We start from the raw sequence: 57,671 nt of genomic DNA, 5'->3' as shown, positions 1-57,671 counted from the left end.
TCCCACAGCGTCGCGCCGTCGACGTCCAGGATCGCGTACTCGCCCCCGGGGTCGTCGAAGCTCCACTCGTCCGGGTAGCGCACGGCGACGCCGTCGAGGTAGGTGTCGCCCTCCTCGGCCGGTTCCCACACCCGTTCCCCGTGCGCGTCGAGGACGTAGGGGCCGTCGTCGTCGGTCATCCGCATGACGGGGGCGCCCGACAGGTCGGTGTCGAAGCCGCGGAACCTCGCCTCGCCCTCCCAGAGGGTGTCCCCGGTGGCCGCGTCGTGCAGCAGGTGCCGGTCCGCGCCGCCCGAGCTGATGAGGAAGGCCGCCCCGACGGGGCTGATCCGCACCCCGAGGGGGTCGTCGAGGATGTCGTGGACGTCGGCCTCCTCCCCGTGGAGGAAGCGCAGGACCTCACCGTCGATCCCCGGCGGGGCCGCGCCGCCGAACTCGGTCGGCAGCGGCGTGGGCTCACCCGTGGGCGCGGGAGCGGGCGGCTCCTCGGGTTCTTCGGCGTCGGTGGTGCAGCCCGCGACCAGCAGCACGACGAGACCCCAGGACAGCACCGAGGGCACACGTGTGCTGCGCATGGACGGTGACTCCCCACGAACGATGACGTATACGGCAAAATCCTAAGCCGCGCCCGGTCGCGCCGACACGGTCGGGCGGCGACTCGTTACGGAGGTGTGAACGTGGCCCGCCGCCGGGTCAGGGGTCCACCTCGACAACCGTGGCGCCCCTGACCTCGTACTCCGCCCGGCCGCCCGTCAGTTCGGCGAGGCGGAGCCCGAAGTCGGGCAGCTCGGCCTCGGGCAGGGCCACCTCGATCCGCACCCGGTCCTCGTAGGCCACGTCGCGCACCACCAGCGACGAGTCGCGCAGGTCGCTCTCCAGGCGTCCGCCGAGCACGTAGTCGGCGAACACGTCCACGACCAGCAGCCTGCGCCGCTCCAGCACCCCGAACTCGTCCACGGCGGCGGACACGGCATTGCCGTAGGCGCGGATGAGGCCGCCCGCGCCGAGCTTCACCCCGCCGAAGTAGCGGGTGACCACGGCGACCGTGTCGGTGAGGCGGCGGTGGCGCAGGACCTCCAGCATGGGCACCCCGGCGGTCCCCCCGGGCTCCCCGTCGTCGCTGGACCGCTGGATCCCCCCGTCCTCGCCGAGGACGTAGGCGGTGCAGTTGTGGTTGGCGTTCCAGTGCTCCCTGCGCCGCTCGGCGATGAAGTCACGGGCGGCGTCCTCGCTGTCCACCCTGGCCAGGGCGCAGATGAACCGGGACTTGCGGATCTCGGTCTCGTGCTCGCCGCCGCGTCTGATCGTTCGCATGTCGCCTGTTCAGCAGGGGTCGTGGGGTCCCCTCCAGTCTGCCACCACCCGCGGCCCGGACGCCGGTCGGGCGCCGGTCGCACAATGGACGCATGGACCACGCCTCGATCGACGCCGCCCGCGCCCTCGCCGACCCCGTCCGCCGTCGGCTGTACGAGTACGTCGCCGCCGCCGAGGGCGACGTCGGCCGGGGAGAGGCCGCCGACGCGCTGGGACTCCAGCGCACGCTGGCCGCCCACCACCTGGACCGGCTGGTCGACGCGGGGCTGCTGGAGGTGACCCGCCGCAAGGTGAGCGGGCGCGAGGGACCCGGTTCGGGGCGCCCCGCCAAGCTCTACCGCCGGTCGGGACGGGAGCTGTCCCTGCACCTGCCGCCCCGCGACTACGAACTCGCCGCGCGCGTGCTGGCGGAGGCGGTGGACCGGTACGGGGCGGAGGACGCCCTGCACGCGGCGGCCAGGGCGGAGGGGGAGCGGGTCGGCGCGGGGAGCGGGGACATCCCGCTCCCCGAGTTCCTGCGCGATCGCGGCTACGAGCCCGAGGACGCCGAGGACGGCCTCCGACTGCGGAACTGCCCGTTCCACAGCCTGGCCCGGGAGTTCCCGCCGCTGGCCTGCGGGCTCAACCTGGAACTGCTGCGCGGGGCGCTGGAGGCGCGCGGCGAGGACGGCGAGCGCGCCCGGATGGCTCCGGCCCCGGGCCGGTGCTGTGTGGTCGTTTCCAAAAACAATGAAGATTGACATAGAAGTCGCGGCCGTGGTGTCCTACCTCCCATGAACACCTCCGCCCCCGCCCCCGCGCACCACCTCGCCCAACTGAACATCGCCACCCTCCGCGCGCCTCTCGACGACCCCTCGATGAAGGACTTCACCGACGCGCTCGACCCGATCAACGCCCTCGCCGACGCCTCCCCCGGCTTCGTCTGGCGGTTCATCGAGGACGGGGAGAAGGACGCCACCAACCTGCGCCCGTTCGGCGAGGACCTCCTGCTCAACTTCTCCGTGTGGGAGGGCGTCGACGCGCTGTGGAACTTCGCCTACCGCACGGAGCACCTGGACTTCCTGCGACGGCGGCGCGAGTGGTTCGAGCACATGCGCGAGGCCTACATGGTGCTGTGGTGGATCCCGAGCGGTACGATCCCCACCGTCGAGGAGGCCAAGCGGCGGCTCGACCTGCTGCGTGCGAACGGCCCCACCCCCGAGGCGTTCGACCTCAGGACCCCGTTCCCCGCCCCGACGCACCACGATCAGCACGCCTAGTTATCCAAGGGACACCTTGGGTAACGTTGCGATCGACCGCAGCGATCACACCGGGAGTCCCGTCATGCGCACGATCTCGCTCACCGTCGGACTGGCACTGACCGCCCTCATCGCCACCGGATGCGCCGACGAGGGCTCCGACACCGGGGAGAACGGTGGCGGCGACACCGCCGCCACCGACGCGCCGACCCTCCAGCCCACGGCCTCCCCCAGTGTCACCGCGTCGATCTTCCTGCCGCCCGGTGAGAGCGAGGCCGCCATCACCTACGACGAGACCGCCGTCCCCGAGGGCGCGACCTCCGACGTCCAGGTCCGCGTCGAGAACGGTGAGACCTACGTGCAGTTCACCGGCACCGACCTGGAACCCGACCGGGACTTCGGCGCGCACGTGCACACCCGGCCCTGCGGTGACGACCCCGCGGCGGCGGGCCCGCACTACCAGAACGAGGTGGACCCGGCCGCGGGCGAGGACGAGCCGTCGACCGACCCCGCCTACGCCAACCCCGAGAACGAGGTGTGGCTCGACTTCACCACCGACGACACCGGCAACGGGTTCGCGGCCACCACCGTCCCCTGGGAGTTCCGTGAGGGCGAGGCCAACTCGGTCGTGCTCCACGAGCACCACACGAACACCGAACCGGGCGAGGCGGGTACCGCCGGCGACCGCCTCGCCTGCGTGACCGTGGAGTTCTGACCCCGGCGGTGCCGTCTCGGCACGTTCGCTGGCCACGGGGCGCGGTCCACGCCGACCATGTCCGGACCGACCCGCTCCCGGACCTGCGAGGCACACCGTGACCGCGACCACCCACCCGGCCCAGCCCTCCCTGAGCACACGACGACGGTGGACGGTCCTGGCCGTCTGCTGCCTGAGCATGTTCCTGGTGGGGCTGGACACCACCGTCGTCAACGTGGGCCTGCCCGCGATCGGGCTCGGTCTGGATGTCGGGACCCGCGGCCTCCAATGGGTCGTGGACGCCTACACCCTCGTCCTGGCCGGCCTCCTGATCTCCTCCGGAGCTCTGGCGGACCGCTTCGGACGCCGAAGGGTGTTCCAGGTCGGACTGGCCGTCTTCGGCGTGTCCTCGCTCGCCTGTGCCCTCGCCCCGTCACTGGGCGCGCTCGTCGCGGCCCGTGCCGCGCAGGGGGTCGGCGCCTCGATGCTCAGCCCGGTGGCCCTGGCGATCGTGGTGAACGCGATGCCCGACCCCGGGGAGCGGGCGCGGGCGATCGGTGTCTGGGCGTCGGTCTTCGGACTCAGCATGGCTGCCGGGCCGGTCGTGGGCGGCGCGCTGGTGGAGGGGCTCGGCTGGCGGTCGCTGTTCTGGATCAACGGTCCCGTCGTGGTCGCCGCCCTCGCGCTCAGCGCGGTGTTCGTCCCGGAGTCCCGCGCACGGCGGGCACGGCGCCTCGACGTCCCCGGCCAGCTCCTGCTGATCGCGGTCATCGCGCTCGCGGTCGGAGTCCTCATCGAGGGGCCGCACGTCGGCTGGACGGCTCCCCCGATGCTGGCGGCGTACGCCTGCACCGCGGCGGTGACGGTCGGCTTCGTGTGGGTCGAGTCCCGCCGGCGCGAACCGCTCATCGACCCGCGCCTGCTCCGGCGTCCGGTGTTCGGCGGCGCGGTCCTCGGCGCCGCCGCCGTCTTCGTCGCCCTGAACGCGACCCTGCTGCTCAACACCCTCCACCTGCAACAGGACCGGGGGTGGACGGCGCTGGACGCCGGACTGACGGTCCTGCCCCTGGCCGCCGGGGCGACCGTCTGCGCCCCGCTGTCCGGATACCTGGTCGGCCGCCTCGGGCCTCGGCCCCCGCTCGTCCTGGCCGGCGGCTTCATCGCTGCGGGCGGGCTCTGCCTCGTCGGCCTCGACGGGGACACGGGGGTCCCGCTCCTGCTGACCGCCCACGCGCTCATCGGCGTCGGGTTCGGCTTCGCCAACGCCCCGATCACCACCACCGCGGTCAGCGGGCTTCCCACCGACCGGGCGGGCGTGGCCGGAGCGATCACGTCCACCGCGCGGCAGTTCGGCTCCGCGCTCGGCATCGCCCTCGCGGGGGGCCTGGTCGCCGGGGCCGGCCCGGCGGAACTGGCACATGCGTCCCGTCCGGGCTGGATCCTGGTCGCCGCCTGCGGTCTGTTCCTGCTCCCGGTCGCCCACGCGGCCCGGCCGGGGTCCCCGTCCCGGACGGGGACCCCGCGGGACGACGGCTCCCGCTAGTCGGGGAGCAGCCGTCGCAGCAGGTACCGCTCACCGAGCGTCCACGCCGACGTGGTCACCAGGTACAGTCCCGCGGCCAGGGGAACGAACGCCGCGACCACCACGGGCACGAACCCGAGCCAGGACACCGCCGACGCCACGGGTGACCGGCCCGACGCCCGGCTCATGGCGGGGAGCACCAGGTAGCGGCGGCTGGCCCACGCCACCAGGGCCAGGAGGAGCAGCAGCACGGCGAACACCGGGGCGACCACCGCCCCGTCCGCGCTCGCGGCCATCGTCGCGCCCAGCTCGACGCCGCCGAAGGTGTGCGCCAGCAGGGGTTCGTCCGCCGAGGCGGCCCCGGTGAAGACCCCGTAGACGGCGATGAGCAGCGGCGCCTGCGCGAGGGCCGGCAGGCACCCCGCCAGCGGGGAGGTCCCCGCCTCGGCGAACACCCGCCGCTGTTCGGCGAGCAGCCGGGCCGGGTCGTCGCGGTGCTTGGCCGTGAGCTCGGCCAGTTCGGGCGCGACGCGCGCCCGGGCCTTCTCCGCCCGCACCTGGGCCACGCCCAGCGGCGACAGGAGCAGGCGGACCAGGAGGGTCAGGCAGATGACGGCGGATCCGGCGGCGAGCCCTCCGGCGAGTGGGGTGAGGAACGAGGTCAGGGCGGCGAGCACCGCCGAGATCAGGGAGACGGCGGCCGCGATCGGCCCGAGTCCGTACAAGGGTGTGGCCCTTCGTCCGAGTGGGGTGGAGTCGAACGTCTGGCCGCTCGGAAGGGCGCGCGGGCGCGCCGACGGCGCACGCGCCGGGAGGGTCCGGGCGTGGGGGAGAGCGCGTCGGAGGCGTGCGGGACCGGTCAGCGAGCGGCCGGAGCGGCCGCACCCGGTGCTCTGGGCCGGGGCCTGCCCGCCGCGTCCGGGTCACGCAGTGTGGGTACGGGCAGCCGGTCGGACCTGCGGCGCATCGCCCGCGCCGCCGTGGTCGCGGCGTCGCGGACCGGCCGGGGGCGCAGGCCGTGCAGGACGTAGAGGGCCAGGGCCGCGCCGACGGCGGCGAGCAGCGCCAGGGAGCCGGGCGGGGGCACGAGTTCGGTGGGGAACGGCCCCAGGAGGAGGAGCTCGAACACGGTGATGAGAAGGGTCACCGTGGTCACCTCCTCCAGTCGGTCGGCGCCTGTCGTCGTGCCTCGCCCGGGCGGCGCCCCGGAACCCCGTCGATCCTACCCGTCCGGCGCCCGCCGCACCGGCGCCGCTTTCGCGTATCGCACGAATCGCCCGACACTCCGTGAGGGCTCCCGCCCTTTCGCCTGAACCTGTAGCTAAATGACACAGAGTAACCATCTCCGTGCCCGCGCGCGTGCACGGGCACGGCCGAAGAGGGGAACCCCGTGCCGATCCGCCCAGCCAACCTCGCCACCATGTCCGCCACCATCGCCGGAGCGGTCTCCGGGTTGTCGAACGGGGAGGACGACTCCGCCACGGTGCGGGTCACCTTCGAGTCGGGCTTCGAGCAGACGGTCCGCAACGGCGGCTGCCGCACGCTCAAGACCGGCCAGGGCGGTGTCGTGGAGATCGACTCCGAGGCCAACGTCCGGTTCGCGCTCTTCTCCGGGACCAGCTGCCAGGGCAGCCGCGCGCTCGCCTCGGGCCACGGGAACGTGCGGTTCGGACACCCGGTCCTGGCGGGCGCGATCGTCATCGGCTGACCTCCGGAGCCGTCCCCGACCGGCCCCGTCCGCTACCCGACGCGGCGGCGCACCGACCGGCCCGGCAGCCGGTCGGTGCGCCGCCCGTCGCGGACGGTGAACTCACCGCCCACGAGGACGTGTTCGACGCCCACCGGAGCCCGGCGGGGTTGGTCGTACGTGGCCCCGGCCGCGACGGTGTCGGGATCGAAGACCACCAGGTCCGCCACCGCCCCGACGTGGACGACGCCCCGGTCGGTGAGGCCCAGCCTGCGGGCCGCGCGCGAGGTGAGGTGGCGGACGCACTCCTCCAGGCTGAGGACGCCGAGCTCGCGGACGTAGTGGCCGAGGTAGCGGGGGAAGGTGCCCCAGCCGCGCGGGTGGGGGCGGTCCCCGACCAGGATGCCGTCGCTGCCGCCGGTGTGCGAGCTGTGCCGCATGACGGTACGGACGTTCTCCTCGTTGCCGACCTCCATCAGGCACCCGGACCGCAGCTCGTCCGCGACGAGGAGGTCGAGGAAGAGCTCGCCGGGCCGCACGCCGCGCGACTCGGCGAGCGCGGCGACCGACGAGCCGACCGCCCACGACAGCGCGGGGTCGCCGACACCGGTGACCACGACGGTGGCCCAGTCCACCGGAACGCCGTGGTTCCCGTCCGTCCCCTCGACCTCGACCTCGTGCCGGACCCGGGCGCGGATCCCGGGGTCGCGCAGCCGGCCCAGGGTCGCCGCGGCGCCGCCCTCCTGGACCCAGCCGGGCAGCGGGGCGGCCAGGTACGTGGCGCTGGCCGTGTACGGGTAGCTGTCCAGGGTGACGTCGAGGCCGTAGCGGACCGTGGCCTCGTCGACGGCGTCGAGGACCTCGGGGGCGCGGCCGCGGTTGCACGGGTAGTTGACGTGGCAGTGCGCGAGGTGGAGCGGGACGTGGGCGCGGCGGGCGACGTCCAGGCACTCCTGGTAGGACTCCACGACACGGGAGCCGTAGTTGCGGTGGTGGGGGCAGTAGTAGCCGCGCGCCACGCGGACGGGTTCGAGCAGGTCCACGATCTCGTCGTCGGTCGCGTACATGGCGGGGGCGTAGGTCAGTCCGGTGGAGAGGCCGTGGGCGCCCTCCGCCATGCCCCGGGCGACGATCGCGCGCATCCGCTCGGTCTCGGCGGGCGTGGGCGGCCGGTCCTCGTCCCCGATGACGGCCATGCGGACGTTGCCGTGCGGGACGAGGCAGGCCACGTTGACCGGGGCGCCCCGGTCGACCAGGTCCAGGTACTCGCCGACGCCGCGCCAGGAGCGGTCGGGGTCCGGGGTGCCGTTCCAGGCGGCGATCCGGGTCCCGATCTCGTCGGCGGTGGCCTCGGTGACGGGCGCGTAGCCGAGTCCGTCCTGCCCGACGACCTCCAGGGTGACGCCCTGGAGGACCTTGGCCTCGTGGGCGGGGTCGGCCAGCACGGCGAGGTCGGAGTGGGCGTGCATGTCGATGAAGCCCGGGGCGACGACGAGCCCGCCGACGTCGACGTACTCCCCCGTGCTCCTGGCGGCCCCGGGCGGAAGGATGTGGCTGACGCGGCCGCCCGCCAGGACGACGTCGGCCGCGCGGGCGGGGGAGCCGGTCCCGTCGACCACGCGTCCGCCGGTGAGTACGGTCTCGGGCTGCTCGGATCGCACTGTTCCTCCGTTCGGGGTGCGCGCCGCACCCGTTCGGTGAGCCTCCGCCAGTGTTCCGGTGTGACCTAAGATACGCCCCGCCGCCAATAATGGATAAGTTTGTTTCCTGTTTTTGGGCGGTGCGGCGGCACGTGAGTCGGCACAAGCTCCGTCACGAGCGGATGCACGTGCTGTTCAGGGTGGCGAGCGGTCACGTCCGGCACACGGCACACGGTACGCGGCCTCGGAGCCCCGTCCGCCGCCGCGTGGGTCTCACCCGTCGTCGGCCTCAAGGTCCGCCAGGCACAGGTCCAACAGCGCCTGGACCCGGCCGGTGAGCCGCGCCCGGTCGTAGGCGCGCAGCGCCGTCGCCCCCTCGATCAGCCGCACCCGGGTCAGTCCCAGCAGCACGGCGGCGACCAGCGAGGCGTGCACCGGCGCGTCGTCGCCCCCGAGGTAGGCGGAGAGGGGGTCCAGCATGGCGGACTTGAGCCGCCCCTCGTACACGGCCTGGAGGTCGGGGTCCCCGGAGGAGTGGTCGAGCGCGCGCTGCAACGCCGTCCCCTCGCCGTACAGGCGGCCGACCGCGTGCTCGGCCAGGCGGCGGGTGAGGGTGTCGGGATCGCCCTCGATGAGCCCCGGGAAGACGCCGTCCTCGCGCAGGATCTCGCTGAGGAGACCGCGTTTGGCGCCGAAGTAGCGGTTGATCAGCGCGACGTTGACCCCGGCGTGCGCGGCGATCATCCGCGAGGAGACCGCGCCGTACCCCTCGTTGGTGAACAGCTCCCGCGCGCTCTCCAGGATGCGGGCACGCGTCGCCTCGCGCCCGCGCGCTGGCGCGGAGCCGCCTCCGGTTTCCTCCGGACGGACCATGTGCACACCCTTCGGCGGCCGCGAACTGACTGTCGGATATCCAGGTTGACACCTGTGACGCCGCAGCGCACACCGATTCGTCGGACAGATATCGATTTGACAGGTCAACAGCGTTTACATATACCGGATCACGGACGTCCGCCCCCGGCACTCAGCCGCGGGGCTTTCGTGCGTCCGGATTCGGGGGACCCATGGAACAGTCGGTACGAGACGAGTGCGAACCCGGCGGGCTGCCCCCCGCCACACCCCCCGAGGCCCCCGTCCCGACCGCCGACGCCCCGGAGGCCCCCGCGACCACGTCCCGGGCCGCCCTGCGCCGGATCATGGTCGGGCTGGTCCTGGCCATGCTCACCTCGATGCTCACCAACTCGATCATCGGTACCGCGCTGCCGACGATCATGGGCGAACTCGGCGGACAGGACCGTCTGGCCTGGGTCGCCACCGCCGCCCTCCTCACCATGACCGCGTCCACCCCCGTGTGGGGCAAGCTCTCGGACGTGTGGGGGCGCAAGCTCCTCTTCCAGATCGCGCTCGGCGTCTTCATCGCCGCCTCACTCGCCGCCGGGCTGGCCCAGGACGTCAACTCGCTGATCGCGGCCCGCGCCCTCCAGGGACTCGGTGTCGGCGGACTGGCCACGCTGCCCAACATCATCCTCGGCGACGTCGTCCCGCCGCGTGAACGCGGTCGCTACAGCGGACTGATCGGCATGGTCTTCGGTGTGTCCACCGTCCTCGGACCGCTGGTGGGCGGTTTCCTCGTGGACAGCCCGCTGGGCTGGCGATGGTGCTTCCTCATCACCGTCCCCCTGGCCGTCGTCGCCTTCGTCGTCATTCAGGTCATGCTCACCCTGCCCGCACGGCCGCGCCGCCGGGCCCCCGTCGACTGGCTGGGCGCCGGGCTGGTCTTCAGCGCCGCCAGCACGCTGATCGTGCTGCTGAGCCTGGGCGGCTCCCAGATCCCCTGGACCTCGCCGACCGCCGTCGCCCTGGGGGTCGCGGCGGTGCTCCTGACCGCGACCGCCGTCCTCGTCGAACGGCGCGCCGCCGACCCGATCATCCCCACCCGCCTGTTCCGCGACCGCACGTTCGTCCTCGCCTCGACGGGCTCGGTCTGCGTCGGCGTGATGATGTTCGGCCTCATCATCTACCTGCCGCAGTACCTCCAGATGGTGCACGGCACGTCCCCGACGGTCTCCGGTCTGATGACCCTGCCGCTGGTCGTGTCGTTCCTGGTCACGTCGATCGGATCCGGCTTCGCCGTGAGCGGGAACGGCCGCTGGAAGGGGTACACGGTCGTGGGGATGGCGCTGGCCGTCACGGGCTTCGCCGTCCTCGGGCTGAGCCAGGCGCTGCCCGGCCTGGCCACGGTCGTCGCCGGACAGGCGCTGGTCGGTCTCGGGATCGGCCTCAACCTCCAACTCCTGCTGCTCGCCACGCAGAGCGCCCTGCCCAACGGCGACCTCGCGTCGGGCACGGCCACCCTCACCTTCTTCCGCAACCTCGGCGGATCGACGGGTGTGGCCGCGTTGGGCGCGGTGATGGTGGCCAGGCTCAACGCGGAGCTGGGCGCGGCGGCGGCCGCCGCGCCCCCGGACGAGACGGCCCCGGACTGGGCGCGTGTCGCGGAGGCTGCGCAGGGCTCCCCGGAGCTGGTCCACTCGCTGCCCGGACCCGTCCGCGACGTCGTCGTGGGGGCGTTCGACCACGCCATGCAGGGCGTGTTCGTCGCGGGCCTGCCCGTCGCCGTGGTCGGCCTGGTCGCGGTGGTGTGCATGAGGGGCGTGCCACTGCGCGGCGGGAACGCCCCCGAGCGCGCTCCTCAGAGGTAGCGGCGGAAGCCCTCGGTGGAGGCGTCGAAGCCGAGGGCGGCGGAGAAGCCGGAGGCGCGGTCGCGGCTCTCGTGCGCGAGCAGCTCCACCTTGTAGCACCCGGCACGGGCCGCGCGGTCCAGGGCGTCCTCCATCAGGGCCCGGCCGACACCGCCTCCGCGCCGCTGCGGGTCGACCACCAGGTTGTCCACCACGGCCCAGGGCTGGGCGTCGTGCGTCAGGTTGGCGACGACGAGCAGGTCCAGGGTGCCGATGATCTGCCCGCGCTCCTCGGCGACCAGGACCGTGCGGTCCGGGTCGTTCTCCATCCGAGTCCAGGCGCGCACCGCGGCGGAGGACATGCGAACGTGCGCGCTCCGCGTGTCGGCGGTGCCGCCGATTTCCCTGAGCAGACGCAGGATCGCACCGAGGTCGGACCGGATGGCCGCGCGTATCATCATGGCTGTCGGCATCGTAGCCGACAGCCTGCGACAAGGCGGACTTCACCCTACAACTGACCACAAAACACCAAAGGGCGGGACCGCCGGTCCCGCCCCCTGCTGCCCGGCCCTCGGGCCGGGTGCGACGTGGGCCGCTACTGGTTGCGGATGATCCGCACACCCTCCTCGCCCGGGGCCGGAGGCCGCGGCTGGGCGGCCCGCGGACGACCGTGGACACCGGTGATGTCGGTGTCGGCGCCGCCGGGAGGGGTCACCGGCCGCTGGGGCCCGCTCGGCCCGCCGACGCCGGGAGCGGGGACGCCGGGGACGGGAGCCCCCGTGGGCGGCGCCGCGGCCTGCGGCGCCCCCGGAGGCGTGCCGCCGCCCGAACGCGGCGCCTGCCCCTGCTGGGTCACCGGGGTGATGCGCACGGTCGCCTCGTCCGCCTCCGGCTGGACGGGAGGCAGCTTCACGGTCGGCTCCTCCGTCTCCCGCGGCTTCGCGCCCGGGGCGGGCTTGGCGGCGGTCGGCGCGGACGCGTCGGCGGCCTTGGGCGCCTCCGCCGGCTTGGCGGACTTGGCCGGCGCGTCCTTCGGGGTCTCCTCGGCCGCGGTGTCCTTGCCCGGAGCGGCCTTGGCGGAGGCGTCCTCGGCCGGAGCCCCCTTCGCCCTGTCCGCGGCGGGCTTGGCGGCCCGCTGCGGCCCCGACGCGTCGGGGGCGGGAGTGGCCTCCTCGCGGGTCAGGCCCGACTCCAGCGCACCCGCCTCGTCCTCGGCCGCCACCAGGTCGGCCAGCGTGGAGTGCATGTCCTTGAGGCGGCGCAGCGCCTCGGCGTGCGTGGCCGTCAGGGTCGCGAGCCTGCGGTCGGCGGTGTCGTGGATCTTCTTGGCCCGCGCCTCGGCCTCGTTCAGACGGCGCTCGCCCTCGGCCTTGGCCTGCTCACGCAGCTGGTCGGACTCCTTCTTCGCGCTGGAGACCATCTCGTTGGCCTCCTCGCGCGCGGAGGCGACGATCCGCTCGGCGTGCTGCTCGGCGTCCTTGCGCTGCTTGGCGATCTCCTCCTCGGCCTTCTTGCGCGCCTCCTTGACCTCGGCGTCGACCTTGGCGCGCCGCTCCGCGGCCTCCTCCTCGGTGATCCTCAGGATCTCGGCCATGCGCTCGCTGATCTGCTCGTGCTCAGGCTTGACCTGGTTCTTCTCACGTTCGATCGCGAGGTCGCGCTTGTACTGCTCCAGCTCGTCGTCCTGCCGCTGCAAACGCTCGCGGAGGTCCTTGAACTGGTTGTCCATCCGTACGAAGTAGTCGTCGACGTGCGCCTTGTCGTAGCCGCCCTTGCGCACCGTCGGAAACCTGTCCTGTTGCAGTCCGCCGCCCGGCAACATCTCGCTCAAGTGCCTTTCATGTCCTTAACACCGTCCGACTGCGCGTCGCGGAAGGTGGGAGTTGCCCCGTACCCAGTTGTTGGCGGAGCACCCGTCGGACCCGTGAACCGGGTCGCGCCCGCGGGTGGTCCCGCCTCGCCGCGTCGACCGGATGGGGGCACCGGCCACACGCGGAGCGTCACGTCATGGACACCGTCCAAGCGACCACGGTAGACCCGGATGACACCGCCCCGTCAATATCCCTGACGGGTACATCACCGTATGGACCCTGGTCACGTTCCTCTCTAAGGTATGCGCGATCATCCCCGTGCGGGGCTGGGCGGTCAACTCCGTTCCGCCGCGCCCCCGACCGATTCCCCCGGCGCGACGCTTTCGGGCCGGTATCGGAAGCACGCACAGCGAAAAACGTATGGAGGACCCGAGATGGACGACACGACCCACGGCCGCCCGAGCGGCGCCTCGGCCCGGCCGATGATCGGCGGGGCTCCGTTCGGGGAACCGGAGATCGACCCCAGCGCGTGGATCGCGCCCGGCGCGGTCGTCGTCGGCCGTGTCCGGCTCGGGGCCCAGAGCAGTGTCTGGTACGGATCGGTCCTGCGCGCCGACACCGAGGACATCGTGGTCGGCCGGAGGGTGAACATCCAGGACCAGTGCGGGATGCACTCCGACCCCGGACAGCCCGCGATCCTGCACGACGACGTCAGTCTGGGCCACAAGGCGATGGTGCACGGCGCGGTCGTCGAGGAGGGGGCCCTCATCGGGATCGGCGCGATCGTCCTCGGCGGGGCCCGTGTGGGGAAGGGGGCGCTCGTCGCCGCGGGTTCGCTGGTGCCCCCCGGCAAGACGGTGCCGCCGGACACGCTCTGGGCGGGGGTTCCGGGGCGCGTGGTCCGGGAACTGAACGACGACGACCGCGCCGTCCTGGAGCACACCCCGACCGCGTACGCGGGCTACGCCGTCCAGCACCGGGAGGTCACCTGGCGAGGGTGACCTCCCGGCCCGGCTCCGGGGGTGACCACCGGTTGGTAGGACCGATGGGCGGGTGGCGTTCTCCTCCTGGCTAGACCGGGTGAGCCGGGCACTGGTCCGCACGGGTCATGCGCGACCGACCGCACTCGGCGTAGCCTGGGGGGTCCCACGCCCCGTGGTCCGGGTCCGTCGCGCCCGCATCACGCCGGACCGGACCGAGTGTCCCGTCACCCACCCCGCGGCACCGCAGCCCTTCGGGAGGTGAGCACACGTGGACCACGACTCCGGCGCCCGCCCGCGCGACGCGCGCCACCTCCACGACCGCGTCGCACTGGACGAGATCGACCTGTACGCCGAGGTGCTCATCGCAGTGGCCGACGCGGACGGGCCGCTCAGCCCCGCCGAGATCGACCGCGTCCTCGGGGTGGTCCGCGACACCGGGGGCCGGTCCGCCGCCGGGAACGAGCCCGCCGGACCGCCGCCGGGCGCCGAGCAGCCACGCCTGCCGGAACCGAGACCGCTGCCCGACCAGCGGACGCTGGCCCGCGGGTCCGCCGCGTTGGGCACGACCGACCTCTCGACCGCGGTCAGCGCCGCCGTGCGTCGCCGGTCGGTCATGTGGGCCGGTCCGTAGGCGAGGACGGGGCCGAGGACGTCGGCCCGGCGTCCGGTCCCGCCGAGCCGGGGCGAGCGTCCGGGGCGACGCCGACCGGATGGGCGTCCGGGGCGGGGGCTACAGCGGCAGGACCGCCCGCAGCAGGAAGCCGCCGTCCTCCGTCCGCGACGCCGACAGGACGCCCCCGCCCGCCGCGACGCGCTCCGACAGCCCCGACAGACCGTTGCCCGAGGACGTCGCCTCCCGGTCCCCTCCCGACCGCGCCCGGTTGTTGGCCACCTCCACCGCCAGCGACTCCGCCCCCGCACCGGGATCCCGCGTCCGGGTGAAGGAGATCTCGCACCGGGTGGCGTCGCTGTGCCGGAGCACGTTGGTCGCCCCCTCGCGCACCACCCACGCGGCCAGCGCCGCCGCCCCCGGGGACGCCTCCAGTCCGTCCAGGCCGGTGACCGCGACCTCGGTCCGGTTGGCGCGCAGGACCGCGCCGACCGCCCCCACCTCCTCGGCCAGGTCCACCTCCCGGTACCCGCTGACCGCCGACCGCACCTGCGCCAGCGACGTCCGCGCCAGCGACCGCACCTCGGCGATCTCCACGGCCGCCCGCTCGGGGTCCCGTTCGGCCAGCCGGGCCGCCAGCTCGGACTTGACCGCGAGCGCGGAGAGGCTGTGCCCCAGCAGATCGTGCATGTCCCGCGAGAACCGCAACCGCTCCTCGGTCACCGCCAACCGGGCCCGCGCCCGCTGACCGGCCACCGCGTCGTTCACGATCTCCCAGAGCCAGAGGCAGGTCAGCATCCCGGCGCCCAGGACCAGCGCGTACACGACGGCGAAGAGCCACACCCCGAGGAACGGGACGAGACGGACGTCCGCCTGTGTGGTCGGGACGAGCAGCCAGGGCAGGGCCAGGAGCAGCGCGCTGACCCACACCGTCCGCCGCCGGGAGGCGGAGAACGCCCCGACGCACCACCACGCCGCGACCAGCGTCATGCCGTTGAAGGGGTCCTGGAGCCCCGCGCAGCACAGGACGAGCAGGGCCAGTGATCCCCAGTACGGCCAGGGCGCGGGGTCGCGCCGACCGGCCATCCTGCCCGTGAAGAGGAGGTGGAGCAGGACCCCGCAGCCGATCCCGAGGGGCACGGCGGCGACGGAGGGCCACACGAGACCGCCTCTCGCCGCCACCGACGTCACGTCCAGGAGCGGGAAGCCGACGAACATCAGGTCGAGGAGCGTCATGGACGCCACGAGCGCGCGCCGGGCGATCCGGATCCTGCGGTCCCCGCCCGCGTCCGCCGCCGGACCGCCGTCCACCTCCCTCACCGCGTCACCGTGCGCGTCCGCGCCGACGCCGCCGCTCACCGGTCCCGCCTCCCCGCGGACACCGCGCCCTCCTCCGCCCGCGCCCGCCGGTCCAGGGGCAGGACCGCCCGCAGCAGGAAGCCGCCGTCCCCGGTTCGCGACGCCGACAGGACGCCCCCGCCCGCCACGACGCGCTCCGACAGCCCCGACAGACCGTTGCCGAAGGCCGTGTCCCGACCGGGTCCGCCGCGGGCCCGGTCGTTGGCCACCTCCACCACCAGCGACTCCGTCCCCGCACCGGGCTCCCGCGTCCGGCTGAAGGAGATCTCGCACCGGGTGGCGTCGCTGTGCCGGAGCACGTTGGTCGCCCCCTCACGCACCACCCACGCGGCCAGCGTCCCCGTGCGCGGGGGCAGGGACGGCCCGTCCAGGCCGGTGACCGCGACCTCGGTCCGGTTGGCGCGCAGGACCGCGGTCACCGACTCCACCTCCTCGGCCAGGTCCACCTCCCGGTACCCGCTGACCGCCGACCGCACCTGCGCCAGCGACGTCCGCGCCAGCGCGTGCACCTGCGCCATCTCCGCGGCCGCCCGTTCGGGGGCGGGCTCCAACAGGCGCCCGGCCAGCTCGGACTTGACCGCGAGCGCGGAGAGGCTGTGCCCCAACAGGTCGTGCATGTCCCGCGAGAACCGCAACCGCTCCTCGGTCACCGCCAACCGGGCCCGCGCCCGCTGACCGGCCACCGCCTCGTTGGTGACGTCCCACAGCCACAGGGAGGCGAGGCAGGCGCCCGTCGCCACGAGGGCCTGCCCGACCGCCACGAGCCAGAGCACCGCGAACAGCGCCGGGTGGATGTCGGCGCCCGGCGGGAGGAGCCGCAGCCAGGGCAGGACCAGCAGCACCGCGGACACCCAGACCACACGCCGGCGCTGTACGGCGAAGACGGCCATCCCCCACCAGGTGGCGAGAGAGAGGAGGGCGAACACCGGGGTGGCCGTGAGGGCGTACGTCAGCACCGCCAGCGCGAGGGAGGTCCACAGGATCCGGGGGTCCGCCGTCCGCCGGGTGTCCACCCTGTCGCGGATCATGACGCAGAGCGTGGCGGTGGCGGCGACGGCGGTGACCACGGACAGCACCGCCGCCCAGAGCGGCTCGCCCGCCATGCCGGTGGACACCACGAGGGCGACGACCGGCCAGACCAGCGTCATGGCGGCGCCGAACATCATGCTCGCCATGATGACGATCCGCGCGACGCGCAGTCTGAACGCGTAGCGCCCGTCGACGCCGTCGACCCCCGTCACGTCCCGGTCCACCCGGCCTCCTCCCGTCCCCGGCGGCCCGGCACTCCCGGAGCCCCTACGAGTATCGGGCCCGCGCCCGCTCCCCGGCACGCGGGGATCCCCCCACGGACACGGGAGGGCGCGACGGAGGGGGACCTCCGCCGCGCCTCGCGGCCCGCCGTCACGGCTGGCGGGGGTCCCAGCGGAACACGCGCCCGACGAGCAGGGCCAGCGCGGTGATCCACACCAGCATCACGGCCACCGAGGGCAGCGCCGCCGCCCACAGCCCGAGGTAGCTAGCGGACTCGGCGCCCGCGAACCCGTCGAACACGTCGTAGCCGCTGTAGGCGGCCTGGGCGAGCTGGGCGGTCGGGGCCACCGGCAGCAGCTCGACCACGCGCTGCGCGCCGTCCGGGAGGAAGTCCAGCGGGACGTAGACGCCGCCCAGGAAGAACAGGCCCATCATCGGCAGGACCGACACCATCTGGGCGCTCTCGGAGTTGCGCACGTACGGCGTGATGAGCAGGCCGACCATGGTCATCACGGCCGCGTTCAACGTCACGGCCACCGCCAGCATGAGCGGGTCCCGCGGGGTCTGGCCGGTCATCAGCGCGATCAGAGCCACCATCGCGACCGCGGCGAGCAGGGAGAAGAACACGATGATCGCGGTCGTCGCACCGAAGATCACCAGTGGGGGCACCCCGCTGACCCGCAGCCGCTTGAGGACGAGGGACTCGCGACGCGCCGTGAAGACGTTGGAGGCGTGACCGACGCCGACGAACACGCCGATGGTGCCCATCACCCCGGCCAACGCCATGTCGACCGAGCTGACGCCGTCCATGAGCTCGTACGAGGGGATCTGGAAGGTGAGGAACAGCATCAGCAACGGCATCGACAGGATCCACCACGCCGTCTTGTACCGCACGAAGAGGGTGAACTCGGTGCGGGTCAGCCGCAGGGTCCGCCGGAACCGGCTGGGCGAGGGGCGGGTGGTCGGCGCCGACGTGGTGGTCGCGGTGGTGGGGCTCACTGTGACTCCTCGGACGGGACGCGCCGGGACGGTGCCGGGCGCGGTGGGACGGAAGGGGGTGGTGACGGGGTCAGACCAGGTCGGCGGCGCCGTCGGCGACGCTGAGGAAGACGTCCTCCAGGGAGGCGCCGCGGACCTGGAGGTGGCGCAGGGTGGTCCCGCGCTCCCCCGCCCAGGACAGCAGGGCCGCGACCGCGCGGTGGGCCCGCTCCGCCACGTCGCCGTCCCGGACCGTGTAGGTGGCCCACAGCGTCTGGTCGCGGGTCTCCACGCTCAGGTCGGCACCCTCCAGTCCGGGCAGGTCGGCGGTGCGCACGTCCTCCGGCACGGCGAACGCCACCCGGTCGCCCCAGCCCTCCAGCACGCTCGTCAGGGTGCCCTCGACGCGCACCCGGCCGCGGTGCATGATCGCCAGGCGGTCGGCGAGACGCTCGGCCTCCTCCAGGTAGTGCGTGGTGAGCAGGATCGCCACACCGTCCCGCTTCAGTTCGGAGACGATCCGCCAGGTGTCGATCCGCGCCTCGGGGTCCATGCCCGTCGTCGGCTCGTCGAGGTAGAGCACCTCGGGGGTGGTCACCAGGGCCAGCGCCAGGTCCAGACGGCGCTTCTGCCCGCCGGACAGCTGACGGACCGCGATCCCGCGCTTGTCGGTCAGGCCCACCGTGTCCAGGACCTCCTCGGTGCCGCGCGGCCGGGCGGCCAGGTCGCGGGCGAGGTCGACGGTCTCGCGGACGGTCAGGTCCTCCAGCAGGCCGCTCCCCTGGAGGACGGCGTTGGTGCGCTCGCGGATCGCGGCGGGCTGGCCGTAGGGGTCCTCGCCGAAGACCCGGACGGTCCCGGACGTCGGTCGGTGGAAGCCCTCCAGCGTCTCGATGGTCGTGGTCTTCCCGGCGCCGTTGGTGCCCAGGAGGGCGAACAGCTCGCCCGGGCGGATCTCGAAGGAGACGCCCCGGACCGCCTCGAAGTCGCCGTAGTGCTGCCGGAGGTCGTCGACGACCACGGCGGGGCCGTCTGCGGTGGTCCGCCCGGGGGCGTCGGTGGCTGCGGAGTGCGCTGTCGTCGTCATGTCCACCATGCTCGCGGAACCGCGTCACACGGAACAGACACCGTTGTCACCGGCTCCCCGTGCGGAACCACCCGGCGCGGTCGCTGACAAATGTCATGCCGCCCGTCCCGCGGACGACGGCGGGGCCGGTCCCGACCCGGAGGTCGGGACCGGCCCCGCGCGGGGTCCGTGGAGCGGTCAGGCCTCCGCGGTCTCCTTCTCGCCCCCGGCCGGGCTCTCGCCCCGGATCGAGCGCAGCAGGAGCTGGGAGACGTCCACGACCTCCAGCGACTCCTTGGCCTCGCCCTGCGACTTCTTCTCGTTGATCGCGTCACCGAGCATGACCTGGCAGAACGGGCACGCGGTGGAGACGGTGTCGGGGTTGGTGGTCAGCGCCTCGTCCACCCGCTCGGTGTTGATGCGCTTGCCGATCCGCTCCTCCATCCACATGCGGGCGCCGCCGGCGCCGCAGCAGAAGCCCCGCTCCTTGTGGCGGTGCATCTCCTGGGTCTTCACGCCCGGGACCTTGGCCATGATGTCGCGCGGCGGCGTGTACACCTTGTTGTGGCGCCCCAGGAAGCAGGGGTCGTGGTACGTGATGTTCTCGTCCACGTTCTGCACCGGGGTCAGCTTCCCCTCGTCCACGAGCTTGGCCAGGAGCTGGCTGTGGTGGACGACCTCGTACGCGCCGCCGAGCTGCGGGTACTCGTTGGCGAGCGTGTTGAAGCAGTGCGGGCAGCTGGCCACGATCTTGGTCACGCCCGCCTCGTTCAGCGTCTCCACGTTCTGCTGGGCGAGCATCTGGAAGACGTACTCCATGCCCAGGCGGCGCGCGGGGTCACCGGTGCACGCCTCCATGCCGCCGAGGACGGCGAACTTGACGCCCGCGATGTCCAGCAGCTCGGCGATGGCCTTGGTGGTCTTCTTCGCGCGGTCCTCCAGGGCGCCCGCGCAGCCGACCCAGAACAGGTACTCGGTGTCCGGCGACAGCTTGTCGTCGACGACCTCGACCTCGACCGGGTTCTCCTGCTCGGCGAGCTCGGCGATCCAGTCCATCCTCCGGTCCTCGGCCATGCCCCAGGGGTTGGCCTTGTTCTCCAGGTTCTTCAGGAGGGTGTTGGCCTCGGACGGGAAGTTCGACTCGACCATGACCTGGTAGCGGCGCATGTCGAGGATGTGGTCGATGTGCTCGATGTCGACCGGGCACTGCTCGACGCAGGCGCCGCAGTTGGTGCAGGACCACAGCTCGTCCGGGTGGATGACGCCACCCTCCTCCTCGGTGCCGACGAGCGGCTTGTTGAGGAGGGCGAGGACGTCGACGCCCGCGTGGCTCTCGTCGGGCTTCTCGGCGAGGGTCTCGGCGGTGATGCCCTGGAGCAGGTACGGGGCCTTCTCGTAGGCGTGCTGCTGGAGGTCGAGGATGACCTTCTTCGGCGACAGCGGCTTGCCGGTGTTCCAGGCGGGGCACTGGGACTGGCAGCGACCGCACTCGGTGCAGCTGGTGAAGTCGAGCAGGCCCTTCCAGGTGAAGTCCTCGATCTTGCCCGCGCCGAAGGGGTCCTCGTCGGGGTCGGCCTCCTCGAAGTCGAGGGGCTTGGTGCCGCTCTTGTCCATCATCTGCTTGGCGGCGCCGTGCGACGGGGAGCCGTCGGCCTTGCGCTTGAAGTAGATGTTGACCGGGGCGAGGAAGCGGTGCCAGCCCACACCCATGGTGAGGTTGACCGCCAGCACGACGAAGAACGCGTAGCTGATGATCAGCTTGAACGCGGCCACGAGGGCGATGGCGGGCTCGGCGACCGCGGCGTCACCGGGCAGGACGGCGCCGACCGCGTGGGAGATCGGGGTGGCCCAGACGGGGAACGGGAACTCCCCCGAGGCGACCTTGAAGCCGCGGATCGCGAAGATCGCCAGCAGCAGGCCGATGATGTAGGCCTCGACGTAGTACGCCGTCCAGTGCTTGGAGTGCATGAAGCGGGACCGGCGGCCGATCCGCTTCGGGCTGTTGATCAGGCGGTAGGCGGTCAGGCCGAGGATGCCGACGAGGCTGGCTCCCGCGATGATCTCGATGGCCAGACCGTAGATCGTCCAGTCGTGGATGATCGGCAGGTGGAAGTGCGGGTCGAAGACCTCGCCCTGGGCCTCGATGACGGTGAAGACCAACAGCGGGAAGGACACCATCACGAACCAGTGGGCCACACCGACCCACGGCCGCTTGAGCATCCTCGTGTGTCCGACGATCTCGATCAGCGTCATCGTGAGCCGCTGTCCGAACGGCCCCTTGCGCTCCGGCTCCACCGGACGGCCGATGCCCACGGTTCGCACGATCTGGCGGATGGCCAGAGCGAACACGGTGAACGCGACCACGGCGAAGACCGAGGTGATGATGCCCAGTGTCAGGTACAGCATCGCCCGTGGCCTCCCATCCTGCTGTGTCGTCCGGTGCGCCACACACCGGCGGTCGAGATATATGTTACTAGCGAGTAATAGCCCGGCCGCCACCGGCCCGCCCCCGCCACGAGGGCCCGCCGGCGGCGCCCGCGCCACCACCCCGGGTTCGGGGCCGGACTACGGGATCCGCCCCGGCGCGTCGTCGCCCGCGGGTGACGACACCGAGGAGTCACGGAAGTGCGCCGGTCATGACACCGGCCACATGATCCACAATCCACACATTATGTGTAGCTGACATCGGACACCCGTGGGCGCGGCGGGGCACCCGTAATACCACCGGTCTGTCCCCGCGCCACCGCGCCCCGCCGCCCGGCGGACATCCCCGGCGCACCTCTTCCCTCGCCCGGCGGACACCCCCGGCGCGGCCCTCCCCACCGCCCGCGCCCCCGGGATCCCCCTGGCCCGCGAGTCAAGGTTCTCCCCGAGTTGACCCGGGTTTGCGCCATTTCCCCCCTGAAACCACCCGCAACGGGAACACCACGCCTGGGCCGGCCGTTGTCTCTGCGTAGGAACTAACTTGAGTCTGGTTGACTCAACTGATTTGACAGCAATCGTTAGACGAAGCAAACTTACGTCTGAACGACTCAATCTTGACGGAGGTAGCAACCATGGCTCGTGCGGTCGGAATCGACCTCGGTACGACGAACTCGTGCGTCGCTGTCCTGGAGGGCGGCGAACCCACGGTCATCGCCAACGCCGAGGGCTCCCGCACCACCCCCTCCGTCGTCGCCTTCGCCAAGAACGGTGAGGTCCTCGTCGGTGAGGTGGCCAAGCGCCAGGCGGTCACCAACGTCGACCGCACCATCCGCTCGGTCAAGCGCCACATCGGCACCGACTGGACGGTGAAGATCGACGACAAGACCTTCAACCCGCAGCAGATCAGCGCCTTCATCCTCCAGAAGCTCAAGCGCGACGCCGAGGCCTACCTCGGCGAGGACGTCACCGACGCGGTCATCACCGTGCCCGCCTACTTCAGCGACGCCCAGCGCCAGGCCACCAAGGAGGCCGGCACGATCGCGGGCCTGAACGTCCTGCGCATCATCAACGAGCCGACCTCGGCCGCCCTCGCCTACCACCTGGAGAAGGAGGACGAGGCGACGATCCTCGTCTACGACCTCGGTGGCGGCACCTTCGACGTCTCCCTCCTGGAGGTCGGCGACGGCGTCGTGGAGGTCAAGGCGACCAACGGCGACAACCACCTCGGTGGTGACGACTGGGACCAGGCGATCGTCGACTGGCTGGTCGAGCGGTTCAAGAACGCCAACGGCGTGGACCTGTCCAAGGACAAGATGGCCCTCCAGCGTCTGCGCGAGTCCGCGGAGAAGGCCAAGATCGAGCTGTCCAGCTCCAGCGAGACGGTCATCAACCTGCCCTACATCACCGCCTCGGCGGAGGGCCCGCTGCACCTGGACGAGAAGCTCACCCGCGCCGAGTTCCAGCGCCTGACCGCCGACCTGGTCGAGCGGACCAAGACGCCGTTCCAGCAGGTCATGAAGGACGCCGGGATCCAGCTCAGCAGCATCGACCACGTGGTCCTGGTCGGCGGCTCCACCCGTATGCCCGCCATCGCGGACCTGGTCAAGGAGATGACCGGCGGCAAGGAGCCCAACAAGGGCGTCAACCCGGACGAGGTCGTGGCGGTCGGCGCCGCGCTCCAGGCCGGTGTGCTCAAGGGCGAGGTCAAGGACGTCCTGCTGCTGGACGTCACCCCGCTGTCGCTGGGCATCGAGACCAAGGGCGGCGTGTTCACCAAGCTCATCGAGCGCAACACGACCATCCCGACCAAGCGCTCGGAGATCTTCACCACGGCCGACGACAACCAGCCGTCCGTGCAGATCCAGGTCTACCAGGGTGAGCGCGACATCGCCCAGTACAACAAGAAGCTGGGCGTCTTCGACCTGACCGGTCTGCCCCCGGCGCCGCGCGGCGTCCCGCAGATCGAGGTCACCTTCGACATCGACGCCAACGGCATCGTCAGCGTCACCGCCAAGGACCTGGGCACCGGCAAGGAGCAGTCGGTCACCATCTCCGGCGGTTCGGCGATGTCCAAGGAAGACATCGACAAGATGGTCCGCGAGGCCGAGCAGTACGCGGAGGAGGACCGCAAGCGCCGCGAGGAGGCCGAGGTCCGCAACAACGCCGAGTCCCTCGTCTACCAGACCGAGAAGGTCATCAAGGACAACGAGGACAAGATCCCGGCGGACGTGCGCTCCGAGACCGAGTCGGCCGTCGCCGAGCTGAAGACCGCTCTGGAGGGCACGGACGTCGAGGCGATCCGTACCGCGAGCGAGAAGGTCGCGCTGGCCAGCCAGAAGATCGGCTCCGCCATCTACAGCCAGGGCCAGGAGGGCGCCGCCGCCGGCGCCGAGCAGACCTCCTCGGACTCCGCCGACGACGCCGACGTCGTGGACGCCGAGATCGTCGACGAGGACAACGGCAAGGGCACCCAGTCCTGACGCCGGGGCCGAGTGACGAGTCGAGGAAGGAGGGCGCGTCCCAGATGGCGCAGTCGGACAAGACCAACGGCTCCGGCGAGGGCGAGGAGCACCAGGGACCGGTGATCCGCGACAACCGCCGGATCGACCCGGAGACGGGCGAGGTCCGCGAACCGCGGGCCGCCGAGGCGGAGGCCGATGAGGCCGCCGGAGCCGAGGAGGCCGTCGAGGTCCCGGACACCCCGGAGTCCGTGGTGACCGAGGCGATCAACGCGGACGAACGGGTCGTCGAGCTCACCAACGACATCAAGCGGATCCAGGCGGAGTACGCCAACTACCGCAAGCGGGTCGAGCGCGACCGCGTGGCCGTCCGCGAGGTCGCCACCGCCCAGGTCGTCAGCGAACTCCTGCCGATCCTGGACGACATCGGCCGCGCCCGTGAGCACGACGAGCTCACCGGGGGGTTCAAGGCGGTCGGCGAGTCCCTGGAGGCGGTGGCGACCAAGCTGGGCCTGGAGCGGTACGCCGAGGCGGGCGACGAGTTCGACCCGAACCTGCACGAGGCGCTCACCCTGGTCCCGGCGCCCGACGTCTCCGTCCAGACGGTGATCGAGGTGTTCCAACCGGGGTACCGCATCGGTGAGAGGATCCTCCGCCCGGCCCGCGTGGTCGTCGGCGACCCCGTCGAGGGGGCCGAGGCCGCCGCCGGGTCCGGCGAGGACACCGGTTCCGCCGACGGCGAGGCCGACACCTCCTCCGACGGGGGCGAGGAGACGGACGGCAAGTAACGGGTTCGCCCGTCGGTCAGCTCCGGTCGTGCCCGCCGCCTCGAAGGCGGGTACGACCGGAGGGACCGGGGCGGGTTCCGCGGGCGCTGCTCAGGCACGTGCCCGGGGACCGCGCCCCGGCCCCGGTTCCGCGCGGAACCGGGGCACGTGTAAGCATCGGACGCAACCGGCACCAGCGGGAGAAGGCACCAGTCGATGAGCACCAAGGACTACCTGGAGAAGGACTACTACAAGGTCCTCGGAGTCTCAAAGACCGCCTCGAAGGACGAGATCAAGCAGTCCTACCGCAAGCTCGCCCGGGAGAGCCACCCCGACGCGAACACCCACGACCCCAAGGCCGAGGAGCGGTTCAAGGAGATCTCCGAGGCCTACAACGTCCTGTCGGACGACAAGCGGCGCAAGGAGTACGACGAGGCGCGTTCGCTGTTCGGCGGGGCCTACCGGCCCGGCGGCGGCGCCGGTCCCGGCGGGTTCGACATGGGCGACCTGTTCGGTCAGGGGCCCGCCGGTGGCGGAGCGTCCGGCGGCGAACGGCTGAGCGACCTGTTCGGCGGCCTGTTCGGCGGCCGGGGCCGCGGTGGCGGGACCACCCGCAGCAGGCGCGGCTCCGACATCGAGACCGAGACCACACTGAGCTTCCGCGAGGCGGCGGAGGGCGTCACCCGCTCCTTCCGCCTGTCCAGCGACGCCCCCTGCCCCACCTGCCGCGGCACCGGGGCCAGGGCGGGCTCCGCCCCGCGGATGTGCCCGAGGTGCTCCGGCACCGGGCACGAGAACACCAACCTCGGCGGCTTCTCGCTGTCCGAGCCGTGCGCCGAGTGCCGGGGGCGGGGCCTGGTCGTGGACGACCCCTGCACCGAGTGCCACGGCAGCGGGCGCGGCAGGAGCACCCGTACCATCCAGACCAGGATCCCCGGCGGCGTGACCGACGGCCAGCGGATCCGGATCAAGGGCAAGGGCGCACCGGGCGAGCACGGCGGCCCGCCGGGCGACCTGTACGTCGTCGTCCACGTGAAGGAGCACGCGGTGTTCGGCAGGAGCGGCGACAACATCACCATCACCGTGCCGGTGACCTTCCCCGAGGCCGTACTCGGCGCGGACGTGCGCGTCCCGACGCTCAACGGCTTCCCGGTGACCGTGAAGGTCCCGCCGGGCACCCCGAACGGGCGCACGCTGCGGGTCCGCGGCAAGGGCGCCAAGCGCAAGGACGGCACCACCGGCGACCTGCTCGTGACCATCGAGGTCACCGTCCCGACGAACGTCAGCGGCGAGGCGCGCGAGGCGCTGGAGAAGTTCCGGGCCGCGACGACCGACCATGACCCGCGCGAGGGACTCGAGGCGCGGGCGAAGGGTGCGTGATCCACGTGAACGACTCCTTCGGCGCTGACGCTCCGGTCTACGTGATCTCGGTGGCCGCGGAGCTGGCCGGGATGCATCCGCAGACCCTGCGGCAGTACGACCGGCTGGGCATCGTGTCGCCGGGACGGACCTCCGGCCGGGGGCGTCGCTACTCCATGCGTGACGTGCAGATGCTGCGCCAGGTCCAGCGCCTGTCGCAGGAGGAGGGCATCAACCTCGCCGGGATCAAGCGGATCCTGGAGTTGGAGCACGAGGTGGAGCAGCTGCGGGAACAGGTGTTCCACCTGGCCAACGAGCTGGAGGCGGCGCGGCGGGCGGTGGCCCGGCGCGGCCGTCCCGCCCCCTCCGACAGCGGTGGCGCACGCGGCGAGCTGGTGCGCCGCACGCGTGTGACGATCTTCAACACGGCCGAGCGGCCGGAGGACGACAGCGCCCGGGACACCGGTCCCGGGCAGGGCGGTCCGGGGGCGGGCCGCGACGACGAACGGGACTGACAGGGCTCCGGTACGGCTGCACGGGGGCACGGTCGGCCATCGAATGTCACCCAGGGTGACAACCCTGGTGGAAGGAGTCACCGGAGATGAACTACAAGCTCACGAAGAAGAGCCAGGAGGCCCTGTCGGTGGCCGTCCGGAGCGCGACCGCCGACGGTAGTCCGGAGGTGGACCCGCTCCACCTGTTGGCCGCGCTGCTGGACCAGGCGGAGGGGGTGACCCGCCCGCTGCTCAAGGAGGTGGGGGCCAACCCCGACACGCTCAAGGACCGGGTGGACGCGGCGATCGGCGCCCTGCCGAAGGCGGCCGGGGCGACGGTCAGTTCACCGAACTCCTCCCGCCAGCTGATCATGTCGATCAACACCGCGGCCAAGCGCGCCGAGCAGCTGGAGGACGAGTACGTCTCCACCGAACACCTGCTCGTGGGGCTGGCGACGGACGGCGGCGAGGCCAAGCGGCTGCTCAACGAGGTCGGCGCCACCCCGGACGCGCTCCTGGACGCGTTCGAGCGGGTGCGCGGGTCGGCGAAGGTCACCTCGGAGAACCCCGAGGACACCTACCAGGCGCTGGAGAAGTTCGGCGTCGACCTGACCGAGCGGGCCCGCGAGGGCAAGGTGGACCCGGTGATCGGCCGCGACAGCGAGATCCGGCGGGTCATCCAGGTGCTCAGCCGCCGGACCAAGAACAACCCGGTCCTCATCGGCGAGCCGGGCGTGGGCAAGACCGCCGTCGTGGAGGGGCTGGCCCAGCGGATCGTGGCCGGTGACGTGCCGCAGTCGCTCGTGGGCAAGCGGCTGGTGAGCCTGGACCTGTCGGCGATGGTGGCGGGCGCCAAGTACCGCGGCGAGTTCGAGGAGCGGCTCAAGGCGGTGCTCTCGGAGATCAAGGAGTCCGAGGGCCAGATCATCACGTTCATCGACGAGCTGCACACCATGGTCGGCGCCGGGGCGGCCGAGGGCGCGATGGACGCGGGCAACATGCTCAAGCCCATGCTGGCGCGCGGCGAGCTGCGCATGGTGGGCGCCACCACGCTGGACGAGTACCGGGAGAAGATCGAGAAGGACCCCGCCCTGGAGCGCCGGTTCCAGCAGGTCATGGTGGGCGAGCCGTCGGCCGCCGACACGATCGCGATCCTGCGCGGGCTCAAGGGCCGCTACGAGGCGCACCACAAGGTGCAGATCTCCGACGCCGCCCTGGTGGCCGCCGCGACCCTGTCCGACCGGTACATCACCGCGCGCTTCCTGCCGGACAAGGCGATCGACCTCATCGACGAGGCCGCGTCCCGGCTGCGGATGGAGATCGACTCCAGCCCGGTGGAGATCGACGAGCTCCAGCGCACCGTCGACCGGCTGAAGATGGAGGAGATGGCGCTGGCCAAGGAGTCGGACCAGGCCAGCGTCCAGCGCCTGGAACGGCTGCGCGCCGACCTCGCCGACCGGCAGGAGCAGCTCAACGCGCTCATCGCCCGCTGGGAGCAGGAGAAGGCGGGGCTCAACCGGGTCGGTGAGCTCAAGGGCCAGTTGGACGACCTGCGCACCCGCGCCGAGCTGGCCCAGCGCGAGGGCGACTTCGCCGAGGCGTCCCGGCTGATGTACGGGGACATCCCGGCGTTGGAGAAGCAGATCGAGGAGGCCGCCAACGCGGAGGAGGCGGCGGCCAGCTCCGGCGGCGACACGATGGTCAAGGACGAGGTCGGCGCCGACGAGGTCGCGGACGTCGTCTCCTCGTGGACCGGCATCCCGGTGGGGCGGCTCATGGAGGGGGAGACCTCCAAGCTGCTGCGCATGGAGGAGGAGCTGGGGGAGCGGCTGATCGGCCAGAAGGCCGCCGTGACCGCGGTGTCGGACGCGGTGCGGCGCGCCCGCGCCGGGATCTCCGACCCGGACCGGCCCACGGGTTCGTTCCTGTTCCTGGGGCCGACCGGTGTCGGCAAGACCGAGCTTGCCAAGGCGCTGGCGGAGTTCCTGTTCGACGACGAGCGCGCGATCGTGCGCATCGACATGAGCGAGTACTCGGAGAAGCACTCCGTGTCGCGCCTGGTCGGCGCGCCCCCCGGCTACGTGGGGTACGAGGAGGGCGGCCAGCTCACCGAGGCGGTACGGCGCCGGCCGTACACCGTGGTGCTGCTGGACGAGGTGGAGAAGGCGCACCTGGAGGTGTTCGACACGCTGCTCCAGGTGCTGGACGACGGCCGTCTGACCGACGGCCAGGGCCGCCACGTCGACTTCCGCAACACCATCCTCATCCTCACCTCGAACCTGGGGTCGCAGTTCCTGGTCGACCAGGCGCTGCCGGAGGAGCAGCGCCGGGAGCGCGTGATGGACGTGGTGCGGTCGACCTTCAAGCCGGAGTTCCTCAACCGGCTGGACGACGTGATCATGTTCGACGCGCTGTCCACGGAGGATCTGACGCGCATCGTCGACCTCCAGGTGGAGAGGCTGCGGCGGCGGCTGGCCGACCGGAGGCTGGAGCTGGACGTGACGCCGGGGGCCCGCGAGTGGCTGGCGCTGGCCGGTTACGACCCGAACTACGGCGCGCGACCGCTGCGCCGCCTGGTGCAGTCCTCGATCGGCGACCCGCTGGCCCGGGAGCTGCTGTCGGGTGAGCTGGCCGAGGGGGACACGGTCGTGGTGGACGTGGACGGCGCCAACGACGGACTGATCGTGACCCCGAAGCGGGCGGAGGAGCCCGCCGTCTGACCGGAGCCGCGCCAGGGCACGCGGGGCCGTCCTCCCCCTCCAGGGAGGACGGCCCCGCGTCGTGTACCAGTCACTGGGCACACTCGAATGATATCCTTTGGTGGATAGATCTGATATCAAAGAATGGATTCATGAGATGTCAAGAACCGTCATCGATATCGACGACAAGGCCCTGGCCGCTGCCGCCGAGGAACTCGGCACCAAGAGCAAGGTGGAGACCGTGAACAAGGCCCTTCGCGAGGTCGCCGCGCGGAGAAGGTCACACGAGTTCCTCGATCTCATCGAGGGCATGGACCTCGACCTCGACGAGCAGACGATGAAGGAAGCCTGGCGTTGACCCTCTACCTCGTGGACAAGTCGGCCTACGAGCTGGTGAAGCGGAGCCCGGAGGCCAGGGACGCCCTCCGGGCTCTCGTCTCACCCGGCAACGCGATCGCCATGTGCGAGATGATCGCGTTGGAGCTGTTGTACTCGGCCAGGAACACGACCGACTATGAGCGTCTCCGCGCCGGATACGAACAGCTGCCCTGGCTGGAGACGGACCACCGGGCGATGCGCCGCGCCATCGAGGTACAGCACGAACTGGCCCGCAAGGGTCAGCACCGCCGCCCCCTACCCGACCTCATCATCGCCGCGACCGCGGAAATCCACGGTGCGACGGTGATCCACTACGACAAGGACTACGACCTCATCGCGGCCATCACCGGCCAGCCCACCTCATGGATCGTCCCCGCCGGGACGGTCTGACACGCGCCCGTCCTCATCTTCGAGGGCGCGCACATCCTCATCCGTGATCACGGTGCCCCGCTGACCCGAGGCGCCGCGCCATCAGCCCGAAGGCGACCGACGTCGCCGCCTGCACGGCGAGGCACGTCCCGAAGGCGCCCGCGTGCGACAGCTCCGGCAGGGCCCCGGTGTAGGCGCCGCCGTAGACGGCGACCCCCAGCGCCAGGGCGGCCTGCTGCACGGTCGAGAAGAGTCCGCCGCTCAGCCCCGCGACCGATCTCGGGACCCCGGCCATCACCGCGCTGAGCAGCGGGGTGAACATCAGCGCCTGGGCGGCGCCGAGCACGGCGAGCAGCGGCTGGAGCAGCCACTGTGACGGGTGCGGCCAACCGAGGACGACGACGGCCGCGACCCCCAGCAGCGCGACGACGTGCGCCGACGCCCCGACCGTCATGACCGCGGAGCCGAACCGCCGCCGGAACACGCCCAGGTTCATCGACACGACGGCGAAGGCCGCCGCGAACGACAGCAGCGTCAGACCGGAGACCAGGGGGCTCTGCCGCAGCCCGCTCTGGACGGTCAGCGCGAACACGTACATGAACGCGCCGTATCCGGCGAAGAGCACGCACGCCATCACCAGCCCGAGTCGCAGCGAGCGGTGCCCGAGCACGCTCGGCGGCACCAGCGGCAGTCCGCCGCCGAGCTCGCGGCGGCGCTCCCACCACCAGAACACCGGGAACGCGGCGGCGGAGAGCACCAGCGACGCGATCGTCCACGGCGGCCACCCGTCCTCGGGGCCGATCGTCACGGGGAGGAGGAACGCCAGCAGGGCGACGGCGAGCACGGCCGTCCCGACCGCGTCGGCCTCACCGCGTCCGGCGGCCCCCGTCCTCGGCAGGGAGCGGGCGCCCGGCAGCGCCACGAGGGCCAGCAGGGCGCCGAACCAGAAGACGGAGCGCCAGCCGGTCCCGGCGATGTCGGCGCTGAGCAGCACCCCGCCGACCACCTGGCCCGCGGCGGTCCCCAGCCCGCTGGCCGCGCTGAACAGCGCGACCGCCCGAAGCCGGGCGGACCCGCGGGTGGTGGCCTGGATGGTGGCCAGGATCTGCGGCACCATCAGCGCCGCCGCGAGGCCCTGTGCGCCGCGGACGCCGATGAGCCACTCGACGCCCCCGACCAGCCCGGCGACCAGGGAGGTCAGCACGTAGGCGGTCAGGCCGACGACGAAGAGCCGCCGCCGGCCGAACGCGTCGCCGAGCCTGCCCCCGATGATCAGCAGGAGCGCGAAGCAGGTGGCGTAGACCCCCATCACCAGCCCGAGCTGCGCCGGGGAGGCGTCGAGGTCGAACGCGATGTGAGGGACCGCCACGTTCACGCTGGAGAAGGTGTAGGTGGCGACGAAGCCGCCGACGAGCAGGGACAGCAGCCCCGGCCCGCGCAGTTCTGATGGTTCCCGGCGCGCACCGGCGGGGCAGGGTTCCTCCCCCGCCGGGCGGACCCGGATGGTTCTCGTAGTCACCGGTCCACTGTCGGGCGACTGTCATCCTGGTACCAGGAGTCCACTTATCCTGGTACCAGCACCACCCGGTGCCCGACGGAGGGAGCCACCTCGCCATGGACGGCCAGAGCAGGCGGGAACTCGCCGCCTTCCTCCGCAGCCGCCGCGAGCGCGTCACCCCGGCCGACGTCGGACTGCCCTCCCTCGGGCGGAGGCGCACCCCCGGTCTGCGGCGGGAGGAGGTGGCCCAGCTCTCCGGCGTGGGGGTCACCTGGTACACGTGGCTGGAGCAGGGACGGCCGATCAACGCGTCCTCCCAGGTCCTCAACGCGGTGGCCCGCGCGCTGCGGCTCGACCCCGACGAGCACGCCCACCTGCTGAACCTGGCCGGGGACGACGCCACCCTCGACGACACCAGCCTGCACACGGTCACCGAGGACCACCTGGCGGTGCTCGAACAGCTCCTCCCGCTGCCCGCGTGCGTGCAGACCACGCGGTTCGACGTGCTGGCCCACAACCGCACCTACCGCCACCTGATCAGCGACATCGAGGAGTGGCCGACCCGTGACCGCAACTGCGCGGTGCTGAACTTCCTCGACCCGTCGTGGGCCGAGGTGTACGAGGACCACGACCAGGTGTCGGCGAGCATCGTCGCCCGGCTGCGCTCCTCGATGGCCGGCCACTTCGACGACCCGGCGTGGACCGGCCTCGTGGACCGGCTGTGCCGCGAGTCCGCGCTCTTCGAGGAGCTGTGGAACCGCCGCGACGTCCAGCGCACGGACACCCGGATCAGGGGCTTTCGCAACCCGCGGGTCGGGCTCCTGCGGGGGCGGTTCACGCGCCTGTGGCTGGACCGGTCCCGGACCGTGCAGCTCGCCACGATCACCCCCGTGGACGACCGCACCCGTCGGCGGCTGGCGGAGCTGGAGGCGTCCGTCGCCGCGGACCCGCCGGTGACCTCCCGGCGGCCCGCCGACCGGGCGGCGTGAGGCCGCGGCTGCCGGGCCGAGCCGCGTTCCGGGGGCTCAGAGTCCGAGCAGCTTGGCCTCCACCTCCGGGTCCAGGCCGAGCGCGGGCCGGTCCGGGCGGCGCGGCGCCTGACCGCCCAGGGCGCACAGCCACGCCCAGGTGTCGGCGACGGTGTCGGCCACCGGGCGGCAGCGCAGACCCGTGGCCAGGGCGCGCGACACGTCGCCCCGGTGCAGGGTGTCGTACAGCTCGCCGGGCGGCAGCCAGACCGGCAGGTCGGACCAGGGCTCGACACCCGCGTCGAGGATGGTCCGGGGGTCGGTCCAGCGCGGCTCGGCGTCGGCGCCCGTCACCGCCACGCAGGCGTCCAGCAGGTCGCCCATGCTGGCGTGGCCGGGTGGGCCGACCAGGTTGTACGGCCCGCCCAGGCCGGACACGGCGGCGTCGAGGGTCCACGCGGCCAGGTCGCGGACGTCGATGTACTGGATCGGCAGCTCACGCGGCCCCGGGGCCAGGAACGGGCCGCCCCGGGAGATCCGGGTGAGCCACCAGGGCAGGCGTCCGACGTTCTCGTACGGGCCGAGGATGAGCCCGGCACGGGCGGACAGCGCCCGGTCGGCGAAGACCGCCTGGGCCGCGAGTTCGCCGCCCCGCTTGGCGCGCGCGTAGTCGGCCGCGCCGTCGTCCTCCGGCGAGGCGGCCACCACCGGCCCGCCCTCGTCCAGCCCGGCGGGGGCCGGGTGGACGTACACGGACCGGCTGGAGACGTAGGTGTGGTGGCCGACCCGGCCGTCGAGCAGCCGCGCCGCCGCCGCGACGGCGGAGGGCGCGCCCGACCACGTGTCGACGACGGCGTCCCACTCCCCCGTCTCCAGGGCCGCGAGCCCGCCCGGCTCGGTGCGGTCCCCGTGCAGGGCCGCGGCTCCCTCGGGCGCGGCGTGGCGGCCGCGGTGGAAGACGGTGACGTCCCAGCCCCTGCTCAGGGCGTCCTCGGCCACGGCCCTGCCCACGAACTCGGTACCACCGAGGATCAGAAGTCTCATGCGCGGCAGTCTGGCGGCTCGCCGCCGGGGCGCGCCAGGGTTCCCTGCTCTGGGCAGAATCCCGGCGGCGGACCACCCGGGGGACAGCGTTTGCCCGCGCTTACACCAACCGGGAGGAAGCCCGGTCTACCGTGGCCACAACGCCGCCGGGAGGAGCCATGATGAGTCGGACCGTCGCGGACGTGGAGTCCTTGTGGGAGGCCGTCGACCGGCACACGGCGGCGATCGGGTCGAAGCTCGTCGGCTGGCGCCACCACCTGCACGCGCACCCCGAACTGCCCAACCGGGAGCGGGACACCGCCGCCCTCATCGCCCGGCACCTGTGCTCGCTGAACCTGGACGAGGTCAGGACCGGTGTGGCCGGGTACGGCGTCGTCGGCGTCCTCCGGGGAGGCCTGCCCGGCGACCGGGTCGTCGCGCTGCGCGCCGACGTCGACGCCCTCCCCGTCAGGGAGGACAGCGGTGTCGACTTCGCCTCCACCGTCATCGACGAGGACTACCCCGGCGGGCCGTTCCCGGTGGCGCACGTGTGCGGCCACGACTGCCACACCGCGATGCTCATGGGCGCCGCCGAGGTCCTGTCCGACCTGCGCTCGGAGCTTCCGGGCACGGTCCTGTTCGTCTTCCAGCCCGCCGAGGAGGGTCCTCCGGTGGACGAGGACGGCGGGGCCCGCGCGATGGTCGCCTCCCCGGCGCTGCTCGACCCCGCCCCCACCATGGTGTTCGGCCTGCACGTGGTCCCGCTGCCCACGGGCATCGTCGGTTATCGGGTCGGCCATCAGTACGCCGCGTCGTGCCTGGTGCGGATCACCGTCCGCGGCCAGCAGACGCACGGATCGACGCCGTGGCTGGGTGTGGACCCGATGCCCCCGGCGGCCGACATCGTCTCCGCCTGCGGACAGATCTACCGGCAGGTCCCGGCGGCCTCCCCGATCACCGTGTCCATCGGCCACGTGGAGGACGTGGGCCGGTTCAACGTCATCGGCGACTCGGTGACGCTGTGGGGCACCGTCCGGTGCCTGGACCCCCGTGACATGGACACCGTGCGCGACCACCTGGCCCGCACGGCGGAGCACATGGCACGGGCCCACGGCTGCACGGCGAAGGTAGACTTCCTCCAGGACGTGCCGCCGGTGGACAACACCCCGGCGTGGACGGCGGCGACACTGCCCACGCTGCGCAGGGTGGTCGGGGAAGAGAGGGTCAAGCGTACGGACGCCACCCTCGGCTACGACGACGTGTCCGAGTTCGTCAACGCGTTCGGCGGCGTGTACGTCATGCTCGGCTGTCAGGACACCGAGTACGTCGACGGCGTCCTGCGCGCGATCCCCGGCCAGCGGGGCGCCGCGGCCAACCACAACCCCGGTTTCTACGCCGACGACTCGATCCTGGCCACGGGGACGCGCCTGCACGCCAACGTCGCCGTCGACCACCTCACCGGGCGGATCGACCCGGCCCTGGTGGAGCAGCCCGGCCCGCCCGCCTTCTGAGCGGCGCCCGCTCCGGTCGGGCGCGTCTCACACCGAGCGTGCGCGCTCCAGCAGCAGGTCCCGTTCGCGTTCGTTGCGGGTGAGGGCGGCGGCGCGTTCGAACTCCGCGCGCGCCTCCTCCCCCCGTCCCAACCGCGAGAGCAGGTCACCGCGGACCGAGGACCACAGGTGGTAGCCCCTCAGGGCGGGTTCGTCACGGAGGCGGTCGACGAGGGTGAGGGCCGGACCCGGCCCCACCGCCATCGACACCGCCACCGCGTGGTTGAGCGCCACCACCGGGGAACCGGTCATCCTGAGCAGGGCGGCGTACAGCACGGCGATCGCCGTCCAGTCGGTGTCCTCGGCCGTGACCGCCCGCGCGTGCTCGGCGGCGATCCCCGCCTGGAGCGAGTACGGTCCCCTGGCGTCGCCGGGACGCTCGGGCAGCGACCGCTCCAGGGCCGCCAGGCCCCGGTTGACGAGCAGCCGGTCCCAGCGGGAGCGGTCCTGCTCCAGCAGCGGGACGGGCACGCCGTCGGGCCCCACCCTGGCGCGGAACCGGGACGCCTGGAGCTCCATCAGCGCGACCAGCCCGTGGACCTCGCGCTCCTCGGGCAGCAGCCCGGCGAGCACCCGGCCCAGGCGCATGGCCTCCTCGCACAGGTCCGTGCGCATCCAGTTCGGCCCGGACGTGGCCGTGTACCCCTCGTTGAAGATCAGGTAGAGGACCTCCAGGACGGAGGAGACCCGGGCGTCGCGGTCCTGCCCGGACGGCACCTGGAAGGGCACCCTCCTCCTGGCGAGGGTCCGCTTGGCCCGGACGACGCGCTGGGCGACGGTCGGTTCGGAGACGAGGAAGGCCCGGGCGATCTCGTCGGTGGTGAGCCCGCCGAGCAGGCGCAGGGTCAGGGCGACCCGGGCCTCGGTGGACAGCACCGGATGGCAGCACACGAACATGAGCCGGAGCAGGTCGTCGCCGTAGTCCTCCTCCAGGACCGCGTCGAACTCCGCCTGTCCGTCGTTCTCCCCGGTCTCCCGGCCGAGGTCGGCCATGCGCAGTCGGAACCGCTCGTCGCGGCGCCAGCGGTCGAGGATCCGGCGCTTGGCGACCGTCGTCAGCCACGCGCCCGGGGCGTCGGGCACCCCCTCCTCCGGCCACTTCTCCAAGGCGCTGACCAGGGCGTCCTGGGCGAACTCCTCGGCGAGGCCGACGTCACCGACCATGCGGGTGAGCGCGGCGACGAGGCGGGCCGACTCGATCCGCCAGACCGCCTCCACGGCGCGGGTCGCGTCAGTGTGGCTCACACCCCCATCCCAGCAGGGTGAGCCACACCGCCGCAACCGCCTCGGGGCTCCCGCGCGAAGGCGGTCAGCCGTTCTCGTACCCCTGGGCGCGCAGCTCCCGCTCGCGCTCCTTGACGTGTTCGGGGACCTCGTCGCCGAAGTCCTCCAGTTCGGCGATGCGCCGCAGCCGCAGGTTGAGGACGGTGTCGTCGCCCTCCGGCGGGTGCGGGCAGCGCTTGGCCCACTCGATCGCCTCCTCGCGGGAGGAGACCTGGAGGATCCAGTATCCGGCGATGACCTCCTTGGCCTCGGTGAACGGGCCGTCGGTCACGGTCGCCCGGCCGTCGCGGAAGCTGACGATCGCCCCCTCGGAGCTCGGTGCCAGCCCCTCGCCCGCGAGCAGGACCCCGGCCTTGACCAGCTCGTCGTTGTAGGCCGCCATCGCCTCGAAGACCTCCGGCGGCGGCACCTTCCCGGCCTCGGCGTTCTCGTCCGACATGATCGCCATCAGGTAGCGCATGGTGTTCACCCTCTCCGTGGTGCGCGGGGGCCGCATCCCCCGCTCTCACCCACACGTCGAACGGGACCGGCGAGGATCGACACCCCGCCCGAGATTTTTCCCGCGGATCCTTCCGGTGTCCCGGGGCGTGAAGGCCGTGTGAAGCACCCTTGGCACACTGCCCGAACGCAACCACCGCGCCAGCGGAGCGCACTGCTCCGGGCCGGGCACGACCCCCGCGCACGTGCCCGCACCAGACCGGTGCGCGCGGATCGCCCGCACTGGGCGCGCACAACCACGGAAAGGATGAGACACGTGTCGGACAACACATGGCACCGCTCCACCCCGGTTCTCGGCAGCATCCTCGCGACAATGGCCGTCATCGGGGGCTTCTCCGTCTTCGCCCTCGACGGGCCGCTCCGCTTCGCCCTGATGGGTGTGGCGGTCGTCGGCATCGTCCTGTCCGTCGGGCGCCTCGGCCAGGTCCAGCGCACCGCCCGAAGCGCCGGATAACCGGCCCCGGGCCCTCATCCTCATCCCGGCACGGGAGCGATGGGGACCCGGGCACACGTGTGGGGCTGGCGGAGATCTCCGCCAGCCCCACACGTGTGTTCACACGACCGCTTCCAGGCCCGACAGCCAGGAGCGGCTCAGAGCGGCGGACACCTTGTCGCCGCCCCGACGCACCAGTTCCTCGCCCAGCTCGGGATGCTTGACGAGCCTGTCCGCCGCCTCGATCAGCTGGATGTCGCCGCTGTCGATGGCCACACGCACGATGCGCTGCTCCACGTGATCGCGAGTCTGGACAGCGAAAGGGCTGTAACTCCTGCTCAGGAAGGGCCCCCCGTAGAGGGTGAGCGCCTCTGCCAGTCTCCCCTCCTCCAACAGTCCGAGGACCTCCGCGACGTCGCAACGGACGGTTCCTTCCAGGTGGTAGACGGCGCGGTCGCGGTCGTACCGGACGTCGATGCCCATCTTGCGCGCGCGCAGGGCGAGCGTCGGCAGGCTGGAGGGGGCCGGGTCACCCTCGAAGAGACTGGTCAGGAGCCAGTCCCGCGGCGCCGAACCGTTCGACAGCGCCAGGACGGCGACGAGTTCGAGGGCTCGACCGTGCTTGACCGGTGCACCGTCCACCCGGCAGCAGCCCAGTGTCTGGACCAGGGGCTCAGGGTTCATGGTCACTCCTTCTACGGAACGTGGGACGGAGGACGCCTCGGGGAACGGGGGCATCGTCCACGCTCACACCCTCACTCCCGGCGGCATCCGCGCACTATCCAGAACCTATTTCCCTGATCACCGGCCCTTTTCCCCACGCCCTCACACACGTGAAAGCCATGCGAAAAAGACCGATGCCACAGCCGGATCCCACCAACTCAACCATCCTGAACTGGGCAAACAAAGAAATCTCGAAAAAGTCAGCCATGCGAGGCGGGTGCGAAATCCACGCGAAGCCGACCTGGCAGATTCATACCCGTCAGCAAGAACGCGGCACGGAGAGCGCCGCGGACCGCACACCCGCAAGGAGAAGAAGAATGACCGCCTACTCGGTGCTCGTCCCCTTTCTCCCGCGCCGGACCGAGCAGATCCTGCCGCTGGCCGCACTGGTGAACTGGACGAACGCCGAGCGGCTGTGGCAGGGGCAGGCCCTGATGATGGAGCCCCACCAGGGTTTCGTGAGCGCCGCCGGAGCGGGTTTCCGGGTGCCGACAGGATTCGGGGTCACCCTCATGCCGCTCCGCCATCCCTACGAGGCGGCCCTCCAGGCCCGTTCGGTGGCGATGGCGACGGGGCGCTCCGTGGTCGCGGGATACGGACCCGGTGCACGGCCCTTCCAGGCCAGCGTCATGGGAAGCCCCTACCGCAGCCCGCTGACCGCGGCACGGGAGTACCTCACCGCGGTCCGCGGACTCCTCGACGGCGACGTCGTCGACCAGGACGGCACCTACTTCACGGTGAGGGCGCAACTGCCCCCCTGCGCGGCCCCTCGGGTCGACGTCGGGCTGGGGGTGTTGCGACCGGGCATGGCGCGGCTGGCCGGAGAAGTCGCCGACGTGGCGATCAGCTGGCTGACCCCCGCCGCCTACATCCGGGACGTCCTCGCCCCCGCGATCCGTGAGGGGGCCGACCGGGCGGGACGGTCGGCGCCCAGGATCACCGCGATGGTGCCGGTGGCCCTGGCCAGGCCGGGGTCGCCCCCGGAGGAACTGGCCCTGGCCAGCAACGCGGCACACCTCCAGGCCCCCCACTACATCGACATGCTCCGGCGCGCCGGGGTCCGCGTGGACGGCGGCTCCCCCGAGGACGCCGCACGGGCCCTGGTCGAAGGCAACGCCTTCGTGAGCGGCGACGCCGACCGCGTCACGGCACTCCTCAGGGAGTACGAGGAAGCGGGCGTGGACGAGATCGTCCTCAACACGACCGGAGTGCACAAGACGCACGGTCAGAACGAGGCCGTGTCCGACCTGCGAACCATCCTCGCGGCGGTGACGCGGTGACCGGAGACCGGCGGGCGGACCCACAGACAGCGACAGGGAACGGGACGATGGACAGAAGCGAACTGAGGCGGATCAAACAGCACCTCATGTCGTGGGGCACCGGCCAGGAGCCTCCCGCCACGGCGGTGACCGACGGAGCGGCGACCATCGTGGTCTCCGACCCGGGACACCTCCCGGAGGTGATCGGGAGCGACCTGGTGGGCACCGGAACGGTGGTTCTGGCCCCCGGAACGTACGACACCCCGGGTGTCGTGGGGTTCGACGGAAGCCTGGACGAGCCCGGCGGCGAGGCGTCCCTCGGTGACGAGTTCTTCCTCCAGACACAGGACTACGCGACCAGCGAGTTCATGTCGATCCTCGGGCCGACGCTGGTCCGGGTGGGAAACACGGAGGATTTCCGGCTCTTCCTGGCCGACGCCGACCGGGCGCTCGAAGAGGGCGTCTTCCCCGACTTCGCCATCGCCCCGGCCCTCCGCTTCGCCGATGTCCCCGGGCTCGGACACGGCCCCGGCATCGACGGTCCCGGACTGCGCCTCCACGTGTCCCCCGAGGGCCGGATCTCCACCGCGCCCGGCGGCTCCGGCATCGGCCGGGTCGGTGACTCGCTCTCGGCCCTGCGGGCGGCCTGGGGGCGGGCCAACGGGGACAGCACCGCCCCCTGCGCGGTCTGCCTCGGGGAGGCCGTCCCGGAGGCCGAACGCGCCGCGGCACTGCGCGAACGGCCTTGGCTCGGGCGCTACCTGACCGTCGTCGAGGCCCTGCGGACGATGAACCTCAACAACATCGCCGACCTGCGCGTCTCCGGGTTCGGAGGCCGCATCACCGAGGGGTTGGCCGGCGAGGGCCACGACACCGACCTGAGGGACGACCGCGCCCCGGTGGTGATGTGGAACAGCGAAAGCGGATACGTCTACGACCCGGGTACCCGCAAGGTCTTCGTCCTGGAGCACGTCGCGGCCTCGGCCGCCGAACTCCTGGTCTCGACCGGTTCTCGCGACCGTGCCGCCCAGTACGCGCCCCTCGGGCCGCTGGCGCGGGTGGAGGACTTCCTCTCCCGTTCCGGTGCCGCGCCGACCGCCGCGCTCGCGGGGGTGTGAGGACGATGACCGCCGCCCCGACCCCGCTCGCCCCTCCCGGAACCGCCGGGCGACTGGTCGCCTCTCTGGGTGAACGCGCCCGGCTGGAGGACATGTACGGCCCCGAGGGCGCGCATGTCTACCACGACCTGTCCGCCGACGACCTCCTGGAGGTCCGTGCCCTGGTCCGACTGATCCGGGGCCGCCCCGGACCCGTACTGGACCTGGCCGCCGGGTCGGGGCGCATCACCCTCCCGATCCTCGCGACGGGTACCGAGGTCACCGCCCTGGACCTGTCCCAGGACATGCTCGACCTGCTCGCCGAGCGGCTCGCCAAAGCCCCCGGGCGACTGCGCGAACGGTGCCGCGTCGTCCGTGGCGACATGGGCGACTTCCACCTCGGCACCGCCTTCGGCTCGGTCGTGCTCGGGACGACGTCGATCACCCTCCTGTCCCCCGAGGGCCGGCGGGGCCTCTACCGGAGCGTCGCCGCGCACCTGGCCCCCGGCGGCCGGTTGCTGGTCTCCTGCCTGGACCGCGGGGACGGACCGGGCAGCCCCGACGAGGTGGTCTCGACGGTGACCGGGGCGAGCGGCGCGGCCTACCGCCTGTACGACCACTGGGTCGACGGAGCCGACCACCGCACCGTGACGGTCCTGCCCGAACCGCTCCCCGAGGAAGCCGTGCCGGTCTACACGGGCCGGGTGGGGGTGGTCCCGAGCGGCCTCCTGCGGTCCGAACTCACCGACGCCGGATTCCGGGTCGTGGAGAACCACGCCCTGTCCGATCCCGATGCCCGGCACCGGGGCACCCTGCTCGAAGCGGAGCTCGCACGATGAACACCACCGACTCCACGCTCTGGCCCTACCTGACACCGGCCAGCGCCCACGGCGACGACTCCCTGTGCGGGGTCTCCGCGCGGGGGCACCGTATCCGGTACGCGGACGGCCGCGAGCTCCTCGACGGTTCGAGCGGCCTGTGGAACGTCAACCTCGGCTACGGCAACGACGCCATCGCCGACGCGGTCGCCGACGCCATGCGCGAGGCCTCCTACCTGAGCGCCTTCCGCTACGAGAACGTCTACGCCCGCCGGGCCGCCGACGACCTGGTCCAGGTCGCCGGGCCGGACCACTACGCCAAGGTCCTCTTCTCCTCCTCAGGGGGCGCCGCCAACGACATGGCCATGAAGGTGGCCCGGCACTTCCACGCCCTGGCCGGCCAGTCCCGGCGCGACCTCGTGGTGAGCATGCGCGGCAGTTTCCACGGTCTGACCTTCGGTGGCTTCGCCCTGACCGGCGAGGAGCTCGGCCAGCGGGTCTACGGCGTGGACCAGAGGTTGGTACGCCACGTGGAACCCGACTCCGTCACCGACCTGGAGACCCTCTTCTCCCGCGGCGCGGAACGGATCGCGGCCGTCGTGGTCGAACCGGTACAGGGGACGGGAACCGTCCCGCTGAGCGAGGAGTACGTCTGTGAACTCCTGAGGCTGCGCGACGAACACGGGTTCCTCCTGATCGCCGACGAGGTTGCCACCGGTTTCGGCCGTACCGGCGCCTTCTTCGCCACGCACCGATGGCCCGGGCAACCGGACCTGCTCATCACCTCCAAGGGTCTGACCAACGGCACCTGCCCGGCCTCGGCGGTGATCGCCTCCCGGCGGGTGGCCGAACGGTTCGCCGAACACGACGCGGTCCTCACACACGCCGAGACCCAGGGCGGCAGTCCGGTTCCCTGCGCGGCGATCTCGGCGACCATCGCCGAGATGCGGCGGCTGAACGCGGTGGCCAGGGCGCGATCCCTCGGTGAGCGCCTGGCCGCTGGGATGGACGCGCTGGTCGCCGAGCTGCCGCAGGTCACCGAGGCCACCGGGATGGGGTGCTTCCGCACCCTCGGGGTGGTCGGCCCCGACGGGTCACCACTGTCCGGGGAGGAGGTCGCCGCGCTCGTCGCGGCGGTCAGGGACGCGGGCGCACTCGTCCATCCCGGACCCGGCGGCGTCCAGCTCATCCCCGCGCTGACCTACGGCGAGGAGGAACTGGAGGAACTGCTCGGCGCGGTGCGTGAGGGCGTCCTCTCCCACCACGCGGCCCTCTCGACCCGCCCGGCCACGGGGGTGACGGCATGACCACCGCCTACCCGGTGCCCCCGGCCCCGATGGCAGTCGAGCGCCTGGCCGACTGGATCCGCCGCGACGGATCCCGTGCGATCACGGTCCTGTTCGACCCCGCGATCGCCGGACAGCCGGTCGCCACGACCGTGACGGAGCGGGTGGGACGCGCCGGAGTCACCCCGCGCGTGCTCACGGCGACCTCCGACAGCGACCTCGGCACGGTGGAGTCCCTGGCCGAGAGCCTCGGCGAGAACGAGCTCGTCATCGCGGTCGGCGGCGGAACCGTCGTCGACCAGGCCAAGCTCGCCGTCCTGTTCCGCCGCTCGCCCGAGGCCCACGACAGGGTCCGGGCCCCGCAGCGCAGCGGCATGGTGGCCCTGCCCCCGCACCTGGGGACCTCGGTCCGCGTCGTCGCGGTCCCGACCACCCTCGGTACGGGGACGGAGCTGAGCACGGTCGCCTGCGTGACCCACGCGGGAGGCAAACGCCTCGTCACCGGCCCGTGCCTGCGGCCAGCCGCCTCCGTCCTGACCACCGAGGCCACCGGGACGCTCCCGGTCCGCCTGGTCTCGGAGGGCGTACTGGAAGCGCTCTTCCGCACCGTGAGCCCCTACGTGGGGGACCACGCCGACCTGCCGGAGCCCGACGCGCTCACCGAGGACCTGGCCGTCCGCCTGGTCCGGGTGGGCGACCGAGTCCGGCGGCTGAGGTCGGCGGGCGAACCGGTGGACGGCGCGACGCGGCTGCGGATCGCCGAGCTGAGCGGGCAGAGCCAGATCGGCGACACCAACCTCGGACGCGATCCGTACGCGGTCAAGGGATGGCTGCTCGGCAACGAGCTCTCCTCGGAGCTGGGCCTGTCCAAGGTGCACGCGATCGCCGCGCTGTGGCCGGTCCTCTGGGAGCGGATCGCGCAGGGCGACACCCGCCTGGGCAGTGCGCGCCGCCTGGCCCGGATCTGGGACCGGATCCTCGCCACGGACCCGTACCTGCCGACCGACCCCGCGGCCGGGATCGCGGCACTGACCGACGCATGGCTGGTGGACCGGGACATCGTCACGACCCCCGAGCGGCTCGACGCCGCGACCAGCCGGGTCATGCGCTCCTGGGGAGCCGGGCTGCCGATGCTCGGCGGCCTGCGCACCCACGAGGTACGCGACCTGTTCGCCCGAGCGGTCCGCGAGGACCGGGGCGTACCCGATGAGACTTCCGCTCCCGTGGCCTGACGGCCCCGGGAAGCGGTCGGAAGAAACACACGACACCCGAAGGAATGAGGAAGCACCCCATGAGTGACTCCCGCAAGCAGCAGGACACGCCCGCCACCGACGTGAACCTCGAACTGGAGATGCAGGAGCTGGAGGCCATGGAGGCCCCGGGCTGGGCGACCGTCAGCGGCGTGTCCGTCGGCGTCAGCATCGTCTCCGTCGCCTGGAGCGTCACCTGATCCCCGGCTCCTCCTCCGGTGGTGGGGGCCGCCCAGGCCCCCACGCCTCCCCCGACCCGATGGCCGGGACGGGCCATCACCCCACGGATACACGAGAGGTAGACCCCATGTCCGACGAGAAGACGGCCGCCGCGAACCCGGCCGAGAACACCAACGTGGAACTGGAGATGCAGGAGCTGGAGCCCCTGGAGGCCCCGGGCTTCTGGACCGGAGTCGGTGTCGGCACCGTGATCAGCGCCTCCGTCGCCACCTCCGTCGCCGTCACCTGATCCCCTCACCGACCCACCGGAACCGGTCCGAACGGGCCATCACCCCACGGATACACGAGAGGTAGACCCCATGTCCGACGAGAAGACGGCCGCCGCGAACCCGGCCGAGAACACCAACGTGGAACTGGAGATGCAGGAGCTGGAGCCCCTGGAGGCCCCGGGCTTCTGGACCGGGGTGTCGATCGGCACCACCATCAGCGCCTCCGTCGCCACCTCCGTCGCCGTCACCTGATCTCGACGGTCGAACGCGCCCCCGGGCACGCGTGCCCGGGCCGCCACTCCGACACCACGTGTGTCATCCGCCAAGGCCGGCCCCCTCGGCCCTCCCCTCGGGGAGACCGAGGGGCCGGCCCGGCCCTCGCTGACAACCGGAGCACCCCATGAGCAACCACGACCGGCGCGGCTGCCGCGCCGACAACCACGGCGGCGGGACCGGACGGGCCGCCGCAGCCGACCACGACAGGACGGTGACACGATGAGCGGCGAGTACGCGGCCAGCTTCCGTTCCGTGAGCAAGCGGTTCGGCTCGACCACGGCGGTCGACGACATCACCTTCGACGTCCGCCCCGGACGGATCACCGGCCTCCTGGGACGCAACGGAGCCGGGAAGACGACCTCGCTGAAGATGCTGCTCGGCCTGGCGCGGCCCACCGAGGGCACCACCACCGTCTTCGGTCGCCCCTACGCCTCACTCCCCGACGCGGCGCACCGCGTCGGCGTCGGTATGGACGGCGTGAACTCCATCCCCGACATGCGCGGACGCAGGGAACTCCGGGTCTGGTCACGGATGCTCGGGCTCCCCGACCGGCGCGTGGACGAGGTCCTGGAGCTGGTCGGTCTGGGCGACCGGGCCGAGCGCCGGGTGAAGGACTACTCCACCGGTATGCGCCAGCGCCACACCATCGCGGGCGCCCTGCTCGCCGATCCCGAGTTCCTCGTCCTGGACGAACCGGTCAACGGCCTGGACCCCGACGGCATCCGCTGGCTGCGCGGCTTCCTGCGCCGTCTGGCCGACGAGGGCCGCACCGTGCTGATCTCCAGCCACCTGCTGGCCGAGGTCGAGCAGACGGTGGACGACGTCGTGGTCATCCAGAAGTCCCTCCGCTACTCCGGGCCGCTGAGCGGCCTCGTCAGCGGCCCCGACGAGCGACTGGAGGAGCGGTTCTTCTCCCTGGTCGGCTCCGAGAACGAGAAGGAGAAGGTCAGTGCCTAACGTGATCGCCGCCGAGGCGCGCAAGCTCGCCGGCACGCGCACCTGGCTGTATGTCGCCCTGGGCGGCGTGGCGCTCGGTCTGAGCGCCAGTTACGGCTTTGCCGCCGAGGTGGAGGACGCGTCGGCCCTGACTCCGGAGGCGACCGCCACGGTCACGGAGTCGGTGATCCGTGCGTGGATGATGATGCACCTGTTCGCGTCCATCCTCGGCGCAGTCATGGTCACCCGGGAGTACAACAGCGGAACGGTCAGCCGCTCGGTCCTCCTCAGCGGCGGGCGTGACCGCCTCTTCGCCGCCAAGACGGTCGTCGGCACCGGAGCGGGTGTCCTGCTCGGCGCCGCCACCGCGGGCGTGGCCCTGGCCTCCCCGTACGTGTTCATGCCGATGAACGGTATGGACCCGGAGATGACCACCACCGCCTACCAGACCGCCCTGGGCGTGTTCGCCGTGACCGCGCTCGCCGCGCCCTTCGGCGTCTTCCTCGGCTGGCTGATCCGCAACCAGGTCGCGACCGTCCTGGTCCTGGCCCTGGTCACCGTGGGGCTGGAGCCCTATCTGCTGCGCGCCGTGCCCGAGGTCGCCAAGTACCTGATGTCGATCGCGATGAGCTCGGTCTACCTCGACGGCAAGCCCGAACTGCTCTCCGTGCCGGCCGCCCTGGCCGTGATCGGCGGCTGGCTGGCCGTCACCGGTCTGGCGGGCAACCGCCTCCTGACCTCCCGGGACGTGGCATGACCACCACCGCCCCCGAACCGACATCCGCACCGCACCTGGAGCGGCCGCGCACCTCTCCCGGGGTCACCGTCCACGCCCCCGCCGAGGATGACGGCACCTGGGTGATCCAGAGGGGCAAACGCTACTACCGGGTGGGGGCGGACGCCGCCAGGCTCGCCCGTGCCCTCGACGGTCGGCGGGACAGGACCGACCTCGCCCACCACCTCGGGTGGACCGAGGACTCGGTGTCCAGGGCCGTCGCGAAGTTCGACTCCCTGAAACTGATCGACGACGGGACCGCGACCGCCCCGCCCGCCACGCCGCTGATCCACTTCGTCCCTCCTTTCACCGTCCAGTTCACCCTGGTCCGGCCGGGGGCGCTGATGGATCGCCTGGACCCGTTGATCCGTGCGTCGGCCAACCGCGGCACCGCGGCCCTGGCGATCCTGCTTTCGGTCGGCGGCCTCCTGGCGCTGGCCGTGCAGCACGCCGACCTGGGCCGCGCTCTGAGCAGCCCGCTGCCGTTGGCGGTGTACGTGAGCGTCCTGGTGGCGTTCCTGGTGTCGACGTCCCTTCACGAGATGGGTCACGCCGCCACCCTGAGCTACTACGGCGGACGGCCGAGCCGGATGGGTGTCATGCTCTTCTACCTGACACCCGCGTTCTTCTGCGACGTGTCCGACGGCTGGCGGCTCCCCCACCGGTACCAGCGGGTCCGCGTGGCCATGTCGGGCGTGGCGACCCAGACGGTCATCGCCGGTGCCGCGTCCCTCGGCGCCCTGTTCGTGTCATCACCCGGAGCCCAGAACGGCGTCCTCGTCTTCGCACTGGTCAGCTACATCGCGGGGATCCTCAATTTCCTGCCCTTCGTCAAACTGGACGGCTACATCGCCCTGATGAGCCATCTGGATCTGCCGTTCCTCCGCGACCGCGCGATGACCGACGCCCGGCGCTGGTTCGCCCGGCTGCTGTTCGGCGGCCGGTACGAGCGGGAGATCCGGCGCCCGTGGTCGGTTCCGTTCGGGCTGGCCTGCATGGGTTTCCCCGTATACCTCATCGTGACGGCGCTGGCCCTGTGGACGGACCTGCTCCAGCGCAGCGGCCTGGTCGGGCTCACCGCGATGGTGCTCGGCGTCGCCTACGCGCTCTACCTCGTGGGCCGGGGCCTGCTCGGACTGGCGCGCGAGGTCCGCTCCTCCGGGGCTCCCCGGTGGCGGATCGCGGCGACGACCGTACTCCTCGCGGGCGCCTGCGGAGCCGCCCTCTTCACACCGGTTTCCCACAGTCTGTCCGGCGCCTACGTGGCGCACGACGACCAGGTCCACCTGGTCTTCCTCGACGGGACCGACACCTCCGCCATCGCGGAGGGCCAGAAGGTGGACCTCATGCGCGGCGGGTTCGTGCTCCAGCGCGACAACGGGACGGCGACCGTCGACACCACCGTCTCCGAGCGGGTCCGAGCCCCCCTGTCCGCGTTCATCCCCGTCATCCTCGGCGACGACCCCGAGTTCGCCGCCGAGGGCTACCGCCTCGACGTCGAGGCGCCGCCCGAGGAACCCACCGGGGCGGCCGTCGTGTCGGCTGGCCGCATCCCCCTGTGGGAGTACGTCCACCGCCACCACATCGCCCCCTTCATTCCCTGACAGACCACCGCGCGGCCCGCCGATCCGGGCACGGTCTCCCGGCGGAACACGCCCGTCCCCTCTCCCGAGCAGGAAGGAACACACCACCGTGCAGGATTTCCGCTACCTGAACTTCTGCCCCGAGGGCACTCTCTTCTACGACAAGCCCGCCCCCGAGGACGTCACCGACGACTTCCGCCCACCCGGTACGCCACCGGGACCGGACTGGTCCTCCGAGCGCGGCCGCGAGTGGACGGTGTGCACCCCGCCCGAGGCGGACATGCCCCTCCAGGGGTGGAAGATCCACGTCTCCGCCACCCCGGAGAACGCCGCCGAGCTGCTGGACGCCGTCCTGCCCTACTGCGTCGAGCACGGACTGCCGTTCAAGCACCTCAACAGCCCCTCGGTGCTCTCGCGACGCAGCAGCAAGTACGGGGACCGGACCGCCAGCGGCAAGTTCGTCACCATCTACCCCGCGAACGAGGAGGAGCTGCACCGTACCCTGCTCGACCTCGACGAGCGGATCGGCGGGAAAGAGGGTCCCTACATCCTCAGTGACCTGCGGTGGCGCTCCGGGCCGCTGTACGTACGCTATGGCGGCTTCACACTGCGCCTGGCCCGCAACGAACACGGTGCCCTGGTGCCCGGCATCGAGGACCCCGAGGGCCGCCTGGTCCCCGACGAGCGCAGGCCCGGGTTCCGCACCCCCTCCTGGGTGAAGCTGCCCGACTTCATCGCCGACGCGCTCGCCGAGCGCAACTCCGGCACCTTGAAGGACTTCCCGTTCCGTGCCCACAAGGCGCTGCACTTCTCCAACGGGGGCGGTGTCTACCTGGCCCGCGACACGCGAACCGGGGAGGAGGTACTGCTCAAGGAGGCCCGTCCGCTCGCCGGGCTGGACACCTCCGGCGCCGACGCCACCCAGCGGATGGAGCAGGAGCGCTGGGCCCTGGAACGGCTCGCGGACCTGCCCAGCGTCCCGCGGCTGTACGACCACCGCATCGGCCACGAGCACCACTTCCTCGCCCGTGAGTTCGTCGAGGGGGTGCCGCTCAACCAGGCGGTGTTCGCCCGGCACCCCTTCATGGGAGGCGACAACACTGCGGAGGAGCGTGCCGCCTACACCGAGTGGGCCCTGGAGATCCTGGACCAGATCGTCCGGGGGGTCGAGGCGATGCACGAGCGCGGTGTCGTCTTCGGGGACGTCCACCCCGGCAACGTCCTGGTGAAGGACGACGGGAGCATCGCCTTCATCGACATGGAGACCGCCACCCGCGTGGACGCGGGCTACCGCCAGTCGATGGGCGCGCTCGGCTTCTACGCGCCCGACCACCTGTCGGGCACGGAGGTGGACCTGTTCGGGCTGGCGTGCCTGCGCCTGGCCCTCTTCGCGCCCGCCCCGCACATCATTCCGTGGGGCCCCGGGAAGATCCGCGAACTCATCGAGCTGGCGACCACGCACTTCCCCCTGCCCGACGGCTTCGTGGAGAGCATCGAGCGGGGTATGGGCGAGGAGGTCCTTCCGCCCGGTGAGCACACCCCCGTGTGGCCCCAGGACCCCTTCGAGCCCTCGCTGCGGTCACGGATCGCCGCCAGCATCGTCGACGCCGCCACACCCGAGCGCGACGACCGCCTCTACCCCGGCGACGCCTTCCAGTTCCTCAACCAGGGCGGCGGGGTGACGTTCGCCTACGGTGCCGCCGGAGTGCTGTGGGCGCTGCACGAGACGGGTCAGTCCGTCCCCGTGGAGCACGTCACCTGGCTGACCGACCACGCCCACCAGCTGGAGGAGGTGGGCCCGGGCTTCTACACGGGGCTGAGCGGGGTCGCCTACACCCTGGAGAGGATCGGTCTGCGCCCCGAGGGCGAGGCGTTCCTGGAGTCGGCGCTCCTCGGCCCGCACGACGACGTGAGCGGCAACCTCCTGGAGGGGTTGGCGGGCCTGGGTCTGACACTGACTCACTTCGCCGACATCACCGAGACCAACGGCTATCTCGCCCGCGCCCTGGACATCGCGGACACCATCACCGAGCGGGACGGCGCCGGGGTCAAGCGCTCGGGACTCCTGCACGGCCGCACGGGACACGCGCTGTTCCTCCTGCGCCTGTACGAGCGCACGGGCGACACGGCGCTGCTGGACGCGGCCGAGCACGAGTTCCGCGCCGACTACGACGCGCTCGTCGCGGCCAACCGGGACAGCGGCCCACGGGTCACCTTCCCCAACGGCCTCGCGGGCGGCGCCGGGATGGCGATCGTGGCCCACGAACTCCTCCGGCACCGCGCCGACCCCCGGCTGGCGTCGGCTCTCAGGAAGCTGCGGACCAGCACCGAGTCCCAGCTGGTCGTCTCGAACGGCATGTTCAACGGCAGGTCGGGCGCGGTCGTCGCGCTCAACCACCTGAACCCGGGCGAGAACACGGTGGCTCGCCTCCGCGACCATCTGAACGCCTTCGGGTGGGAGGCGATCTCGGTCGAGGAGGGGCGTCTGGACTTCCTGGGCGACCACAACCACCGGCTGTCCACCGACCTGGCCACCGGCTCGGCCGGCGTCCTGCTGGCGCTGGACGCCACGGCCCGCGGCCGGCTGAACCCGTTGCCCTTCCTCCGCTCCGGACCCGGTGCGCGGTCCCCGGAGGGACGCCCGGCGCACGATCCGTTCCGTGTGCCGGCCCTCACCCGACGGGGGGCGCGCCCGTGATCGACGTGACCCGGACCCTGGGTCCCGCCGGTGAGATCACCCGGCTGCTCGCCCTCACCCCTCCCCGGTTGCCGGACAACCCGCTGTGGGGTGCGGGTGTCGAGCTGCACCCGCCGCCCGGCATGACCGCGGAGGACACGCCCCTGTCCGCCCGCATGGTCGGCGCGCACGGCCACTCGCGCTCGGACGCGCTCCTGCGCGGCAGCGGCGAGGCGGTCGAGCGCTTCGCGCTGCACCCCGTACCGGGCCTGGTCCCGGTGCGGGGCCGGGCGGCCGACCTCCCCCACCCGGCCCTGCACTTCCACGGCGACGGGATCGGTCTGGGGGATCCCGCGGCCGCTGACGCCGATCTGACCTGGTACGAGGGGCGCAGGCTCCGGGACTCGGCGCCCGTGATGGTTCCCGCTCCTCTGGTGGACTGGCCCGCCGACCCGGTCGAGTCCGTCCACTTCGATCCGGGACCGTCGGGCGCCGCCGCGGGCAGCACGCCGGAGATGGCGCTGCGGTCGGCGCTGCTGGAGGTTCTGGAGCGCGACGCGATCACCGTGGCGTGGGAGCGAGGGCTGCGGTTGCCCTCCTTCACCGACCCCGACGAGATCGCGCCCGCCGACGCGCGGTCCGGGGGCACGCGCTCCGCGCTGATGTCGCTGTGGACGCTGGCACGGGGCGAGGGTCTGGCCCCGGCACTGGCCAGACTGCCGACCGCGGTTCCCGAGGTGTGGTGCTTCGTGGCGGCCCTGGTCGGCTCGGCGCGCCCGGGCGCCCTGGCCACGGTGGGGCTGAAGGTCTCGGACCGCCCCTGGGAGGCCCTGCTGGGCGCCTTCCAGGAGGCCTGGCAGGTGCGCACGGCGCTCGACCTGAGCCGGAGCGCGTTCGGGGCGAACGGACTGGACGGACCCATCACCAACGAGGACGAGCGGATCCAGTACCTGCTGACGGAGGAGGGGTACGCCAGCGTCCGCGACTGGGTCGGCGGCTTCGTCCCCGGGGAGCGTCCGGAGCCGCCCGGTCCCGTGGACTGTGACCGCCTGCTCCAGGGCATTCTCGCCGACGGCGGCGACCCCGTCGCGGTGGATCTGACCCCGCGGCTGCCCGAACCGCTCAGGCGGATGGGCTGGTGCGCGGTGAAGGTGATCCCCGTGGGCTACCAGCATCTGCGGATGGACGAGCGACCCTCGTGGAGTTGGAACCGGGTGCGCCTGGACTCGGCGGTCGAGCGCACCGGGTGCGAGGCCCGGCACTCGGGGACGCCGTCCGGCCGTCCCCACCCGCTTCCGTGAACCACCGGACCGTCGGCCCGGCCGTCCTCCCGCCCGGTGCCCCGCCACAGGGCGGGAGGTTCTCCCCGGTGAGCGGCGCCGTCATGGGTCCTATCAACGGGCTATCGGATGTACACAAGCCGCGATGCGGCCGCACGACCGGGGGCCACCCGGGAAAACGTGCGGGGGGCGACCCCGAACGGGAAGGTCCCGGCGCCGACGTCCGGCGCCTGACCTGCATCCCGGAGGACCCGATAGCACGGAGATAAGGCCGGGCAAACTCGGGTTCCTAGGTTTGTTCACGTCAACGCGGACAAGCCCACTCACAGGAGTTCCGATGCGGATCACCAAGCTCGCCCTCACCCTCGCCGCCGGCGCCGCCGTCGCCTCCCTGGCCGCCTCCCCCGCGGCGGCCGACACGGACGGGACACCCGGGAAGGGCCCCCTGGAGATCACCCCGATCGAGCAGGTGCGCGAGATCGTCTCCGACAAGGCGGGCTTCCTCCCGCTGCCGCTCCAGAGCGAGACCTGGGAGATCGGCTGACACCGCGGAGACGCGATCAGAAGGTCGCGCCCACTGTGACTCCACCCCGGAGCGCGATGGCGTCCAGTAGCGTCCGGATCTCAGCGACCCCCTTGTCATCACCGAACCCCCGTCGCAGCTCCACCGCCTGTTCCAGCAGTTCACGTGCCGGGCCCACCTCGCCCAGCCCTAGATGGGCCCGGCCGAGCGCCAGCCTGAGCAGTGCCTCTCCGATCTGGTCTCCCGGATGCGCGATGAGTTCCAGGGCGTCGCGTAGCCGCTCCCGTGCGCTGGTGTACTGGCCCCGGTCCATCTCGTGATAGGCGATCCGATGCAGGACCTGTGCCCGGGCCCGGGGATCCCCCGTCTCCGTCGCGCACTTCAACGCCCGGTCCAGGTAGTCGGTGCTCCGTTCGTCGTCACCCTCGTCCAGGCACGTCCGTCCCAGAAGGAGCAGCGGACGCCACATCCCTCGGGGATTGCCCGCAACGGTGAAGTCGGACAGCGCCTCCTCACACAGTCGGCGGGTCGTGGCCCCGTCCTCCTCGTAGTAGGCGAACTGCGCCAGGTAGTTGCGGCACAGTCCCTGGCCGAACCGGTCGCCCAAGTCGACGAACCCGGAGAAGGCGCGAGAGATCACCGAACGTGCCTCATCTATCCGACGGCGGTTGGCCAGCAGCACACCGGTCGACAGGTCCATGACCGCCATCCCCCGACGGTTGTCCGCAGCACGCACCGCCCGCACCGCGTGCCGGAGCGCCTCCTCGAACTCGTCCAGGTGGCCGCGACGCTCAGCGTAGGCACCGAACTGCGTGACCAGCTCCCAGCACTGCTCGTCCAGACCGGCCTCGGCCGCCCGGGAGATGGTCGCCAACAGATTGGCCCGCTCGTCGGCGATCCACCGGTGCGGGTCGGCGAGCAGCCTCCCGACGTACTCCCGGGGCGGGCTCCAGCGCAGGCCGTCCCCTCGCAGGTACAGCTGGTTCTCGCCGAAGACCCTCCGGTTCGCCTCCTCCATCAGGAACAGCCAGCCGCCCACCAGCCGCCGGACCTCCGCGTCCGAGCCGTTCCCGTCGGCCCCGGCGCGGCCCTTCTCCCGCGCGTACTCGCGGACCAGGTCGTGAAAGCGGTAGACCGGCTCACCGGCGGAGTCGACGCCCGTGACGTCGAGCATGTGCGTGTCCACCAGCGGCTCGGCCAGATCCGCCGGGAACGGGTGGTCGTCGTCCAGCAACGCGCCCGCCGACCAGGCCGGGATGGTGGGGCCGTCCACCGCCCCGAGCAACCCGAACACGCGCGCCGTGTGCTCGTCCAGTCCGTCATAGGTCAGCGACAGGCTCGCCCGGACGGTCATGTCCCCGTGCGCGAGCTCGTCCAGTCGGCGCCGCTCGTCGGACAGCCGCGTCACCATCGCGGCCAGGGTCCAGTGCGGTCGGGCGGCCAGGCGGGCCGCCACGATCCGCAGTGCCAGCGGGAGGCGCCCCACCGCCCGCACCAGGGCGCTGGCGGCCTCGGGTTCGCGCTCCACCCGGTCGGCTCCCGCCACCCGGGCCAGCAGTGCCAGGGCGTGTTCCTCGGACAGGATGTCCAGGTCGATGTGGTGCGCGCCGGGCACACCGGTCAGCCGTGCCCTCGAAGTGACCACGACCCCGCTTCCGCCGCCGCCGGGGATCAGCGGCGCCACCTGCGCCTCGGAGGCGGCGTCGTCCAGGACCACCAGGACCCGCCGCGACGCCAACAGGGCGCGGTACATCGCCGCGCGTTCGTCCAGGTCATCGGGGATTCCCGGTCCCGGCACCCCGAGTGCGCGCAGGAACCGTCCCAGGACGTTCGACGGGGACACCGGTGTCTCCCGCGTGCCCCGCAGGTCGCAGTAGAGCTGCGCGTCGGGGAAGTGCTCCCCGGCCAGTCGGTGCGCGGTGTGGACGGCGGTGGCGCTCTTCCCCACACCGGGACGGCCCAGCAGGATCGCGATGCCCACCGACTCGGGGTCCGCGAGGAGGACGTCGGTGATGGCCTTCTCCGCGTCGGCTCGGCCGACGAAGTCCGCCGCCGCGGTGGGCAGCTGGAAGAGCGCGACCTCGGCGGACACGGGTGGCGGCACCCGTTCGGCGGACGGCTCCGGTTCCCGATCCGGCTCCGGAGGCGGTGCCGGTTCCACCGCCGCGTCGTGGACGTCCAGCTCCGGGTCGCCGTTGAGGATGGCCGCCTCCAGTGCGCGCAGTTCGGCGCTCGGCTCCAGACCCAACTCCTCCACGAGCAGCTCCCTGCCGGCCCGGTAGACCTGGAGCGCCTCGGCCTGACGGCCCGACCGGTACAGCGCCAGCATGAGCTGGGCCCGCAGCCGCTCACGCAGCGGATGCTCCTCCAGAAGGGCGGGAATCTCACCCACCAGGCGGGTGTGTCGCCCCAGCCGCAGCTCGACGTCCAGGTAGGCCTCGACGGCGTCCAAACGCTCCTCGTTCAGTCGGACCGCCCGGGCGCGCAGCCACTCGGCCTCGACCCCGGTCAGGGCCGGGCCCCGCCACAGACCGACCGCGTCGCGCAGCCGGTCCACCGCGTCGTCGTCCCGGCCCTCCCGGGACAGCACTTCCGCGTCCCGTACCCAGACACGGAACAGATGGGCGTCCACCGTCGTCTCGTCGGCTCGGAGGCGGTATCCGGGGGGCTGGGTGTCGATGACCGCTCCGGTGGGCCCGAGCAGTCTCCGCAGCCGGGAGACGCAGATCTGCACCTGGGTACGAGCCGTCTCGGGCGGATCGTGTTCCCAGAGCACGTCGACCAGGTGGTCGGTGGAGACCACCCGGTCGAGTTCGAGCAGAAGCGCCGAGAGCACGGTCTGCTGGCGCCCCGGAGGCACCCGTACGGGGCCGTCGGGACCCAGAACCTCAAGCGTCCCCAGAAGTCGGAAGACGACCCGTCGGAACTCCTGATCCACGTCGTGAGCAGGACTGATCGTGACACCTCGTTTCGGCGCGGTGAGAGCCAATCGACTGGTACTCGGTACCAGATGGGGGATGATAGCGGCAGGATAACCAGGGAATTCCGGCCCGGCCCACGGTGGCTCCACGACCGTCGGGAGGAAGGACTCGGAGTGACGTCGCACCAGACCAGGAAGCCCGAACTCGCCCCCGGAGCGAGGGTCCAGGCGACCGGCCAGGAACACGCCCGGCTCTTCTACCACTACCTGGACACCAATGACCAGGACGGATGCGCCTCATTGGTGGACACCGACGCCCGCTTCACGCTTCCCGGGGGACGCGTCGCGCGCGGACCCGAGGAGGCCGCCCGCATGGTCTGCGTCCGGTTCGGGGGAGAGCGGTCCCACCGACTGCACCGCGTCATCGCCCAAGGGGACGGATTGGCGGTGACGGGACGCCACGCAGCGCCCGAGGACAAGAGTGACCCCACCCTTCAGACGGATTTCGTCGACGTCTTCACGATCACCGAACACGGCCTCCTTCTGTCCTGGCGCAGATTCCATTCCGTCGACTGACCGTCACGACCCGTAGAAACCCTTCTCCGCAGATCGAACGGCTGTTCATCAGTCTGACGCCCCTCCGACCTCCAATGCCCAAAAAACCTCCATATATGGCCACAACCGGTCAAACCAGACCCTCAGTGCCGTTCTGAACTGGGGGGTTCGGTAGAGTCCGGGGCGGTCCGACGTCGACGGGCACCCCGGCCGGGTGACCGCGGGCGCCCCGCGGGGGCGACCGGCGCGGACCTCGGCATCGTCCATCACGGCGGGAGTGGGTGACCAGTGGGGCTCTTCCTCGGCACCGCCTTCGCCTTTCCCACCGTGCTGTTCACCCCGCTGCTGACCGTCGCGGCCGTCTACTGGATCCTCGTCGTGGTCGGCGCGACCGACACCGAACTCCTCGACGGGGTGGACGCCGACGGTGAGGCCGTCGGCCTGAGCGCGCTGATGACCCGGGCGGGCCTGCTCGGCGGTTCCGGCCGCACGTCCGCCGAGGGCGGGGGCGGCCGACACCGGGCGCGTGTCCCCGTCACGGTCTCGCTCACCCTCATGGTGTGCGTCGCCTGGTTCGTGAGCATGATGGGCGGCATCATGACCAGTCTCCTCGACACCGCCTCCACCCCCCTGCTGTTCGCCCTCGGAGCCGTGGTCCTGCTGATCGCGCTGATCGCCGCCTGGGCGGTCACCAGCGGACTGGCGATGGCCGTCGCCCGGCTGCTGCCCGGCCGGCGGAGCGACTCCAAACACGACCTGGTCGGCCGTACCTGCGTGATCCGCATCGGCGAGGCGTCCGAGGACTTCGGCCGCGCCGAGATCACCACCGACGCCGGCGCCGAGATCTCCATCGACGTCCGCACCACCGCCGGGGAGGTCCTGCCGCCCGGCAGCACCGCCCTGATCTTCGAGCACGACCGGGAGGGCGACGTCTTCCTGGTCACCCGCTTCGACCCGGCCCTCGATCCCGGCCGGGACTGACTCCCGGGCGGGAACGGAACCGTTCCGCCGCCTCCCACGTCCCATCCTCGCGAGCGTCCCGGACACGGCCCCCGCCGCGCACGCCTCCCCCGGTGCTCGCAGCCCCCACCGCACGCCACGTGTAGCAAGGAGACCCCCACGTGTTGTTGAGCGCAGCCACCACGGGACAGGAGGCGACCAACGCGGCCTTCCTGACCGTCGGTGTCGCCCTGGCCATCGGAATCGTCGTCCTCCTGGCCCTGGTCCTCATGGTCACGCGACTGTTCCGCAAGGTCGAGCAGGGCAAGGCCCTGATCATCTCCAAGATCCGCGACGTCCACGTCACCTTCACCGGCGCGATCGTCCTCCCGGTCCTGCACAAGGCCGAGGTCATGGACATCTCGCTCAAGACGCTGACCCTGGACCGGCGCGGACGCGAGGGCCTGACCTGTAAGGACAACATTCGCGCCGACATCAGGGTCTACTTCTACGTCCGCGTGAACGAGACCGCCGAGGACGTCCGCAAGGTCGCCAAGTCCATCGGCACCGAGCACGCCAGCGACCAGGACACCCTCCAGGAGCTGTTCAACTCCAAGTTCTCCGAGGCGCTCAAGACCGTCGGCAAGCAGTTCGACTTCGAGGAGCTGTTCACCCAGCGCGAGCAGTTCCGCCACGCGATCGTCTCGCTCATCGGCACCGACCTCAACGGCTACAGCCTGGAGGACGTGGCCATCGACGAGCTGGAGCAGACCCCGCTGCACCAGCACGACGCCGACAACATCCTCGACGCTCAGGGCATCAGCAAGATCACCGAGCGCACGGCGATCGAGCACAAGCGCACCAACGAGTTCGAGAACGACCGCAGGAAGGAGATCGACCGGCAGAACACCGAGACCGCCGAGACCCTCGCCGAGCTGGAGAAGCGCCGTGAGGAGTCCGCCGCCAAGGCCAAGCGCGAGATCGAGATCATCCGCGCCCGCGAGGAGGCCGAGACCGCGCGCGTCCAGGCCGAGGAGCGGCTCAAGGCCGAGACCGCCAACATCCGCACCAGCGAGGCGCTGGGCGTCCAGCACCAGAACCAGCAGCGTGAGATCGCGGTCGCCGAGAAGAACCGCGAACGCGTCATCGCCATCGAGTCCGAGCGGATCGAGAAGGACCGGATGCTGGAGGTCATCGGCCGCGAGCGCGAGACCGAGCTGACCCGCATCGCCAAGGACAAGGAGGTCGAGGCCGAAAAGCGCGAGGTCGCCGACGTCGTCCGTGAGCG

General features: G+C 72.0%; 54 protein-coding genes (2 of these 54 only partly in view). 35 read left to right on the top strand and 19 right to left on the bottom strand.

From position 1 onward, the window contains the following. Together DVR05_RS14585 and DVR05_RS14580 are read right to left on the bottom strand one after the other, a co-directional pair. On the bottom strand, positions 1–575 hold the 5' end (the start) of the coding sequence (locus tag DVR05_RS14585) for a PQQ-binding-like beta-propeller repeat protein (RefSeq protein WP_116246417.1). Its footprint begins 907 nt before the window's first position; 575 of the gene's 1,482 nt are visible here — the first part of the coding sequence; its start codon is at positions 573–575; the stop codon falls past the left edge of the window. A 118-nt stretch (positions 576–693) separates the two neighbouring features. Next, positions 694–1,314 carry a YigZ family protein gene (locus tag DVR05_RS14580; RefSeq protein WP_116246416.1) on the bottom strand — a complete coding sequence of 207 codons (621 nt, stop codon included), beginning with the start codon at positions 1,312–1,314 and terminating at the stop codon, positions 694–696. A gap of 92 nt (positions 1,315–1,406) precedes the next feature. On the opposite strand from DVR05_RS14580, the gene DVR05_RS14575 reads away from it, so the two are divergent. The 4 genes from DVR05_RS14575 to DVR05_RS14560 all read left to right on the top strand — a co-directional run bounded on the left by DVR05_RS14575 (position 1,407) and on the right by DVR05_RS14560 (position 4,789). Next, the gene (locus DVR05_RS14575) at positions 1,407–2,054 is read left to right on the top strand and encodes a metalloregulator ArsR/SmtB family transcription factor (RefSeq protein WP_116246415.1); all 648 of its coding nucleotides are present in this window, start codon (positions 1,407–1,409) and stop codon (positions 2,052–2,054) included. Positions 2,055–2,087: 33 nt separating this feature from the next. After that, a complete protein-coding gene (locus DVR05_RS14570) occupies positions 2,088–2,573 on the top strand; it encodes a DUF3291 domain-containing protein (protein WP_116246414.1) in 486 nt (161 codons plus the stop codon). A gap of 64 nt (positions 2,574–2,637) precedes the next feature. Then, entirely contained in the window at positions 2,638–3,267 is a 630-nt protein-coding gene (locus DVR05_RS14565) for a superoxide dismutase family protein (protein WP_116246413.1), read from the top strand. 97 nt (positions 3,268–3,364) lie between these two features. Then, the gene (locus tag DVR05_RS14560; RefSeq protein ID WP_116246412.1) at positions 3,365–4,789 is read left to right on the top strand and encodes an MFS transporter; all 1,425 of its coding nucleotides are present in this window, start codon (positions 3,365–3,367) and stop codon (positions 4,787–4,789) included. On the opposite strand, the gene yidC is transcribed toward DVR05_RS14560, so the two are convergent. Next, the gene (gene yidC / locus DVR05_RS14555; protein ID WP_116246411.1) at positions 4,786–5,493 is read right to left on the bottom strand and encodes a membrane protein insertase YidC; all 708 of its coding nucleotides are present in this window, start codon (positions 5,491–5,493) and stop codon (positions 4,786–4,788) included. The two genes, DVR05_RS14560 and yidC, sit on opposite strands and share 4 nt — an antisense overlap. Positions 5,494–5,627: 134 nt before the next feature. Then, positions 5,628–5,915 (bottom strand): DUF6412 domain-containing protein, encoded by a 288-nt coding sequence (locus DVR05_RS14550; RefSeq protein WP_116246454.1) that lies wholly within the window; start codon positions 5,913–5,915, stop codon positions 5,628–5,630. Positions 5,916–6,158: 243 nt separating this feature from the next. Here DVR05_RS14550 and DVR05_RS14545 point away from each other — a divergent pair, with 243 nt between their 5' ends. Next, on the top strand, positions 6,159–6,476 hold the full coding sequence (locus DVR05_RS14545; protein WP_116246410.1) for a hypothetical protein: 318 nt from the start codon (positions 6,159–6,161) through the stop codon (positions 6,474–6,476). A gap of 32 nt (positions 6,477–6,508) precedes the next feature. Here DVR05_RS14545 and DVR05_RS14540 read toward each other — a convergent pair whose 3' ends face one another. After that, positions 6,509–8,116: an amidohydrolase family protein gene (locus DVR05_RS14540; RefSeq protein ID WP_116246409.1), complete on the bottom strand. Its 1,608-nt coding sequence runs from the start codon at positions 8,114–8,116 to the stop codon at positions 6,509–6,511. Between the two features lie 252 nt (positions 8,117–8,368). Beyond that, positions 8,369–8,968, bottom strand: coding sequence for a TetR/AcrR family transcriptional regulator (locus tag DVR05_RS14535; RefSeq protein ID WP_116246408.1), 600 nt, complete (start codon positions 8,966–8,968; stop codon positions 8,369–8,371). Positions 8,969–9,159: 191 nt separating this feature from the next. Between DVR05_RS14535 and DVR05_RS14530 the strand changes: the two genes are divergently transcribed. Next, positions 9,160–10,797 (top strand): MDR family MFS transporter, encoded by a 1,638-nt coding sequence (locus tag DVR05_RS14530; RefSeq protein ID WP_116246407.1) that lies wholly within the window; start codon positions 9,160–9,162, stop codon positions 10,795–10,797. Here the strand turns inward: DVR05_RS14530 and DVR05_RS14525 are convergent. Beyond that, positions 10,788–11,237: a GNAT family N-acetyltransferase gene (locus DVR05_RS14525; RefSeq protein ID WP_116246406.1), complete on the bottom strand. Its 450-nt coding sequence runs from the start codon at positions 11,235–11,237 to the stop codon at positions 10,788–10,790. The genes DVR05_RS14530 and DVR05_RS14525 overlap by 10 nt on opposite strands. 134 nt (positions 11,238–11,371) lie before the next feature. Then, complete coding sequence (locus DVR05_RS14520) at positions 11,372–12,598, bottom strand: ATP synthase F0 subunit B (protein ID WP_116246453.1); 1,227 nt, start codon at positions 12,596–12,598, stop codon at positions 11,372–11,374. Between the two features lie 423 nt (positions 12,599–13,021). Between DVR05_RS14520 and DVR05_RS14515 the strand changes: the two genes are divergently transcribed. Beyond that, complete coding sequence (locus DVR05_RS14515; RefSeq protein WP_116246405.1) at positions 13,022–13,588, top strand: gamma carbonic anhydrase family protein; 567 nt, start codon at positions 13,022–13,024, stop codon at positions 13,586–13,588. Between the two features lie 250 nt (positions 13,589–13,838). Beyond that, the gene (locus tag DVR05_RS14510; protein ID WP_116246404.1) at positions 13,839–14,201 is read left to right on the top strand and encodes a hypothetical protein; all 363 of its coding nucleotides are present in this window, start codon (positions 13,839–13,841) and stop codon (positions 14,199–14,201) included. 99 nt (positions 14,202–14,300) lie between these two features. Here DVR05_RS14510 and DVR05_RS14505 read toward each other — a convergent pair whose 3' ends face one another. The 5 genes from DVR05_RS14505 to DVR05_RS14485 form a co-directional block, all read right to left on the bottom strand. Next, positions 14,301–15,539 (bottom strand): sensor histidine kinase, encoded by a 1,239-nt coding sequence (locus tag DVR05_RS14505; protein WP_232832143.1) that lies wholly within the window; start codon positions 15,537–15,539, stop codon positions 14,301–14,303. After that, positions 15,536–16,792: a sensor histidine kinase gene (locus tag DVR05_RS14500; protein WP_304598593.1), complete on the bottom strand. Its 1,257-nt coding sequence runs from the start codon at positions 16,790–16,792 to the stop codon at positions 15,536–15,538. Before DVR05_RS14500 ends, DVR05_RS14505 begins: the two co-directional genes overlap by 4 nt. A 148-nt stretch (positions 16,793–16,940) precedes the next feature. Then, positions 16,941–17,789, bottom strand: coding sequence for an ABC transporter permease (locus DVR05_RS14495; protein ID WP_116246403.1), 849 nt, complete (start codon positions 17,787–17,789; stop codon positions 16,941–16,943). Positions 17,790–17,859: 70 nt separating this feature from the next. After that, positions 17,860–18,855, bottom strand: coding sequence for an ABC transporter ATP-binding protein (locus DVR05_RS14490; protein ID WP_116246450.1), 996 nt, complete (start codon positions 18,853–18,855; stop codon positions 17,860–17,862). 177 nt (positions 18,856–19,032) lie between these two features. After that, positions 19,033–21,240, bottom strand: a complete 2,208-nt coding sequence (locus tag DVR05_RS14485; protein WP_198659188.1) for a (Fe-S)-binding protein — start codon at positions 21,238–21,240, stop codon at positions 19,033–19,035. Positions 21,241–21,890: 650 nt separating this feature from the next. Here DVR05_RS14485 and dnaK point away from each other — a divergent pair. The 7 genes from dnaK to DVR05_RS14450 all read left to right on the top strand — a co-directional run bounded on the left by dnaK (position 21,891) and on the right by DVR05_RS14450 (position 29,804). Continuing rightward, positions 21,891–23,738, top strand: coding sequence for a molecular chaperone DnaK (gene dnaK, locus DVR05_RS14480; protein ID WP_116246402.1), 1,848 nt, complete (start codon positions 21,891–21,893; stop codon positions 23,736–23,738). Positions 23,739–23,782: 44 nt separating this feature from the next. Beyond that, a complete protein-coding gene (grpE, locus tag DVR05_RS14475) occupies positions 23,783–24,505 on the top strand; it encodes a nucleotide exchange factor GrpE (protein WP_116246401.1) in 723 nt (240 codons plus the stop codon). A gap of 195 nt (positions 24,506–24,700) precedes the next feature. Next, positions 24,701–25,864, top strand: coding sequence for a molecular chaperone DnaJ (gene dnaJ / locus DVR05_RS14470; protein ID WP_116246400.1), 1,164 nt, complete (start codon positions 24,701–24,703; stop codon positions 25,862–25,864). After that, positions 25,861–26,358, top strand: coding sequence for a heat shock protein transcriptional repressor HspR (locus DVR05_RS14465; RefSeq protein WP_116246399.1), 498 nt, complete (start codon positions 25,861–25,863; stop codon positions 26,356–26,358). The genes dnaJ and DVR05_RS14465 overlap by 4 nt, the downstream gene beginning before the upstream one ends. An 86-nt stretch (positions 26,359–26,444) precedes the next feature. Beyond that, positions 26,445–29,057, top strand: a complete 2,613-nt coding sequence (gene clpB, locus DVR05_RS14460; RefSeq protein ID WP_116246398.1) for an ATP-dependent chaperone ClpB — start codon at positions 26,445–26,447, stop codon at positions 29,055–29,057. 136 nt (positions 29,058–29,193) lie between these two features. Beyond that, positions 29,194–29,394 carry a type II toxin-antitoxin system VapB family antitoxin gene (locus tag DVR05_RS14455; protein ID WP_116246397.1) on the top strand — a complete coding sequence of 67 codons (201 nt, stop codon included), beginning with the start codon at positions 29,194–29,196 and terminating at the stop codon, positions 29,392–29,394. Beyond that, complete coding sequence (locus tag DVR05_RS14450) at positions 29,391–29,804, top strand: PIN domain nuclease (protein WP_116246396.1); 414 nt, start codon at positions 29,391–29,393, stop codon at positions 29,802–29,804. Before DVR05_RS14455 ends, DVR05_RS14450 begins: the two co-directional genes overlap by 4 nt. A 37-nt stretch (positions 29,805–29,841) precedes the next feature. Here the strand turns inward: DVR05_RS14450 and DVR05_RS14445 are convergent, their stop codons facing one another. After that, positions 29,842–31,302: an MFS transporter gene (locus tag DVR05_RS14445; protein ID WP_116246395.1), complete on the bottom strand. Its 1,461-nt coding sequence runs from the start codon at positions 31,300–31,302 to the stop codon at positions 29,842–29,844. A gap of 95 nt (positions 31,303–31,397) precedes the next feature. Here DVR05_RS14445 and DVR05_RS14440 point away from each other — a divergent pair, with 95 nt between their 5' ends. After that, positions 31,398–32,270 (top strand): helix-turn-helix transcriptional regulator, encoded by an 873-nt coding sequence (locus DVR05_RS14440; RefSeq protein WP_116246394.1) that lies wholly within the window; start codon positions 31,398–31,400, stop codon positions 32,268–32,270. A 36-nt stretch (positions 32,271–32,306) separates the two neighbouring features. Here the strand turns inward: DVR05_RS14440 and DVR05_RS14435 are convergent, their stop codons facing one another. Continuing rightward, on the bottom strand, positions 32,307–33,293 hold the full coding sequence (locus DVR05_RS14435) for an NAD-dependent epimerase/dehydratase family protein (protein ID WP_116246393.1): 987 nt from the start codon (positions 33,291–33,293) through the stop codon (positions 32,307–32,309). Positions 33,294–33,454: 161 nt separating this feature from the next. Between DVR05_RS14435 and DVR05_RS14430 the strand changes: the two genes are divergently transcribed. Continuing rightward, positions 33,455–34,783, top strand: coding sequence for a M20 family metallopeptidase (locus DVR05_RS14430; RefSeq protein WP_116246392.1), 1,329 nt, complete (start codon positions 33,455–33,457; stop codon positions 34,781–34,783). A 27-nt stretch (positions 34,784–34,810) separates the two neighbouring features. Here DVR05_RS14430 and DVR05_RS14425 read toward each other — a convergent pair whose 3' ends face one another. Further along, complete coding sequence (locus DVR05_RS14425) at positions 34,811–36,067, bottom strand: RNA polymerase sigma factor (RefSeq protein WP_116246391.1); 1,257 nt, start codon at positions 36,065–36,067, stop codon at positions 34,811–34,813. 64 nt (positions 36,068–36,131) lie between these two features. After that, positions 36,132–36,566, bottom strand: a complete 435-nt coding sequence (locus tag DVR05_RS14420) for a YciI family protein (RefSeq protein WP_116246448.1) — start codon at positions 36,564–36,566, stop codon at positions 36,132–36,134. 294 nt (positions 36,567–36,860) lie between these two features. Here DVR05_RS14420 and DVR05_RS14415 point away from each other — a divergent pair, with 294 nt between their 5' ends. Beyond that, on the top strand, positions 36,861–37,058 hold the full coding sequence (locus tag DVR05_RS14415) for a hypothetical protein (RefSeq protein ID WP_116246390.1): 198 nt from the start codon (positions 36,861–36,863) through the stop codon (positions 37,056–37,058). 99 nt (positions 37,059–37,157) lie between these two features. Here the strand turns inward: DVR05_RS14415 and DVR05_RS14410 are convergent, their stop codons facing one another. After that, positions 37,158–37,721 (bottom strand): hypothetical protein, encoded by a 564-nt coding sequence (locus DVR05_RS14410; RefSeq protein ID WP_116246389.1) that lies wholly within the window; start codon positions 37,719–37,721, stop codon positions 37,158–37,160. Positions 37,722–38,077: 356 nt separating this feature from the next. On the opposite strand from DVR05_RS14410, the gene DVR05_RS14405 reads away from it, so the two are divergent. From DVR05_RS14405 to DVR05_RS14355, 14 genes are all read left to right on the top strand, one after another. Further along, a complete protein-coding gene (locus tag DVR05_RS14405) occupies positions 38,078–39,040 on the top strand; it encodes an LLM class flavin-dependent oxidoreductase (RefSeq protein WP_116246388.1) in 963 nt (320 codons plus the stop codon). 47 nt (positions 39,041–39,087) lie between these two features. Beyond that, on the top strand, positions 39,088–40,137 hold the full coding sequence (mpaB, locus tag DVR05_RS14400) for a daptide biosynthesis RiPP recognition protein (RefSeq protein WP_116246387.1): 1,050 nt from the start codon (positions 39,088–39,090) through the stop codon (positions 40,135–40,137). A gap of 5 nt (positions 40,138–40,142) precedes the next feature. After that, positions 40,143–40,955, top strand: a complete 813-nt coding sequence (gene mpaM, locus DVR05_RS14395; protein WP_116246386.1) for a daptide-type RiPP biosynthesis methyltransferase — start codon at positions 40,143–40,145, stop codon at positions 40,953–40,955. Next, positions 40,952–42,241, top strand: coding sequence for a daptide-type RiPP biosynthesis aminotransferase (mpaD, locus tag DVR05_RS14390; protein WP_116246385.1), 1,290 nt, complete (start codon positions 40,952–40,954; stop codon positions 42,239–42,241). Before mpaM ends, mpaD begins: the two co-directional genes overlap by 4 nt. Then, a complete protein-coding gene (gene mpaC / locus DVR05_RS14385; protein ID WP_116246384.1) occupies positions 42,238–43,452 on the top strand; it encodes a daptide-type RiPP biosynthesis dehydogenase in 1,215 nt (404 codons plus the stop codon). The genes mpaD and mpaC overlap by 4 nt, the downstream gene beginning before the upstream one ends. Before the next feature lie 59 nt (positions 43,453–43,511). Continuing rightward, positions 43,512–43,670 carry a daptide-type RiPP gene (locus tag DVR05_RS27045; RefSeq protein WP_198659187.1) on the top strand — a complete coding sequence of 53 codons (159 nt, stop codon included), beginning with the start codon at positions 43,512–43,514 and terminating at the stop codon, positions 43,668–43,670. Between the two features lie 107 nt (positions 43,671–43,777). Continuing rightward, positions 43,778–43,939: a daptide-type RiPP gene (locus tag DVR05_RS27040; protein ID WP_198659186.1), complete on the top strand. Its 162-nt coding sequence runs from the start codon at positions 43,778–43,780 to the stop codon at positions 43,937–43,939. A 70-nt stretch (positions 43,940–44,009) separates the two neighbouring features. Then, positions 44,010–44,171: a daptide-type RiPP gene (locus tag DVR05_RS27035; RefSeq protein WP_198659185.1), complete on the top strand. Its 162-nt coding sequence runs from the start codon at positions 44,010–44,012 to the stop codon at positions 44,169–44,171. A gap of 243 nt (positions 44,172–44,414) precedes the next feature. Next, positions 44,415–45,152, top strand: coding sequence for an ABC transporter ATP-binding protein (locus tag DVR05_RS14380; protein ID WP_116246383.1), 738 nt, complete (start codon positions 44,415–44,417; stop codon positions 45,150–45,152). Continuing rightward, the gene (locus DVR05_RS14375; protein ID WP_116246382.1) at positions 45,145–45,888 is read left to right on the top strand and encodes an ABC transporter permease; all 744 of its coding nucleotides are present in this window, start codon (positions 45,145–45,147) and stop codon (positions 45,886–45,888) included. Before DVR05_RS14380 ends, DVR05_RS14375 begins: the two co-directional genes overlap by 8 nt. Further along, complete coding sequence (gene mpaP / locus DVR05_RS14370) at positions 45,885–47,510, top strand: daptide biosynthesis intramembrane metalloprotease (protein WP_116246381.1); 1,626 nt, start codon at positions 45,885–45,887, stop codon at positions 47,508–47,510. Before DVR05_RS14375 ends, mpaP begins: the two co-directional genes overlap by 4 nt. A gap of 88 nt (positions 47,511–47,598) precedes the next feature. Next, positions 47,599–50,187, top strand: a complete 2,589-nt coding sequence (lanKC, locus tag DVR05_RS14365) for a class III lanthionine synthetase LanKC (protein WP_198659184.1) — start codon at positions 47,599–47,601, stop codon at positions 50,185–50,187. Further along, the gene (locus DVR05_RS14360; protein WP_116246380.1) at positions 50,184–51,467 is read left to right on the top strand and encodes a YcaO-like family protein; all 1,284 of its coding nucleotides are present in this window, start codon (positions 50,184–50,186) and stop codon (positions 51,465–51,467) included. Before lanKC ends, DVR05_RS14360 begins: the two co-directional genes overlap by 4 nt. Before the next feature lie 316 nt (positions 51,468–51,783). Then, positions 51,784–51,990 carry a hypothetical protein gene (locus tag DVR05_RS14355; RefSeq protein WP_116246379.1) on the top strand — a complete coding sequence of 69 codons (207 nt, stop codon included), beginning with the start codon at positions 51,784–51,786 and terminating at the stop codon, positions 51,988–51,990. A 16-nt stretch (positions 51,991–52,006) separates the two neighbouring features. Here the strand turns inward: DVR05_RS14355 and DVR05_RS14350 are convergent, their stop codons facing one another. Continuing rightward, positions 52,007–54,907 carry an AfsR/SARP family transcriptional regulator gene (locus tag DVR05_RS14350; RefSeq protein WP_116246378.1) on the bottom strand — a complete coding sequence of 967 codons (2,901 nt, stop codon included), beginning with the start codon at positions 54,905–54,907 and terminating at the stop codon, positions 52,007–52,009. A gap of 156 nt (positions 54,908–55,063) precedes the next feature. On the opposite strand from DVR05_RS14350, the gene DVR05_RS14345 reads away from it, so the two are divergent. The 3 genes from DVR05_RS14345 to DVR05_RS14335 form a co-directional block, all read left to right on the top strand. Next, on the top strand, positions 55,064–55,465 hold the full coding sequence (locus tag DVR05_RS14345) for a nuclear transport factor 2 family protein (protein WP_157982443.1): 402 nt from the start codon (positions 55,064–55,066) through the stop codon (positions 55,463–55,465). 267 nt (positions 55,466–55,732) lie between these two features. Beyond that, the gene (locus DVR05_RS14340; RefSeq protein ID WP_116246376.1) at positions 55,733–56,425 is read left to right on the top strand and encodes an OB-fold-containig protein; all 693 of its coding nucleotides are present in this window, start codon (positions 55,733–55,735) and stop codon (positions 56,423–56,425) included. A 140-nt stretch (positions 56,426–56,565) separates the two neighbouring features. Beyond that, positions 56,566–57,671: the 5' portion of a flotillin family protein gene (locus DVR05_RS14335; RefSeq protein ID WP_116246375.1), read on the top strand. Its footprint extends 940 nt past the window's final position; only the first 1,106 of its 2,046 coding nucleotides appear in the window; it begins with the start codon at positions 56,566–56,568; the stop codon falls past the right edge of the window.

Source organism: Nocardiopsis sp. FIRDI 009, assembly GCF_003386285.1.
Taxonomy (GTDB): domain Bacteria; phylum Actinomycetota; class Actinomycetes; order Streptosporangiales; family Streptosporangiaceae; genus Nocardiopsis.
This window is presented reverse-complemented; position numbering and strand designations above follow the sequence as displayed.

Coding starts and splice junctions, on each gene's coding strand:
- DVR05_RS14420 (WP_116246448.1), bottom strand. CDS start 36,566: ATGCGCTACCTGATGGCGATCATGTCGGACGAGAACGCCGAGGCCGGG.
- DVR05_RS14485 (WP_198659188.1), bottom strand. CDS start 21,240: ATGCTGTACCTGACACTGGGCATCATCACCTCGGTCTTCGCCGTGGTC.
- DVR05_RS14355 (WP_116246379.1), top strand. CDS start 51,784: ATGCGGATCACCAAGCTCGCCCTCACCCTCGCCGCCGGCGCCGCCGTC.
- DVR05_RS14580 (WP_116246416.1), bottom strand. CDS start 1,314: ATGCGAACGATCAGACGCGGCGGCGAGCACGAGACCGAGATCCGCAAG.
- DVR05_RS14570 (WP_116246414.1), top strand. CDS start 2,088: ATGAACACCTCCGCCCCCGCCCCCGCGCACCACCTCGCCCAACTGAAC.
- DVR05_RS14410 (WP_116246389.1), bottom strand. CDS start 37,721: ATGAACCCTGAGCCCCTGGTCCAGACACTGGGCTGCTGCCGGGTGGAC.
- mpaD (WP_116246385.1), top strand. CDS start 40,952: ATGAACACCACCGACTCCACGCTCTGGCCCTACCTGACACCGGCCAGC.
- dnaK (WP_116246402.1), top strand. CDS start 21,891: ATGGCTCGTGCGGTCGGAATCGACCTCGGTACGACGAACTCGTGCGTC.
- DVR05_RS14430 (WP_116246392.1), top strand. CDS start 33,455: ATGAGTCGGACCGTCGCGGACGTGGAGTCCTTGTGGGAGGCCGTCGAC.
- grpE (WP_116246401.1), top strand. CDS start 23,783: ATGGCGCAGTCGGACAAGACCAACGGCTCCGGCGAGGGCGAGGAGCAC.
- DVR05_RS14565 (WP_116246413.1), top strand. CDS start 2,638: ATGCGCACGATCTCGCTCACCGTCGGACTGGCACTGACCGCCCTCATC.
- DVR05_RS14380 (WP_116246383.1), top strand. CDS start 44,415: ATGAGCGGCGAGTACGCGGCCAGCTTCCGTTCCGTGAGCAAGCGGTTC.
- mpaP (WP_116246381.1), top strand. CDS start 45,885: ATGACCACCACCGCCCCCGAACCGACATCCGCACCGCACCTGGAGCGG.
- dnaJ (WP_116246400.1), top strand. CDS start 24,701: ATGAGCACCAAGGACTACCTGGAGAAGGACTACTACAAGGTCCTCGGA.
- clpB (WP_116246398.1), top strand. CDS start 26,445: ATGAACTACAAGCTCACGAAGAAGAGCCAGGAGGCCCTGTCGGTGGCC.
- DVR05_RS14515 (WP_116246405.1), top strand. CDS start 13,022: ATGGACGACACGACCCACGGCCGCCCGAGCGGCGCCTCGGCCCGGCCG.
- DVR05_RS14405 (WP_116246388.1), top strand. CDS start 38,078: ATGACCGCCTACTCGGTGCTCGTCCCCTTTCTCCCGCGCCGGACCGAG.
- DVR05_RS14520 (WP_116246453.1), bottom strand. CDS start 12,598: ATGTTGCCGGGCGGCGGACTGCAACAGGACAGGTTTCCGACGGTGCGC.
- DVR05_RS14440 (WP_116246394.1), top strand. CDS start 31,398: ATGGACGGCCAGAGCAGGCGGGAACTCGCCGCCTTCCTCCGCAGCCGC.
- DVR05_RS14575 (WP_116246415.1), top strand. CDS start 1,407: ATGGACCACGCCTCGATCGACGCCGCCCGCGCCCTCGCCGACCCCGTC.
- DVR05_RS14530 (WP_116246407.1), top strand. CDS start 9,160: ATGGAACAGTCGGTACGAGACGAGTGCGAACCCGGCGGGCTGCCCCCC.
- DVR05_RS27045 (WP_198659187.1), top strand. CDS start 43,512: ATGAGTGACTCCCGCAAGCAGCAGGACACGCCCGCCACCGACGTGAAC.
- mpaC (WP_116246384.1), top strand. CDS start 42,238: ATGACCACCGCCTACCCGGTGCCCCCGGCCCCGATGGCAGTCGAGCGC.
- DVR05_RS14435 (WP_116246393.1), bottom strand. CDS start 33,293: ATGAGACTTCTGATCCTCGGTGGTACCGAGTTCGTGGGCAGGGCCGTG.
- DVR05_RS14490 (WP_116246450.1), bottom strand. CDS start 18,855: ATGACGACGACAGCGCACTCCGCAGCCACCGACGCCCCCGGGCGGACC.
- mpaB (WP_116246387.1), top strand. CDS start 39,088: ATGGACAGAAGCGAACTGAGGCGGATCAAACAGCACCTCATGTCGTGG.
- mpaM (WP_116246386.1), top strand. CDS start 40,143: ATGACCGCCGCCCCGACCCCGCTCGCCCCTCCCGGAACCGCCGGGCGA.
- DVR05_RS14455 (WP_116246397.1), top strand. CDS start 29,194: ATGTCAAGAACCGTCATCGATATCGACGACAAGGCCCTGGCCGCTGCC.
- DVR05_RS27035 (WP_198659185.1), top strand. CDS start 44,010: ATGTCCGACGAGAAGACGGCCGCCGCGAACCCGGCCGAGAACACCAAC.
- DVR05_RS14525 (WP_116246406.1), bottom strand. CDS start 11,237: ATGATGATACGCGCGGCCATCCGGTCCGACCTCGGTGCGATCCTGCGT.
- DVR05_RS27040 (WP_198659186.1), top strand. CDS start 43,778: ATGTCCGACGAGAAGACGGCCGCCGCGAACCCGGCCGAGAACACCAAC.
- DVR05_RS14535 (WP_116246408.1), bottom strand. CDS start 8,968: ATGGTCCGTCCGGAGGAAACCGGAGGCGGCTCCGCGCCAGCGCGCGGG.